Genomic DNA, 57,671 nt, shown 5'->3' with positions numbered 1-57,671 from the left:
GGTTTCCTCGTCGCGCACGCTGGCGAGCTTGATCAACATGGGCAGGTTGATGCCGGCGACGACTTCCACCGAGCCGCCGTTCATGCACGAGAGGGCGAGGTTCGATGGGGTGCCCCCGAACATGTCGGTCAAGACCACGACGCCCTGGCCCGAATTGACACGGCACACGGCGGCCATGATGTCCTTGCGCCGGGTTTCCATGTCGTCGTCGGGGCCGATCGTGATCGTTTCGAGCTGCTCTTGCTGACCCACCACATGCTCAAGCGCGGCCTTGAATTCCGTCGCGAGCTGCCCGTGGGTGACGAGCACCATGCCAATCATAATGTCTCTGGTCCGTTCGCTCCGTGGAGCGGAGCCGCTATTTTGTGCATTGCAACGCCAAGCGCAAGAGCATTGAGACGAAATCTTCATCACAGTGTCACGACCCTGTCGTCACACCCTCAGTCTGCTCAAGACCACATCAGATAAGGGGGTTCCGGTTCGACTTGCAAGCCGGGGCAGCAAGACGCCGCAGAGAACGGCCTGGGCTTCCGCCTCCTCCGGATAGCGTGGCGGGTCCTCGGGAAAGAGGTCGATCACAAGGCGCAGCACGGCGGCCTTTTCGAAGGAAACAGCCATGATTCCAACGCCTCGGACCTCGATTTGGCCCTCGATGGGAGGCACCGGGCGCACCACGAGGCGGCTGCCGCAAGGCTCGATCCGGGTGCGGTCGTCACTGACAAGACGGGCAAACATGCAAGCCTGATTTGCATGAAAAACCAGCTCCCGGGCGAGGGTGGACTTGCCGGTCTTCGGCCCGCCGCGAATGAGAATGCCCGCCTCGCCGATCACGACGCAGCCGGCGTAGATGGTCTCAGCCTTAACCATGCGGATGGCCGGCGGCGGGAATGCGGATGATGAAGCGCGCCCCAAGGCGGATCGGCTCGCCGTCTTCTCCTGGCGGGCCGAGGCGGTTTTCGGCCCGGATGGTGCCCCGGTGCGCCTCCACGATCTGGCGCGAGATCGACAGGCCGAGGCCCGAATTCTGGCCGAAACCCTGGTCCGGACGGTCGGTGTAGAAGCGCTCGAAGATCCGGTCGAGGGCGTGGGGCTCGATGCCGGGCCCGCTATCCTCCACGAAGACTTCGATATCGCCCCGACGGCGGCGCAACGTCACCTGAACGGGCGCATCCGGCGGCGAGAACGAGCGCGCGTTGTCGAACAGGTTGTTGAACACCTGGCCGAGGCGGCTGTCGTGCCCGAAGATCAGGAAGCTGTCGCGGCCCGCATTCGGGCGCTCGATCGTCAGGCGGATCATGGGATCGCCCTCGTGCCGCCGCTCGTTGGCGACCGAGACCACCGCCTCCAGCAGACGCGCCACGTCGACCGCCTCGGCATCCGCCCGCGCCAGCTCCGCATCGAGCCGCGAAGCGTCGGAGATGTCGGTGATCAGCCGGTCGAGGCGCTTCACGTCGTGCTGGATGATCGACATCAGGCGCTGTTTGGACTCATCGCTGCGGGCAAGCGGCAGGGTCTCCACCGCACTGCGCAGGGAGGTGAGCGGGTTCTTGAGCTCATGCGCCACGTCGGCGGCAAAACTCTCGATGGCGGCAATGCGGTTGTAGAGCGCACGGGTCATGTCGCGGATCGCCACCGACAGGTGGCCGATCTCATCGGAGCGGTTGCTGAAGTCGGGAATTTCCTGTCGCGACTTCGTTCCCCACCGCACCCGCTCCGCCGCTTCCGCGAGACGCCGCACCGGCCCGGCAATGGCGCCCGCAAGCAGCAGCGAAAGAACGATCATGACGACGGCGGCGATCAGGAACACCTGCAGCAGGGCCATGCGCTCGGAGGCGATGATGGAATCGATGTCGTTGCCTTGCGTGGAGAGAAGCAGCACGCCCTGGATGGTGCGGAAGCGCTGGATAGGCACCGCGACGGAGACGATGGTCTCGCCCCGCGCGTTGGTTCGCACCTCGTCCCATTGCTTGCCCTGAAAGGCCTGTTGCACCTCCGGCAGCGACTTGCCGTTGACCGGGCCGATCTCCTCCGGCCCCGTGCGGCGGGAGCGGCGGAAGAAGGTGCGCACGCTGTTCCAGGTGCGCTCGAAGACATTGGTGTCCTCGTCCGTCACCGGCGGCAGATCGAGGCGCAAGATATCGCCGCGCGAATAGAGCGCGCGGGAATCGAGAAGCAGCGCGCCCTCGCGGTCGTAGATGCGCGCGCGGGTGCGCGTCGGCGTCACGAGGCGGCGCAGAAGCGGAGCGACACGCTCGGGACTGATGGAGAATTCCAGCGGCGAGAGATTTTCTTCCGCGAACTTCTCCGTCTGCCCGGCCTGCATCTGCAGAAGCTTGTCGGGATCGAGGGTGATGGTGTCGGTTTCAACCGTGGCGGAACTGGCAATCGCGCCGGCGATGATCTCACCTTGCGTGAGAAGGCTCTGCACCCGCGCTTCGATCAGCCCTTCGCGGAACTGGTTGAGATAGAGAAAGCCGACGAGGAGCGCGACGAGACCGGCAAGGTTCAGCACGACGATGCGCCGGGTGAGGCTCGACGACATCTGCAGCCACAACAGGCGCCCGAATTCCTTCAGGCGCGCGAGCACCCCGCGAGGAGCAGATTGATCCTCGCCCCCGGTCTCCGCATTGATGAAATCCGCTTTCATTCAGCCTTCCCGGCCATGCTCCGGTATCAGCCTTCCTTGAACCGGTATCCGACGCCGTAGAGGGTTTCTATCATCTCGAAATTGTCGTCGACAGCCTTGAATTTCTTACGCAGGCGCTTGATGTGGCTGTCGATGGTGCGGTCGTCGACATAAACCTGATCGTCATAGGCCGCGTCCATGAGGGCGTTGCGGCTCTTCACGACGCCCGGACGCGCGGCGAGCGCCTGAAGAATCAGGAATTCCGTCACCGTGAGGGTCACCGGCTCGCCTTTCCAGGTGCAGGCGTGACGCTCGGGGTCCATCGCCAGCTGGCCGCGTTCGAGCGCCTTGGAATCGGCCTCGCGCGGCGCATTCTGGTCCTTCGGCGCGAAACGGCGCAGAACGGCCTTCACCCGCTCCACCAGAAGACGCTGCGAGAAGGGTTTGCGGATGAAATCGTCGGCGCCCATCTTGAGGCCGAACAATTCGTCGATCTCCTCGTCCTTGGAGGTGAGGAAGATCACCGGCAGATCGGATTTCTGGCGCAGGCGGCGAAGCAGCTCCATCCCGTCCATGCGCGGCATCTTGATGTCGAAGATGGCGAGGTCCGGCGGGGAATGCTTCAAGCCGTCGAGGGCCGAGGCGCCGTCCGTATAGGTCTGGATCCGATAACCTTCGGCTTCAAGCGCGATGGAAACGGACGTCAGAATGTTGCGGTCGTCATCGACGAGAGCAATCGTCGGCATGAACTCATCCTTATCTAACAGGAAGGCCGAACCTCTCCGGGCGGCCCTGGCGGCAAGACGCTGAACGTCCAACTGTGCCTTTCTCGTGGCATATGTATGGTTTGTTCGCCCCAATCGCCAGAGGGGCGGAGTTATCCTAGGATTTTATGCGTGATCGAACGCATGAATCCTCATTTCGAAAAGCCGATGCAAATCAAACTTCTAGAGGCTGATCGCCTCTAGATTTCTTATTCGCAGCATGATCCGGGCGAACAACCGGTTTCCACTTGTTCTGATCATGCTGTAACGCCTGTGCCCCGAACCGGAGATGAACGATGAGCGAGCCGAAAACGCCCGAGAGACCCTTCGACGGCACCGGCCTCGGCAAGCTTCTGCTGCGCACGATCCGCGCGGGCGCCCTCGGCACGCTGGAGGCTTCGGGCTTTCCCTTCACGACGCTGACGAGCGTGGCAAGCGACAGCGACGGCGCGCCCCTTATCCTCACCTCGAAGCTTGCCGCCCACACAACCAACATGGAGCGCGATCCGCGCGTGTGCCTGCTTCTCGCCCAGACGGGGCGCGGCGACCCGCTGGCGCACCCGCGCCTGACGGTTCTTGGAAAGGCCGCCCGCAGCGAAGACCCGCGCGTCCGCGCGCGCTTTCTGGCGCGCAATCCCAAGGCCGCGCTCTATGCCGACTTCGCCGATTTCTCGTTCTGGCGCATCGAGATCCTGAGTGGCCACCTCAACGGCGGCTTTGCCCGGGCCGCGACCTTGAGCGCACAGGAATTGAGGACCAACTTGACCGGCGCTGACGGGCTGATCGCGGCGGAGGCCGACGCCCTCGCCCATGTGAATGCCGATCATAAGCCGACGCTCGAACTCTATGCGACGCAGCTCGCAGGCGAAGCGCCCGGACGGTGGGAAGCAAGCGGGATCGACCCGGAGGGCATCGACCTCATTCTCGGCGACAGAACGGCGCGGATCGCGTTTCCGGAACGGGTGACGGACGCGGTTTCCTTAAGGCATGTGCTGAAGGATCTGGCGGAGCGCGCCCGAGGCATTGCCGAAAAATAGAACGAAATGGAATGCCGACTGTTGAACGGCAACGTTCCATGACTTAAAGACCGCCCCATATATTTCGACAGGTGGGGCGCTGCCCCCTCGTCGCGCGCACGTCAGAGATAAACCCGGACCGGCTCCAGCCCGGTTGCGCGGGTGGCCACAAGGGAGGTTCTTCGTGGAGAATATCGGCGTCTTCAACAGCAAGAATGGGTCTGAAACCTTCGGGTTTACCGGTCTCGAACGGGTTTTCTGGAATCTCGAGGCGCCCGCGCTCTACGAGCAATCCCTGAAGCGCAACGAAACGCAGCTCGTGCGCGGCGGCGCTCTGCTTGCCGAGACAGGCGCCCATACGGGCCGCTCGCCCAAGGACAAGTTCGTCGTGCGCGATGCCACCACCGAGGACACGGTGTGGTGGGAGAACAACGGCTCCATCACCCCCGCCCAGTTCGACCTTCTGCTGCAGGACTTCCTCGCCCACGCCAAAGGCAAGGAACTCTTCGCGCAGGATCTCTATGGCGGCGCGGACCCGACCTACCGGGTCAAGGCGCGCGTCTTCACCGAGCTTGCCTGGCACTCGCTCTTCATCCGCAACCTCCTCATCCGTCCGGACGAGGGTGAGCTTGCGGCTTACGCGCCCGATCTCACCATCGTCGATCTTCCGACCTTCAAGGCCGATCCCGCCCGCCACGGCTGCCGCTCGGAGACGATCATCGCCTGCGACTTCACCCGCAAGATCGTGCTGATCGGCGGCACGTCCTATGCGGGCGAGATGAAGAAGTCGGTCTTCACTTATCTCAACTTCGTGTTACCGAAAGTGAGCGTGATGCCGATGCACTGCTCGGCGAACGTGGGCGACGAGAATGATGCCGCCGTGTTCTTCGGCCTCTCCGGCACCGGCAAGACAACGCTCTCCGCCGATCCGAACCGCACGCTGATCGGCGATGACGAGCACGGCTGGGGCCCGAACGGCGTGTTCAACTTCGAGGGCGGCTGCTACGCCAAGACCATCCGCCTCTCCCGCGAGGCCGAGCCCGAGATTTTCGCAACGACGGAACGTTTCGGAACGGTGCTCGAGAACGTCATCATCGACCCGATCACGCGCGTGCCGGATTTCGACGATGCGTCCAGGACCGAGAACACACGCTGCGCCTATCCGCTCGATTTCATCGAGAACGCCAGCACCACGGGCCGCGCAGGCATTCCGAAGAACATCGTGATGCTCACCTGCGACGCCTTCGGCGTCCTGCCTCCCATCGCGAAGCTCACGCCTGCCGAGGCGATGTATCACTTCCTCTCCGGCTACACCGCCAAGGTCGCCGGCACGGAGAAGGGCGTCAGCGATCCGGAGGCGACGTTCTCCACCTGCTTCGGCGCGCCGTTCATGCCGCGCCATCCGTCCGTCTACGGCAATCTTTTGCGCGATCTCATCGCCAAGCATCACGTGGATTGCTGGCTTGTGAACACGGGCTGGACCGGCGGCAAGTACGGCACGGGCCGGCGCATGCCGATCCGCGTGACGCGCCGCCTGCTCTCCGCGGCCCTCGACGGCTCACTGTCGCGTGCCGATTTCCGCCGCGATCCCTACTTCGGCTTCGCGGTGCCGACCTCGGTGCCGGGCGTCGAGCCGCATATCCTCTACCCGGTGAAGACCTGGGCAGACAAAGCCGCCTTCGCCGAAACAGCGAAGCGCCTCGTCGACATGTTCACCGAGAACTTCAAGCGTTTCGAGGCTTATGTGGACGCAGACGTGAAGGCCGCCGCACCGCAGATGTCGATTGCGGCTTGAACTCCAATCATGCTTTTGACTTGATGAACGGCGGCTCTCGGGCCGCCGTTTTCACGAGGCGCGCATGGATGTTCTCGTCATCGGAGCTGGAGTCGTCGGCCTCGCCATCGCCCGGGCGCTCGCCATACGCGGCCATGCGGTGATCGTCGCGGAGGCGACGGGCGGCATCGGCAACGGCATCTCCTCCCGCAACAGCGAAGTGATCCACGGCGGGATGTATTATCCCGCAGGTTCCCTCAAGGCCCGCCACTGCGTTACCGGGCGGCGGATGCTCTACGCCTTCTGCGAAAGCCACGGCGTGCCTTATCGAAGATGCGGCAAGCTCATCGTCGCCACGAACGAGCGCGAGCAGGCGAAGGTCGAAGCGATTCACGCGCAGGGCCTCGCCAACGGCGTGGAGGGGCTGTCGTTCCTGACGGGCGAAGAGGCGCGAAGGCTCGAACCCAACCTCTCCTGCACCGGCGCGCTTTTTTCGCCTGAGACCGGCATCGTGGACACCCACGCCCTGATGCTGGCGTTGCAGGGCGATCTCGAATCCGCAGGCGGCGTGATCGCCTTTCATGCGCCCGTCGCGCGCATCGCGCACAAGGGAACGGGATGGACCGTGCACGTGGGCGGCGCGGAGCCGGCCGAAATTGCCGTCGATGCGACGATCAACGCGGCCGGGCTCGGCGCGCAGGCGCTGGCGCGACAGGTGGATGCTTATCCGCAGGAGCGCGTGCCGCGCCTCGTGCTCGCCAAGGGCCATTATTTCGGCTGCTCCGGCAAGCCCGCCTTCTCACGCCTGATCTATCCCGCGCCGGTGGACGGTGGGCTCGGCACCCACGTGACGCTCGATCTTGCCGGGCGCATGCGCTTCGGGCCGGATGTGGAATGGATCGAGAGCGAGGATTACGAGGTCGACCCGCAGCGCGCGGAAAGCTTCTACGCCTCCATCCGCCGCTACTGGCCGGGCCTGCCGGATGGCGCGCTGATGCCGGATTACGCCGGCATCCGCCCCAAGCTCACCGGTCCCGGCGAACCCGCCGCCGATTTTCTCATCGACGGCCCGGCGGAACACGGCCTTGACGGCCTCGTGCAGCTTTTCGGCATCGAGAGCCCGGGACTGACCTCCTGCCTGTCCCTCGCGGAGCATGTGGCGGCAACACTTGAAGCGTAACGCCACCAATTCCCCCTCTCCCTCAGGGAGAGGGTTGGGGTGAGGGATTACGCCATCTCCGGATAACCCTCCGCGTCCCCTCACCCTCGCTACGCTCGACCTCTCCCCGGCGGGGAGAGGTGAAAGGCGGCGGCGCTTCACCCCCTGAAGAAGATGAACGTCACGAGCAGGAAGGTCGGGATGAGCACCGCACCCGACCACAGGAGGTAGGCGAAGAAGCTCGGCATCTTCACGCCGCCCTCGCGGGCGATGGCATAGACCATGAAGTTGGGCGCGTTGCCGATATAGGAATTCGCGCCCATGAACACCGCGCCCGCCGAGATGGCCGCAAGCGTCAGCGCGCCTTCCGTCATGAGCCTTTGCGCATCGCCCCCGGCCAACTCGAAGAACACGAGATAGGTCGGCGCATTGTCGAGGAAGGACGAGAGGCCACCCGCCAGCCAGAAGAAGGCCGCATTGTTCGCGCTGCCGTCGGCATGGGTCACCAGCGCCACGAGCGGGGCAAAAGCGCCCTGCGATCCGGCCTTGAGCATGGCGAGAACGGGGATGATGGTGATGAAGATCCCCGCGAAGAGCTTCGCCACCTCCTTGATCGGCCCCCACGAAAAGCCGTTTTCCTCATGCGCAGATTGCGGCGTCGAGGTCAGCGAGACCACCGTCACCACGACCATGATGAGATCGCGTAAGGCGTTTGCCCATTCCACCTCGATACCGAGGACCATCACTCGCCCGAGATCGGCCGTCGCGCTCATGAGGATCGCGGCGATGATGACGCCGATGAGCAGGAAGTTCAGGCCGCCCGAAATGCGCACGGGATTATCGGGCGTCGGATCCGGCCTCGTGCGGCCTTCCGCGCGGTAGATCATCCAGTCGAGGAAGAAGAACACGAGCAGCACGAGGCCGCTGGCGAACAGCGTTTGAGGAAAGAGGTGCTTCGTCGTCCAGAAGAAATCGACCCCGCGCAGGAAGCCCAGGAACAGCGGCGGATCGCCCAGCGGCGTGAGCGAGCCGCCGATGTTCGAGACGAGGAAGATAAAAAACACCACCACATGCGCGTTGTGCCGGCGGTCGTCGTTGGCGCGAAGGACGGGGCGGATCATCACCATCGACGCCCCCGTGGTGCCGATGACGCTCGCGAGCGCCGTGCCGATGGCAAGCAGCAGTGTGTTGGAAACCGGCGCGCCATGAATGTTCCCGCGCACCAGAATGCCGCCCGCGACGGTGAACAGTGCGAGCAGCAGGAGAATGAACGGGATGTATTCGAGCAGCGCCGTATGAGTGAGAACCTGGACGGCGGTCGAGGCCCCGCCCGTGAGCGTGATCGGAATCACCGTCAGGAGTGCCCAGAAGGCTGCGATCTTGCCCTGGTGATGTTCCCAGGTGTGCGCCGCGAAAAGCGGGAACAGCGCGATCGAGAGAAGGATACCAATGAAGGGAAACGCCCAGGCAAAGCCGAGCGCACGCCCGTCGAGTTCCGCCGCTCCGGCGGCTTCGGGCACGAGAAACATGGCGGCGACAAGCGCCAGAACACGGAACGGCATGAAACGGGGCCCCCTCGGTCGATTTTTTTGATGCTTGTTATTTCAGCATTAGGAGAATGAACATTGCACCGCAATGCCCAGTGAATGCCTTGGCATTAACGGCATATTCAGCTTAGAACAGACAAGATAACAGGATAACACACGGCGCCGCGAGCGCCTGGGGTTCCGACAAAGCCGATGTGCCGCTTTCTTGCCTACCGGGGCGAATCGATCTTTCTGGCCGATCTGGTCTGCGCTCCCGCTCACTCGCTGGTCCACCAGTCTCTCCACGCCATCGAGACGAAGACGGAGACGAACGGGGACGGCTTCGGCATCGGCTGGTATCGCGAGCGCCGCGAGCCGGGGGTCTACCGGGAGGTGCGCCCGGCCTGGTCGGACGAGAACCTGCGCAGCCTGTGCGATCAGGTGCGCTCCAGCCTGTTCTTCGCTCATGTGCGGGCCGCCACCGGCACCGCCACCATGCGGGCGAACTGCCATCCCTTCGCCCATGGCCGCCATCTCTTCATGCATAACGGCCAGATCGGCGGCTACAAGAAGATCAAGCGCCGCCTTGAGGCGATGATCCCCGACGGGCTCTACGACACCCGCCACGGCACCACCGATTCGGAGGCGATCTTCCTGCTCGCCCTTGCGAACGGCCTGGCCGAAGACCCTGTGGCCGCGATGGCGCGCACCTTGAAGATCGTGCGCGGCCTCATGGACGAGGCCGGCATCGACGAGCCGTTCAAGTTCACCGCCGCCGTCACCGATGGTGAGGATCTTTACGCCTATCGCTGGTCCTGCGACGCGCAGCCCCCGACCCTGTATTTCCGCGAGGTCGACGGAAACCTTCTCATCGTCTCGGAGCCCATCGACGACAAGGCGAAGGGCTGGCAGGAAGTGCCGAAAGGCTGCAGCCTCATCGCCCGCGCGGGCCGCCCTATCGAAGTCGAGTGCCTGAACGAGGCCATGGGCCGGCTGGCGGCATGATCTACCTCATCCGCCACGGCGAAACGCTGTGGAACGCGGCCGGGCGTTACCAGGGCCGGATGGATTCCCCCCTCACCGAACGCGGGCGCGAGCAGGCGGACTCTCTCGGGCGTCTTCTCGCGCAGGAGACGCGTGCCCTTCCCAAACCCCTCAAGGCCCATGTCAGCCCGCTCGGGCGCACGCAGGCGACGGCCGACCTGATCGCGCGCCATGTGACGCTCGCGCAATCCAACGAGCCGCGCCTTGCCGAAATCTCGCTAGGCTCCTGGGATGGCATGACGCGCTATGAAGTCGGCATCGAATATCCTGACGCCTTGAACGGGGCCGACGCCTTCGACTGGTTCTTTCGCTCGCCGGATGGCGAGACCTTCGAGACGCTCTGCGAGCGTGTGGCTTCGTGGCTCGCCGATATTGATGGGCCCGTCGTCGCCATCTCCCACGGCGTCACAGGGCGCGTGATCCGCGGCCTCTATCTCGGCCTTTCAAAGCACGAGATGCTGCATTTGCCCGCACCGCAGGAAGGGTTCTTCAAACTGCATCAGGGCCGGGTGGAACTGATCGGAGCAGCATCGGGCGCTGAGGCTTAAGCCTTTTATGTCCCGAAACGAAAAGAGCCCCCACGTCGCCGTGGGGACTCCCTTTATTTTGCAAGCGAGCCGGATCAGATCACCAGGAAGTCCGCGGCCGACATCTGCTTGAGACCCTTGTCGAGGGTTGCGATCACGATGGCCTTGGCCTTGCCCGATCCGTCAACGTCGTAGGACAGCGTACCCTTCTTCGTGTCGTAGATCAGGTAATCGTTGTCGTCCTTCGCTTTATCCTTGGCGAAGTAGTCCTTGTTGAGCTTGCCGGGCTTGGCGACCGTGCCCTTGCCGAGCTTCTTGAAGATCGCGTTGTCGAGCAGGATCGTGTCGTCCTTCACCGAGAAGTCGATGATCTTGTCGATCTCCGTCTTCGCAGGCTTGGTGTCGAACACGAACGAGTCCTTGCCTGCTCCACCCGTGAGGCTGTCCGCCCCACGCCCACCGGACAGACGGTTGGCCGCGCCGTTGCCGATCAGGATGTTGCCGAGATCGTTGCCCTTGAGGCTGATCCCCCCGCCGGCATCGGCGGCCCGCAGAACCTCGATGTCGATTCCGGCCGTGTAGTCGACCACCGTGAGGACGGTATCGTAGCCCGATGCGTCGATGACGCGGTCGCCCACATCGTCCACGAGGTAAGTGTCGTCTCCGTTGCCGCCTTCGAGCTGATCCGCCCCGGCGCCGCCATTGAGCGTGTTGGCGAGATTATCGCCGGTCAGCGTATCCGCGAAGGCAGAGCCGACCAGGATTTCGATGGAGTTGAAGATATCTCCCGCCGCATCGCCCGTGTTGGCAGCCTGGTTGATGAGACTCGCCACCACCCCGGCTCCCGCATCGGCGTATGAAGCGGTGTCGGTGCCGTCTCCGCCATAGAGACCGTCCGCGCCGCTGCCGCCGACGAGCGTGTCGTTGCCGGCATCGCCCTGCAGATAATCCGCGCCGCCCTTGCCGTTGAGAAGGTCGCCGCCGCCAGCGCCGATGATAGCGTTGCTCTGGTCGGTGCCGGTCAGCAGGTTGGCGGCTTCGGTGCCGCGCATCACTTCGAAAGTGGAGCGGGCCACCAGCGGATCGTGGTCGCTGGCGCGCTCGGCATCGTCGAACTCGGAATTCGTGCGAACGATGTCGAACGCCTCGATCCGCGCGCGAAGGCCGGCCGAGACATACATGTGGTCGAGGGACTGCGACACGCCGTTGTAGACATAGTCCGTCCGGTCGCGCGCATCGGCGATGAACTCGTCCGCCAGGTTGAACAGAACCTGCGAGCCATCGCTCTCGCCGCTGAGCGTCTTGAGCGGATTGCTCCAGGAGAAGTCGTTCATGTCGCCGAGCACGACGACATTCGCATTGGCATTGAATGCGAGGAGGCCATCCACATAGGCGTTGATGAGCTTCGCCTGCTCGATGCGCTGCACTTCGGAGTTCAGGACCGGCGGGTTGTTCGTTCCGAACACCGGATCGTCGCCACCCTTCGAGTTCAGGTGGTTGTTGATGAAGGTATATTCTTCACCGTTGAACGTGAACTTCGCGACGAGCGGCTTGCGGCTGGCCTGGAAGGCGTCGTTGACCGCCGGGTCCGGATCGACGATGCGCTGAAGCGATCCCGGGACGAGGTCCACGACATCATCATTGTAGAGGAAAGCCTGGCGGATGTTGCCGCCGGTCTGGCCGCCGTCCTTGTTGTTCTCCGGCGTCATGTAGGCGAACTTGTAGCGTGGCCCGCCTGCGGCGACGATGGTGTCGACGAGCTTCTGCAGGGTCTTGTCCGCGGAAACGATGCCATTGTCGACGCTGCCGCTGTCGTCCTGGATTTCCTGCAGCGCGATGACGTTCGGCGCGCCCATGTTTTCCACGATGTGGCGGGCGACCTTCGCGAAATGGCCGCTGTCGACGTCGGCGTCGCCATCGTTGTCGTTGGGGTCCAGGTTCTCGACGTTGTAGGTGCCGAAGGACAGGAAGAACGGGTTCCATGCGGTCACGTTCGTCGTCTCGGCCTGCAGCGGCGACTGCGCCGTCACGACGGGCGTGCTGTCGAGGAGGACCTCGTAGCTCGAGAAGCCATAGGTCATGATGCCGGTGGCCGTGCCCAGACGCGCGCCGACATCGACCATCGGCAGCGCAAGGCTGTCGCGGATATTGTCGAACTGGATGCGATTGAGGTGGTAGTTGTCCGCCGCGTTCGGAAGCCCGCCGCGTCCGTTCAGGATCGATTCGTCGTAAGTGCCCTCGATGAGCGCCCAGATTTCGCCGTAGCTGTTGGTGGCGCCGACGACGCGGGTAGGCTCGACGGTGACGCGCATGCCCTCCAAGCTCTCGAAGAACGCAGCAGCAGCGGCTGCATCGCCAGTCGGTGGCGTGATGCCGTGAGGGCCGATGACCACGGCGTCGGGCAACGCATTGCCCTTGGAGGTGACGGTCACCGTCGCATCCGCGCCGAATTGCGTCAGCGTCAGATCGGCGGGCGAGCTTGAGGAGCGATATTCCGCCACCTTGCCGTTGACCGTCACCGCATCGCCGATTTCCACGTTCGGCGTCCAGCTCGAACCACGGAACACGAAGATCGCGTCCGAAGTCGTGGCATCGCCGTCGCCGTTGACGTCCTGCACGTAGAAGCCGCGCGTGGTGCCTGTCATCTGAATGGCGGTGATGACGCCGGTCGTCATCACGGTCTTGCCCACCTGATCGGAGGTATGGCCGTGGCCCTGGATCATGTAGATCGGCAGCGGATCGTCGTTGAGGATCGTGCTCGTGGCGGTGGCCGTGCCGATCGTCACGCCTGGGGTCGCGTTCGACAGCGTTACGGAGAAGGCTTCGTTGCCCTCGTAGGCCGTGTCTCCCTTGACCGTGACCGTGATGGTCTTGGTGGTTTCGGTTCCCGTGAACTCGACCTTGCCGCTGGTGAGGCCGTCGAAATCGTCCGTAGACGCCTGGCCTGCGCCGCCGATGCCCGAGAGAACCCAGTCCACGCTCACATCACCTGACGCATTCGAGCGCGTGACGGTGAAGGTGAACGTCTTCGTGCCGCTGTTACCCTCGGACGCGCTCGCCAGATCGGCGGCGATGTCGAGGATTTGGTCGCCCGAGGGAGCCTCGAAGGTCTGACCCGCATTCGCGGCGTCCCGGGTCGAGGTGCCATCCGTTGCGAAAACGGCCCAGGTGTTGAAATCGCTGGAGGATCTGCCGCTGCCCTGCCGCTGGATCGAACCGGTCACCGAGCCGGTACCGTCCTCGAAGACACCGACATCGGTGCTCGTCATGCCGGCGGCGGCGCCGTCCGCTGCAACGAACACGCCTTCGTAGCTCAGAAATTCGACGACCGTCCCCGAAGCATCGACGAGGGCAATGCCGTCAGGAGAGGGGCTACTGGTGGTTCCACCATTCTGCATGGCGGCTGCATCGACGCTGAAAAAGCCGAACCCCGTGCCCGTGACGTCGGTCAGAACACTGGACAGGGCGATCTCTTGATAAAGTTTGAGGCTCGTGCTGTTGCCGTTGTAGAGCTGGATTTTCCAACCGGTCAGATTGGTTCCGGCCAGCCCGGCGATCTCGATGAATTCGTTCGCATCGGCTGCGCCGCCATTGTCATAGTGAAATTCGTTGATCCAAACGTTTGCCATTGCTTCCCTCGCATAAGCCGCTTTCTGCGGCCTTTATTCCCGACTTGAAGAGTCGAGTCCTAGGCCAGCAGTTAAGCAATAACGTTCACGCGTGACAACGGCATGAAAGATGGGCAGAGCTGCGCCCTCTTTTGGCAGATGCTTGTTTTTCGGCCGTCGCGCTCCAGGCGGTGCTCAAAAGCCCCCTGTTGCTGCTAGGAAATGGCACTTGAACGATCATGGCCGGGACAAGCCCGGCCATGACGATATTGTATCTGTGTTACAGCAGTCGTGGATCAGATCACGAAGATGTCCGCGTAGGTCATCTTGAGGTTCTTCGACAGCACGGCGATCTGCACCGCCTTGATGCTGCCGGTGCCGTCCGCGTCGTAGGAGAGAGCGCCGGTCTTCTTGTTGTAGATGATCCGGTCATCGGCATCGTGCGCGGCGCTGCCGACCCAGAACGCATTCTGGTCGATCTTCAGCGGCTTCTTGAGCGAGCCTTTTCCGATCTTCGTCATGTACTTGTTTTCGAGGTAGATGCTGTCGTCGCGGACATTGAAGTCGAGCACCCTATCGAGATTCGTATTCTTGTTGAGCCTGGTGTCGAAGACGAAGATGTCCTTGCCGAGACCGCCCGTCAGCGTATCGAGGCCGAGGCCGCCCGCGATCTTGTTGTTGCCGGCGTTTCCTTCGATCACGTTGGCGCCGGTATTGCCGGTGAGATTGAGCGCCGCCGACCCAGAAGCGACCACGCGTTCAATATTCGCATGAAGCGTGTAGGACCCACCGGCAAAAACCGTGTCGTATCCTTCACCGGCGAGTTCCACGATCACATCCGTTCCATCGGAGATGTAGGTGTCGTCTCCCGCGCCACCCGCCAGCGTATCGCTGCCCGCGCCGCCGATCAGCATGTCGTTGCCGCCAAGGCCGTTGAGCACGTTCGCTGAGGCATTGCCGGTGAGCGTGTTGGCGCTATTGTTGCCGGTGAGATTGATCGCCCCGGCTTCCAGGGCCGACAGATTCTCGAAATTGGCGCCAAGTGTGTAGGAGAACCCAACGAAGACGGTGTCGGTGCCGCCATTGGCTTCCTCAACAAGCACATCTTCGGCATCGATCACATAAACATCGTCGCCCGCGCTGCCGACGAGCGTGTCGAGACCTGCGCCGCCGTCGAGCCGGTCGTCGCCTTCGCCACTATTAAGACTGTCGTTGCCGGCGCCGCCTTCGATGGTATCGTGACCAAGTTCGCCATAAAGTGTATCGCCGATGTTGCCGCCGACGATCTTGTCATTGCCGGCCTTAGCGTAGAACTCGTTTCTACGCTCGTTTGCGCCAATCAGCGTATCGTTGTGCGAGGACCCGACGAAGGCTTCGATTCCGGAATAGGCGTCACCCGCCGCATCGCCGGTGTTCAGCCCGGTATCCTCCAGATTGACGGTGACGGCGGATGTAGCGAATTCGTAGCTTGCGTAGTCCCAGTCAGCGCCGCCATCCAGGTAATCGGCACCAGCATCGCCATGGAGGCCGTCGGTGCCGGCGCCGCCATAAAGACTGTCGTTGCCCGCGCCGCCATGAAGGATGTCCGAGCCATTGGAGCCCGCGAATTGTTCGCTGCCGTCGGTCCCGGTCCAATTGATGTCGAGGCCGCGCGGATCGAAGATCTGAGCCTTGATGTGGCTTGGCGGGGCGCCGGGGCCGCCTCCGTCATCCGACCAGCCGACGATGAAGCGGCCGTCCGCCAGCCCGGTGATCGTCGGGTCGCTTTGCGTGCCGGCGTTTCCACCCGGATGGACCGTGAAAGAAGCGCCCGTGGCAGTTCCGTTGCTGGCGAAGGCGCAGGCTATGATGTCGTTCGACGTTTGCATCTGAACGGCGATGGCGAAGCCCCCGTCGGCCAGCACCGTCACGGCCATTTTCTCGTAACGCTTTCCTAGCTGCCCCTCCAGAAGGTCGATCCTCTGCGAAGCCACCCCGTCGGCGCCATAAATGACGGCCTGGACGTAGTCCTTGGAGAAGGGATCGGATGCAATCCAGGTAACGATGAACTTGCCGTCCTTGAGCGCCGTGACACGCACGTCGGACCGATTGACCTCTGCATCGCTCGGGATGAACCATTCGCTGCTGATCGTGCTGCCGCTCTGGGAGCGCAGCACGATACTGTTGTTGGGTAGCATGGCGGCGGTGAGGAACAGGCCGTTATAAAGGCCTAAATCCGTCACCGCGACGGAGGGGGACAGGTACGTTCCGCCGTCGATCGCTGTCGTGCCGATCACGGTGCCCGTCGCATTGAACACGAAGTTCGAAACGCCCGTCGTGCCGTTGTAGCCGAGATGGGACACGATGAAGCCATCGCCGAAAGCGGTGATGGCCGGCTTGGTCTGGTTGCCGGCAGCACTCCCGAAAGTGATCTCGTTGGCGTTGATCGGTTGGGCATTCCGGTCGAAGACGCGCGCGCGCACATCCATGTCGGTTCCGTTGAACGATGCGAATGCGACAGCGAAGCCGCCACCCTTCAGCGCCGTGACGACAGGGTTGATCTGGAAGCCGCTGTCCACGGTGTTGATCTTGAAGACATCGCCCTTCTTGCTGCCGTCCGCATTGAAGAGCTGACCCCACACATCGCCGTCGTTGCCCTCGTCCACCCACACCCCAACGAACGTGCCGTCGTTGAGTGCCGTGAAGCTCGATTGATATTGCGCGCCGCCGTCAGTGCTGCTGGCGTCGATCCTGGATCCCCAAAAAGCGGGTGCTGGCATGGCTCGTCCTCCTCATCTCGCACTTCCCTCTTGGGAAAGAGCGCGCCCTCGCGCGGGGCGGAAAATCGGCATGGTGAGAAGCCCTTCAAAGCCGGGGCTTCCGTTCATGACTTTCCTAGGTGAGTGCATTCCCCGTGGACCCATGTGAACGTACGGGGTTTTCCGGCGCGTGCGAGAGCGCACGCGAAACCGGTCGCGCACTGCTCGAGAGCGAAATCGTGTCGGGAAGAGCGGTTCCGCCTTATCCGTCCAGCTCCGGATAACGTCGGAAAATGCCCTCGTCGTTACGAGGGAGACGCCGCTTGCTGGCGAGATAAGCCTTGATGCGGGGCCGCTCCGCCACCGCATCGTGGAGGGCCGCAATGCGCGGCGTGTCGGGCAGAAGGCGTGTCATGGCGCGCGGGAAGGCATAGGTGAGGCCTTCGATCACCTGGAACAGCGAAAGATCGACATACGTCAGCGACTTGCCGACGAGATGGCGGTCGCCATGAGGATTGCGCGCGAGAATGCGCTCGAACCAGTTGAGGAATTTCGGCACCCGGTCCTCGCGAAAGTCCTTCGCACGCCGAGAGGCCTCCTTCTTCTGGTCCTCGTAATAGAGATTGACGGAAATCGGGTGGTGCGAGTCGTGCGCTTCCGCCACGAGATCGGTGATGGTGAGCTGGATCTGGTGCGTCCAGAGCCGGTCGATCTCGCTCTTCGGGGCAAGGCCGAGCTTGGGGCCGAGATAGAACAGGATCGCCGCCGTCTGGCCGACGATGACATCGCCATCCCTTAAAAAGGGCGGCGCGAAGGGCGGGCGCTCCACATCTTCGCCGTCGAGAATGTCCATCAGGGGACCAAGGCCCTGGCCCTTCGATTTCGGCCCGCGCGCCACATCGATGTAGTCGGCCCCCGCCTCCTCCAGCACTAGCCGCACGAACTCGCCGCGCCCCTGGATGCCGGGCCAATAGTAAAGCTCATAGGTCATGCCGCGCTCCTTCAAGCCTGCCCTTGAAACCAGCGAACTGAAAATACCGCTCTTGAGCGCGGAACGGAAAAGCCTTCTTGGCCTATCTCTCCCGACGCGAGCGCATGGCTGGGAGTTTACTAGGCAAAGCTGTCCTGCACGAAAGCCTTAAGGACGATGGTGACAACAAGGCCCGCTTGAAGCAAGGCCACCATCTTCCTGGAACGGTGCACATGCTCGGAACGCCAGAGAACCAGAACGCTTGTGCCCAGAGCCCCCAGACTCAGCGACAAACTGACGAAGGCGCTGATGATCGCATTCTGCCGTGACTTGAGATGCCACGCATCGGCAAAGGGGCCTTCCCATCCGATCGGCAGGCATCCCGTTCCTAGATCCCGCCAGTCAGCGCACGCGGGTGCGTTCATGGCGAAATCGAGATTGTTCACGAACAACCAGGTCAGCAACACGCAAGGAAGCAGACACAAGCCGTTTGTCACGATGGGATGAAGGGCGATCCTGCGGAGCATTTCAATCTGTCGCGAAATCACCGATCTTCGTTTCGCTGACCGTCAGATTCTCGAACAGGCGGTCCAGCCTATCGTATTCGGTGGCGAAGGTCGCTTTCATGACTTCGAAATCAGCGCGCGATTCCCAGCGGTCGATGGTGAGGTAGCGGCTGGGTTCTGCCTCGTCCCGCAGCAACTGCGTGCCGCGATAGCCGGCGCTGCTCCGAAATAGCATGACCCAATCACCGTTGGGGCCATAAGCCTTCTCGAAGGCCGAGCGATTCGTAGTTGCTACCTTAAACTCCCATACGATGGCATGCACGGCACGATCCTCGTGGCTGTAATATCGTCAAAACAAGCAGAATCGATTGATCGACCGCTAATGCGCCTCGTCCCAGTTCTGCGCCGCGCGTGCGTCCACGGCGAGCGGGACTTTCAGGTGGACGGCGGGGAAGGCGGCCTGCGTCATCACGCGGGAGACGACGGGCAAGGTGGCCTCGACTTCCTCATCCGGCACCTCGAAGACGAGTTCGTCGTGCACTTGCAGCAGCATGCGGGCAGACAGACGCTCGGCTTGCAGCGCGTCCTCCATCCGCACCATCGCACGGCGGATGATGTCGGCGGCGGAGCCCTGGATCGGCGCGTTGATCGCCTGCCGCTCCACCGCCGCGCGCTCGGACGGATTGCCGGACTTGATCTGCGGATAGTGGCAGACGCGCCCGAAGATCGTGGTAACGAAGCCGTGCTCGCGGCACATCTTCTTCGTCTCGTCCATGTAGTCCCGGATGCCGGGGAAACGCTCGAAATACTGCTTGATGAAAGCCGCCGCATCGCCCTGCGGGATGCCGAGGCGCTGCGCGAGGCCGAAGGCGGAGATGCCGTAGATGATGCCGAAATTGATGGTCTTCGCCTGACGGCGCAGTTCCGACGTCATCTGGTCCATCGGCACGCCGAACACGGCGGAGGCGGTCGCGGCGTGAATGTCCTGCCCTTTGGCGAAGGCTTCCTGCAATTGCGGAATGTCGGCGATATGCGCGAGGATGCGCAGTTCGATCTGACTGTAGTCGGCGGAAATGATCATCGAACCCGGCGGCGCGATGAAGGCCGTGCGGATCTTGCGGCCCGCTTCCGTGCGGATCGGAATGTTCTGCAGGTTCGGCTCCGATGAAGAGAGCCGCCCCGTCGTCGTCGCGGCGAGCGCGAAGGACGTGTGCACACGCCCCGTCGTCGGGTTCATGTGGTCCTGCAACGTGTCGGTATAAGTCGATTTGAGCTTCGCGAGCTGACGCCATTCGAGAATGCGTTCAGGAAGCACATGGCCCGCCTGCGCAAGCTCATCGAGGAGCGTCGCGGGCGTCGCCCATTGGCCGGAGGGCGTCTTCTTCGCGCCGGGCAGGCCCATCCTGCCAAAGAGAATGTCGCCGATCTGCTTCGGCGAGCTGACGGTGAACTTTTCACCCGCGATCTCGTGGATCTCAGCTTCGAGCCGCGCGAGGGACTGCGCGAAATCGCCGGAGAGGCGGCTGAGGATTTGCCGGTCCACGAGAATGCCGCGCATCTCCATGCGCGCCAGCGTGTCGACCATCGGGCGCTCCAGCGTCTCATAGACGCTCGCGCGGCGCTCCGCGGCAAGACGGGGTTTCAGCACCTGCCACAGGCGCAAGGTGACGTCCGCATCCTCCGCCGCGTAGGCGGTGGCCTTCTCGATCTCGACCTGATCGAAGGTCACCTGGTTCTTGCCCGTGCCCGCGACCTCCGAGAACGGAATCGGCGAATGGCCGAGATGGCGGCGCGACAGCTCATCCATGCCATGCGAGCCTTTTCCGGCATCGAGCACGTAGGACAACAGCATGGTATCGTCGTAAGGGCGCACGTCGATGCCGTGGCGCTTGAGCACCACCCAATCGTATTTGAGGTTCTGCCCGATCTTGAGAATGGCAGGAGCTTCGAGCAGTGGCTTGATGACATCGAGCGCGTCCGTCATCGAAAGTTGCCCCGGCACGAGGCCGCCGCCGAAGAGATCCGTGCCGCCGCGATGTTTCAGCGGCACGTAGCAGGCTTTGTTCGGCGCGGTCGCGAGGGAGAAGCCGACGAGATCGGCAAGGTTCGGATCGAGCGCATTCGTCTCCGTATCGACGGCGACATGACCTTGCTCGCTCGCCTCGCGCACCCATTCCTTCAGGCGCGCGAGATCGGTGACTGTCTCGTAGAGGCTGCGGTCGAAGGCTTGCGAGGATGCCTGCGTCGCAAGGCGTGTCGCGAGATCCCCGGGCGTGAAGACGCCCTCGACATGGGTGGCGGGCGCTTCCTCATCGAAAACGGCCTGCGGGCGCCCGCCCCAAGAAATCGCCTCGCCACCGGGCAGGAGACGCGGATCGGGATCGATGGCGGCAGGATCGGTTTCATAAAGTTCGCCGAAGCGGCGGGTGAGCGCGTTGAACTCCATCGCCTTGGTGAAGGCGAGAAGTTTTCGCGCATCGAGATCGGGCAATTGCAGCGCGTCGATGGAGATCGGCAGCGGCGCCTCGCAATCGAGGGTCACGAGCTTGCGTGAGAGGCGCGCGTTGTCGATGTTGGCAAGAAGCGTCTCGCGGCGCTTGGGCTGCTTGATCTCATGCGCGCGGGACAACAGCGTTTCGAGATCGCCGTATTCCTTGATGAGCTGGGCGGCGGTCTTGAGGCCGATGCCGGGCACGCCCGGAATGTTGTCGGAGGTGTCGCCCATGAGCGCCAGAACGTCGCCGATCTTCTCCGGCGGCATGCCCTCCCACTTCTCCATCACGGCGGCGGCGTCGAGGTTGCGCTCGGGCCGATAGCCGGGCTTGCCCTTGATGCCGGATTCGAAATCGTAGAACGCGATGCCCGGCCCCACGAGTTGCATCAGATCCTTGTCGGAGGTGATGATGAGCACGTCCGCGCCGCGCGCCTTCGCCTGCTGGGCGTAAGTGGCGATGAGATCGTCCGCCTCGTAGCGGGCCTGCTCGATGGGCTCGAGGCCGAAGGCGCGAATCGCCTCGCGCATCAGCGGCATCTGCACGCGCAGGTCATCCGGCGGATCGGGGCGGTGGCCCTTGTAGTCCTCGTAGAGTTCCTTGCGGAACGAGCCCTCGGACTTGTCGAGCACGATGGCGAGATGCGTCGGCTTGAGGCCCGCCGCGCCGTCCCGCATAAACTGCATGAGCTTCGTCACGAACAGGCGCACAGCCCCGGTCGGCATGCCGTCCGACGTCCGGCTGTTGTACTTCGAATCCTGGTTCATGGACTGGAAGTAGGACCGGAAGATGAAGGACGAGCCGTCGACGAGAAAGATGTGATCGCCGGCGGAGACGGGGCGGGAAGAGGTCATGGGTCTCGTTCGTCAGGAAATCGAGCCGCCAGAGATAGTGTTTTTGAAGGCCGATGGCTACGGGGATCCGTGGCGAGGCTTCAACTCACTCCACTCCAGGGAAATCTTTCAGGATATCCCTCAGGAGTTCGTATCGTTCAGCGCCAAGCTCTTTCCGGAGTTCATCTTCAATGCGGGTTTTCACCGCAGCGGCGTCCTGCAGGAATCGCTCTCCCTGAGGGGTGAACTTGATGATGAGTGCCCGCTTGTCGGCGGTATCCTTGCTGCGGTCGACATAGCCCGCGGCTTCAAGCTCTCCGATGAGCTGAGAGGCGGATTGCTTTCGCATGCCGGCCCGCTCGGCAATATCGGTGAGATGCGCTCCTTCCGTGCCGATATGCGGCAGAATCGCAGCATGCGCAAAACTCAGAGCCGGATGCCCCCGCTCGCGGACCGCCAGCATGGAGCGCTCGTTGAAGGCGCGCATGGCCTTGAGGAGAAGGCGGCCTGTATTGGTCTGGCGCAGGTCGCTGCCTGACTCACGATTCTTAGCTTCTAGGGACATCGCATCTGTATCTTGACAATTAGTCAGGTACCTTCCTATTTGGTCAGCAACCTGACTACTTACTATGCCTCATGAGGAAAAGATGTCGAGCAAAACCGCCGAAGATTTCATTCGCCAGTTCATGTCCACGGTTTGGGACAAGGCCCAGGTTGAATCCGCTGAAGCATTCGTTACGACCGACTATATCGACCATGCCTATAATGGGGGAGTCGACTCTCTCAAGGCTCAGATCGCGCAGTTGCAGGAGGCGTTTCCAGGCAGCCTTCACACAATTGAAGATATCCTGGTCGACGGCGACCGGGTGATGCTTCGTGCGCGCCTGCAGGGGCGCCATACGGGAACGTTTCGAGGAACAACCCCTACAGGCGCATCCATCGACGTGCGTGTGGCGCGCTGGTTCCGCCTCGAAAGCGGCAAGATCGCGGAACATTGGGCGTTGCTCGATACGATCAGCCTTTTCCGCCAGATCGGTAAAGAGCCTTTTGCCCCTGCGGCCTAAAGCGTTTGCGGCTCAGATCCAGGATCAGCCAGCTTTCAACCGCGCCAGATCCTGATCGAGCTCGCGCAAAGCCTGCATCACCACGCCCTCGGTCAGGAGATCCATCGAGGATTCGATGACGTGGATCGTGGACATGGCGAGCAGTTCGGGAATGGTCTGGGTTTCCAGCGCCGCCTCAAAGGAGGGACGCAGAAGGTCCATCGCCCGGGTGCCGGGGCCGCAGATCACGATATGGTCGGGCTCCAGCGTCTGGATGAGGATGCCGACCGCATCCCCCAGCACCTCGCCGGCCTCCCGGAAGAGGTTGAGGAGCGCCGCATCCCCCGCCCGCGCCTGATCGACGATGGCGCTCATGGCCTTCTCACCGGGGAGCAGGATGCTCGGGGCCGGGCGGTGGTCGATGAGCTGCGCGTCCCGGTGGAGGGCATAATCCGCGAGGAAGGCCTCGATGCAGCCGCGCCCGCCGCAGCGGCATTGCGGCCCGCTCCGGCGCAGGCGCACATGGCCGAACTCGCTGCCGCCAAAGCGCGCGCCCCGATAAAGCTCGCCCTGAATGAGAAAGCCGAGACCCACGCCGTCACCCACCATCAGGCAGGCGGTGCGGCCCGCGCGCAGCGCGGGGTCACGCTGGGCGATGGCGAAGGCCATCGCGCTGGCGTCGTTTTCCATCAGCACCGGCAGGCACAGCCGCTCGCCGAGGCCCGCCGCCAACGGCACGTCCCGGATGCCGAGCACGGGGCTCCACGCGACGATGCCGTCCCTGGTGTTCACGTAGCCCTGGCACGCAAGGCCGATGGCCTTCACATCCGGCGCGCCGACCTCGCGAGCGAAGGTGGTGATGACCTCGGCCAGCATGTCCATGAGTTGTTCGGCGTCGAGGGTGCGCAGGGGGCGCTCCACATGCCGGCTCGCCCGGTTCCGGCCGGCGCTGTCCACCAGCCGCAGCTCGATGCGGTTGAAGCCCATCCACACGCCGATGACGCTGCCGAGGGTTTCGGCGAAGTAGAGCCGCACCTTGGGCCGCCCCCGGACGAGGCCGGGGCTCGCCTCGTCCTCGGCGAGCAGGACGCCTTCCTCCATCAGGCTCGCGGTGAGGTCAGACACGTTGGCCGGGCTCATGCCGAGCTGATGGCCGAGCTCCACACGCGCCAGCGGCCCCTCCCGGCGCAAAACATCGAGCAGGCGGCGCCGGGCGGCTTCGCGGGGAGTGAGGGGTGAGAGCGACATGTCTTCTTTTTTGTTCATTGAATGAAGAAAACAAGATGGAAGATGGGTTTATTCTACCAAGTGCTTAGGCGTTTCCCGCTTGAAAGCGCCTATGTCTCGGATAATTAATTCTGTCGTCGAAGAAACTTTTGACGAGGGACTGCCCGTGCCCACGGCGGATTCCCGGACATATACAACCAAAGGGCAAGCATAAGAAACGCGCCTGCCCGAGGAGGAAACCCCAATGTCTATCAAGAAGCATGCGATGATCAGCCTTGCCGCTCTCGCCCTTTCGGCGACCGCGGCTCTCGCACAGGGCAAGGGCCCCGTCGTCGGCGTCAGCTGGTCGAACTTCCAGGAAGAACGCTGGAAGACCGACGAGGCCGCCATCAAGGCCGCGGTCGAGAAGGCCGGCGGCACCTATGTCTCGGCGGATGCCCAGTCCTCGCCCGCCAAGCAGCTCACCGACATCGAGAGCCTGATCGCTCGCGGCGCCAAGGCGCTGATCATTCTGGCGCAGGATTCCGACGCCGTCCGCCCGGCCGTCGAGAAGGCCGTGGCCGAGGGCATTCCGGTGGTCGGCTACGACCGCCTCATCGAGATCCCGCAGGTCTTCTACCTCACCTTCGACAATGTCGAGGTGGGCCGTCTCCAGGCGCGTGAAGTTCTCAAGGCCAAGCCCGAAGGCAGCTACGTCTTCATCAAGGGCTCGGGTTCGGACCCGAACGCCAACTTCCTCTTCCAGGGCGCGATGGAAGTGCTCAAGCCCTCCATCGATGCCGGCAAGATCAAGAATGCCGGCGAGGCCTACACGGACGGCTGGCTCCCCGCCAATGCGCAGCGGAACATGGAGCAGTTCCTGACCAAGAACAACAACAAGGTCGATGCGGTCGTCGCCGCCAATGACGGCACCGCCGGCGGCGCCATCGCGGCGCTCGCGGCGCAGGGCCTTGCCGGCTCCGTGCCGGTCTCCGGCCAGGACGCCGACAAGGCGGCCCTGAACCGCGTCGCCCTCGGCACCCAGAGCGTCACCGTCTTCAAGGACGCGCGCGAACTCGGCCGCAACGCGGCGGAAATCGCGGTCGCCCTCGCCGGCGGCAAGAAGCTCGCCGAGATCCCCGGCGCGCAGAGCTGGGACAAGGGCGCGAAGAAGCAGAACATGACGGCGAAGTTCCTCACCCCCGTCGCGATCACGAAGGACAACCTCAACGTGGTCATCGACGCCGGCTGGGTCACGAAGGACGTGGTCTGCCAGGGCGTGAAGGCGGGTTCCGCCAAGGCCTGCAACTAACCGCTCCCGCAACCGGCCTCGAACAAACCGCCTCCGTGTCATCCCCGGCCGGAGGCGGCGAAGCCGTTGGAGGAGAAGGGGATCCAAGGCAGTGCCCCCGCCGGATCCCCTTTTCTCGCTTCGCTCGCCGGGGATGACATTTTCAGACAACACGAGCCCATGACAGCACCCGTCGCCTCGTCCGCCGCGCCTCCGAGCGCTTCCACCGGATCATTCTTCTCGAAGCTTGAAATCGACGTCCGCATGCTCGGCATGCTGGCGGCGCTCGCCGTGATCTGGATCGGCTTCGACATTCTTTCCGGCGGCTTCTTCCTCACGCCGCGCAACCTCTGGAACCTCTCGGTGCAGACGGCGTCCATCGCCGTGATGTCGACGGGCATGGTGCTCATCATCGTCACCCGCAACATCGACCTTTCCGTCGGCGCGATCCTCGGCGTCGTCGGCATGATCATCGGCGTGGCGCAGGTGCAGTGGCTGCCTGCTTATCTCGGCCTCGAGCATTGGCTCACCGCGCCGCTTGCGGTGCTGCTCGCCGTCGCCATCGGCGGGGCCATCGGGCTCTTTCAGGGCTGGCTCATCGCCTATCTCGCCATTCCCTCCTTCATCGTGACCCTCGGCGGCCTGCTCGTGTGGCGCGGTGCGGCCTGGTGGGTCACGGCGGGCCAGACCGTCGCGCCGATGGACACGCGCTTCAAGGCGCTCGGCGGCGGTGTCGAGGGCGCGCTCGGCGCGACCGCGACCTGGGCCATCGCCATGCTCGCCTGCGGCCTCATCATGGTCGGCCTTGGCCTCGCCCGCCGCCGGCGCATCCGCTTCGGCTTTCCCGTGCGCCCGGTCTGGGCCGACGGCGTCATCGGCGCTGTCGCCTGCATCGCGGTGCTGGTCGCGGCCTACATCGTCAATTCCTACCCGCTTCCCGTCGGCAGCGCGCGGCGCTGGGCCGAGGCCAACGGCATCGCGTGGCCGGAGGGCGGCCTTCTCGTGCCGCACGGCATCGCGCTCCCCGTCGTGATCGCCATCGTGGTCGGCATCCTCATGACGTTCCTCGCCAGGCGTCGCCGCTTCGGCCGCTATGTCTTCGCCATCGGCGGCAATCCGGAGGCGGCGGAACTGTCGGGCATCAACACCCGCTGGGCGCTGATGAAGGTGTTCGGCCTCATGGGCGTGCTCTGCGGCATCTCGGCCTGCATTTCCACCGCGCGCCTCAACGCGGCGACGAACGCCGCGGGCACGCTCGACGAACTCTACGTGATCGCCTCCGCCGTCATCGGCGGGACGTCGCTCGCGGGCGGCGTCGGCACCATCGCGGGCGCGATGCTCGGCGCGCTCGTCATGCAGTCCTTGCAATCGGGCATGGTGCTGCTCGGCGTTGATACGCCCCTGCAGAACATTGTCGTCGGCGCGGTTCTCGTGCTGGCGGTGTGGGTGGACGGCCTCTATCGCCGCCGCATCAAGTAAGAAGGAGGCTCTCATGCAAAACCAAGGCACGACGCCTCTCGTGGAAATGCGCGACATCTCCATCGCATTCGGCGGCATCAAGGCGGTCGATGGCGTGTCCGTCGATCTGCGCCCCGGCGAAGTGGTCGGTCTTCTCGGCCATAACGGCGCGGGAAAATCGACCCTCATCAAGATCCTCTCCGGCGCCTACCGGCCCGACAGCGGCGAGATCTACGTCAACGGCGAACGTGCGGATATCGCAACGCCGCGCGATGCCAAGCGCTATGGTATCGAGACGATCTACCAGACGCTGGCGCTCGCCGATAACATCGACGCTGCCGGCAACATCTTCCTCGGCCGCGAGGTGCTGACGCCCTACGGCACGCTCGACGATGCGACGATGGAAGCGGAAACCCGCAAGGTGATGGCGCGCCTCAACCCGCATTTCCGCCGCTTCAAGGAGCCGGTGAAGGCGCTCTCCGGCGGGCAGCGGCAATCGGTGGCTATCGCGCGCGCGATCTACTTCAACGCGCGCGTCCTCATCATGGACGAGCCGACAGCGGCGCTCGGCCCCGCCGAGACGCAGCAGGTCGCCGATCTCGTGCTGCAACTGAAGAAAGAAGGCATCGGCATCTTCCTCATCAGCCACGACATCCACGACGTGTTCGGCCTCGCCGACCGCGTCAGCGTGATGAAGAACGGCAAGCTCGTGGGCTCGGCGAGCGTGAACGACGTCACGCAGGACGAAGTGCTCGGCATGATCATCCTCGGCAAATGCCCGCCCGGCGCAACGCCGGGTCCGGGCGCAAGTTGACAGGGGCTGCCCTTCATCAAGGCGCACCCTTCCTCCTTCCCACCGCAAGTCGGGTGTTCCCGACTTGCGCATGGCAAAGCGGATCTCGGGGCATCCGGGATCTCCGAGAGGGAGGGCATTCATCACAATGTTCGACATACGAAGCGAGTCACGATGACCCAGACCATTTACGGCTCCCTCAAGGGCAAGACCGTTCTCATCACCGGCGGCGCGAGCGGCATCGGCGAGAGCATCGCGGAAGCGTTTCATCATCAGGGCTGCAAGATCGGCGTTCTCGATTACAACGCGGAAGCCGGGCAGGCCCTCGCCAAGCGCCTCGGCGAGCGCGTGCATTTCGAGCATAACGACGTGCGCGATCTTCCGGCGCTGCAGGCCGCGATCAGGCGCGTGAGCGCGGCGCTGGGGCCGATCACCATCCTCATCAACAACGCCGCGCGGGATGACCGCCACACCATCGAGGAGGTGACGCCCGAATACTGGCGCGAGCGTTTTGCCACCAATCTCGACCACCAGTTCTTCGCGGCGCAGGCCGTTCTGCCGGACATGGAGAAAGCGGGCGGCGGTTCGATCATCAACATGGGCTCGACGAGCTATCTCGCGAGCGAGGATTCGTTCGTCGCCTACAAGACCGCGAAATCCGCCGCCGTCGGCCTGACCCGTGCGCTCGCTCGCGAGCTTGGATCAAGGCACATCCGCGTCAATTCCATCGTCCCCGGCTGGATCATGACGAAGCGCCAGATCGACCTGTGGCTCACCCCGGAGGGCGAGGCGGAACTGCTCAAGCGCCAATGCGTGAAGCGCAAGCTCGTCCCCGAGGACATCGCCAAGGTCGCGCTGTTCCTCTCGTCGGACGACGCGGGCGCGATCACCGCGCAGAGCTATCTGGTGGATGGCGGCTGGGTCTAGGTCTCGGCTGCGTCTTTGCCCTCAGGGTGCCAGGGCGCTTTGCAACTTCGGATCGGACTTCAGGCGCTCCACGAGCCGAGGTCCAAATGTGGTGCTCATGAATTTCTGGGTCTCGACCATGAGGTTGCCCATCACGCCGTTCATCTTGCGGGCGAGAATCGAACCGGTGGGCGTGCGATAAAAATCGTACAGGGCCGTGACTTCCTCATCGGTCAACTGGGTCTTGAGGAACTTGACCGCGAAATCGAGGAGCTGCGGCTTGATGTTGCCGACCTCTTCCTTGGCGATCGTGCCGACATAGTCGGCAAGCTCCGGCGTCATCTTGGGCGTGGCCCGCTTGAGCTGTTCGATCATCATTGGGCGCATCGAGTCGAAACCGACATCGACGCCCCGGTTGAAATCCCCCATCTCCAGGATGGCGCGGATCTTGTCGTCCGTGCTTTGCGCCTGCGCGAGGCCCGGCAGGGCTGTCAGAAAACAAAGGATCGCGAATGCCTTGAGCGCGTGACGCATGGTTCTGCTCCGGTTGTCTAAACTTTCCTAGCAGAACCACGCGAAAGGATACAATCGACGATTGTCCTGAAAGACGGGGATTAAGCCCGCGCTTCAACCGTCCCTGCGGCGTCGTGCTCCGCCTCTGCGGCCTTCTCCGCTTCCATCGTATCCCGCCGCACCGCAAGGCAGAGGATCAGGAGGGGAATGCCGATGGCAGCGGTAGCGGTGAAGAGGGCCGGATAGCCGTAAGTTTTGGCCACCACGCCCGAAAAGCCGCCGACGAGTTTTCCGGGCAAGGCATAGAGCGAACTCAACAGCGCGTATTGCGTCGCCGCAAATCCCGGCGCGGTGAGGCCCGACATGTAAGCGATGAGCGCAGAGCCCGCGAAGCCGCCCGCGAAATTGTCGGCGCTGATGGTCAGGATCAGAAGATCCATCCGCGCGCCTTCCACCGCGAGCCACGAGAACATCAGGTTCGACACGGCGGCGGCGAAGGCGGCGATGGTGAGCGTCCACCACAGGCCAAGGCGCGTGAGCGCAAGCCCGCCCGCGAACGCGCCGGCGATGCCGATCCACACGCCGTAGAGTTTCGAGACATTAGCGATATCGGCTTTCGAAAAGCCGAGGTCGATGTAGAGCGGGTTCGCCATGACGCCGGCGACGAAATCGGGCAGGCGGAAGCAGGCGATCAGCGCCAGGATCGGAAACAGCATCCGCCCCTTGCGCCGAAAGAGGTCTGCCAACGGCTCCACGAGGGCAACCGCGATGAGGGCGTGCTCGCGCGGCGCGCCCTCATCGAGACGCGGCGCGATGAGGGTGCCGATGAAGCCGACGCTCATCAGCGCTGCCATGCTGAGGTAAGCGCTGCGCCAGTCCACGAATTCGGCGATGTAGAGCGCGCCTGCACCCGCAGAGATCAGGGCGAGGCGATAGCCGAGGAGCAGCGCCGCCGACATCATGCCCTGCCGCTCCGTCGCGGCGGCGTCGATGCGGTAGCCGTCGATCACCACGTCCTGCGTGGCGGAAGCGAAGGCGACGAGCATCGCCGCGCCGACGGTGAGCCCAAGGTCCGTCTGCGGATCGCTGAAGGCAACCCCGGCGAGCCCGAGCGCCGTGACGATCTGCGAAAGCGCCATCCAGCCGCGCCTGCGCCCGAGAAGCCGCGAGAGCACCGGCACATCGTAGCGATCGACGGCGGGAGCCCAGAGGAACTTCAGTGAATAGGCCAAGGCCACCCAGCTCAGCATGCCGATCTCGCCAAGCGGGACCCCCGCCTCGCGCAGCCGCGCGGACAGGGTGCTGAAAACGAGCAGGAACGGCAGGCCCGACGAGAAGCCGAGCGGCAGCATCAGGGCGATGCGTCCGTCGGTGAGAACGTCGGTTAGGGTCAGGCGGCGCTTTTGAGCCATGAAATCTCTCGAATCGGTGGCTTCTTTCCTTGAAGCACGGCGCATCCTGCGCGTGAGGCCTTGCCGGGCCCTTAACGGGTAGCCATCGGTATGAGCGAAATCATTGTGGCTTCCCCATGTCTGCACTGGCCGTTCCGCCCGGGATGACTTACCCGGGAGCTGCAAAATTAAGGACGTGACGACAGTGGCGGCTTACCGGATCAACAACGTGACGACGCTTTTCAGCGGGTGGCGCAAGCTCCTCAAGCTGGAGGTCCAGATGCCCGACGGGCGCGTGATGGAGCGCGAGGTCGGGCATAACGGGCACGCGGCGGCGGTGCTGCCTTACGACCTGGAGCGTAAGACGGTGATCCTCATCAGCCAGTTCCGCGCCGCCGTGATGTACGATGCGGGCAGGCCCGCGCTCATCGAGACCATCGCCGGCCTGCTCGATGGTGACAGCCCTGAAACCTGCGCGCGCCGCGAGGCGCTGGAGGAGGCGGGCATTCGCATCGACGTGCTCGAGCCCCTCGGCGGCGGATGGTCCGCGCCCGGTGCGACGACGGAATATGTCCACCTTTTCCTCGCCCCCTACCGCCTGGCCGACCGCGTGAGCGAAGGCGGCGGGCTCGACGAAGAGCACGAGGACATCGAGGTGCTCGAGATCGGCTTTACCGAACTCGACGCCATGCTGGCAAAAGGCGCGCTTGCAGATCTCAAGACCATCGCCCTCGCGCAGGCCCTCAAGCTGCGCCATCCGGAGGCTTTCGGACGATAAGTCCACGCCGATGTGACGTATCGCCTCCGTCAAAATCGTGCGATCTAACGGCTTTGACCCTCAGCGCCACGGCACGGGCGCGGTAAGGTCGCGCGCCGGCGACCCGGCAAAACCCGCGAGGCTTTCTCCATGACCTTCAAACCCGACGTCCTCGCCGCCATCGGCAACACGCCCCTCATCAAGTTGCGGCGCGCCTCCGAGCTGACGGGCTGCACGATTCTCGGGAAAGCCGAATTCATGAATCCCGGCCAGTCGGTGAAGGACCGGGCGGCCCTGTTCATCGTGCGCGACGCAATGGCGCGGGGCGCGCTGAAACCGGGCGGCGTGATCGTCGAGGGAACGGCGGGCAATACCGGCATCGGGCTTGCCCTTGTCGGCAACGCGCTCGGCTTTCGCACCATCATCGTGATTCCCGAGACGCAGAGCCAGGAGAAGAAGGACATGCTGCGGCTCGCCGGGGCGCAGCTGATCGAAGTGCCCGCCGTGCCTTACGCGAACCCCAACAACTACGTGAAGGTGTCGGGGCGTCTCGCCGAACGCCTCGCGGCCTCGGAGCCGAATGGCGCGATCTGGGCGAACCAGTTCGACAACGTGGCGAACAGGCAGGGCCATATCGAAACCACCGGCCCCGAAATCTGGGAGCAGACGGAAGGAAAGATCGACGGATTCACCTGCGCGGTGGGCACCGGCGGCACGCTCGCCGGAATCGGCATCGCGCTGAAGGAGCGGAATCCGAACATCGCCCTCGCCCTCGCCGATCCGATGGGCGCAGCGCTCTACAGCTATTTCACCACGGGTGAGCTAAAGGCCACCGGCTCCTCCATCACGGAAGGAATCGGGCAGGGGCGCATCACCAAAAACATCGAAGGCGCGCCCATCGACATGACGTTCCAGATTCCCGATGAGGAGGCGCTGCCGATCATCTTCGATCTCCTCGAACATGAAGGGCTGTGCCTTGGCGGCTCGTCGGGCATCAACGTCGCCGGCGCGATCCGCCTGGCGCGGCATCTCGGACCCGGCCACACCATCGTAACGATCCTGTGCGATTACGGCACGCGCTATCAGTCGAAGCTGTTCAACCCGCAATTTCTGCGCACGAAAAACCTGCCCGTACCTGCGTGGCTTGAAAGCAAGAACACGCTCGATCCCGGACTCGTGCCGGCTTAACGCACGAAGAAATAGACCGTCAGCACCGCGCCGACGCCGATCACCAGCCAGCGGATGGCCTTCGGCGGCAGGCGGCGGCCAAAGACGACGCCGAGATAGCCGCCGATGACGGAGGCCGCGCCGACGATGGCCATTTCGCGCCAGGCGACGAGCCCTGCCGCGATGAAGATCACCACCGCGACGAGCTGGATCAACGTCGAGCACAGATGCTTCGCGGAATTGATGAGGTGGAAGTCGTCACCCTCCGTGATGGCGAGCGCCGCCAGCATCACGATGCCCATGCCCGCACCGAAGAAGCCGCCATAGATCGACACCGCGAACTGCACGGCAAGGCCGGCTGCCCAGGCCTTCGTGGAAGGATGGTGCCCCTCATGGCGGGCGATGGAGCGCGCGAGTGAAACGATCTTCGGGCTCGCGGCGAACAGCAGCGTCGCGAACAGAAGAAGCCACGGCACGAGCTGGCGGAAAGCGGCGTTGTCCGTCGTCGTCAGGATATAGGCTCCGCCAAGGCCGCCGATGAGGCTCACGACGCCGAGCGCCGCAAAGCGCCTGATGTTCGCGGCAAGCTCGCGCCGATAGGCCCAAGCGCTTGCGAGATTGGCGGGCGTCACCGCCACCGCGCTCGTCGCATTGGCGATGACAGGCGGAAGGCCTGTGGCGACAAGCGCCGAGAAGGTGAAGAACGTGCCGCCCCCGGCGATCGCATTGACGAGGCCCGCCGCCAATCCTGAAGCGGCGAGAAGCGCAACGGTTGAAAGATCCATGATCGTGTGTGTTCTCGAAAAAGAGTTCTTCAGCCCTGAACGCAGAGCTGGCGTTGGGTGCCAAGGCCCTCGATGCCGAGGGTGACGACGTCACCGGCCTTGAGGAAGACCGGCGGCTTCATGCCCATTCCGACGCCGGGCGGCGTGCCGGTGGAGATGATGTCGCCGGGATGCAGTGACATGAACTGCGAGAGATACGACACGAGATATTTCACGCCGTAAACCATCGTCGCGGACGAGCCGTCCTGCATGCGCCGCCCGTTCACCTCGCACCACATCTTCAGGTTCTGCGGATCGGCGATCTCATCCTTCGTCACAAGCCAAGGGCCTGTCGGCCCGAAGGTGTCGCAGGACTTGCCCTTGGTCCATTGCCCGTGCCGCTCGGTCTGGAAAGCGCGCTCGGACACATCGTTGGTGAGGCAGTAGCCGGCGACGTAATCGAGCGCGTCCGCCTCGCTCACATATTTGGCGTGGCGGCCGATGACGATGCCGAGCTCCACCTCCCAATCGGTCTTCTGCGATCCGCGCGGAATCTCGATGTTGTCGTTCGGGCCGACGATGGCGCTCGTCGCCTTCATGAAGACGATAGGCTCCGGCGGCACGCTCGCGCCGGTCTCCGCCGCGTGATCGGAATAGTTGAGGCCGATGCAGATGAACTTGCCCGTGCCGCCGACACAGGGGCCGAGACGCACGGAGGCTTCGACGGCGGGCAGCGACGCGGGATCGAGCGCGGCGATCCTTTTCAGGCCCTCCGGCGAAAGCGCCTCTCCTGCGATGTCCTTCACATGTGCCGAGAGGTCGCGAAGGGTGCCGCTCGAATCGAGCAGCCCCGGCTTTTCCTGCCCGGCTGGTCCGTATCGCAAGAGCTTCATGTCGTGGCTCTCCCCGCAGAGATTTTTTATGAGATTCGGGTTTCGCCAATCGTGACGCGCCCGGCTCCGCAAAGGAAGCCTTGCGCGCAATTTTCAAACATAGACTTTCGCACCCCGCAGAGGTGCGGAAAAGGCTACAGGTCTGTTGAGTCGGGCCGCACAGGCAATCTCACGGTGAACGTGGAGCCCCGGCCTTCCTCGCTCTGGAGCGAGATGCCGCCGCCGTGGAGGCGCGCGATCTGGCAGGCGAGCGCGAGGCCGATTCCGGTGCCCTGCTGTCGATGCGCGTTGCTCGCCCGGTAGAACGGCTGAAAAATGCGCTCCTGCTCATCCCGCGGCACACCGATGCCGGAATCGATCACTTGAACGACGGCAGCGCCGCCATCCATGCCCGCCTTCACGATGACGGGGGACCGTGCCGGGGAATACTTGGCGGCGTTGCACAGGAGGATGCTGAACAGCTGTTCCAGCAGCAACGGGTCTCCCGAAAAGAGCCCCATGTCGGAATTCACTTCTGTCAGAAACAGGCGATTGGGCTGGAAGCACCGCGCGTGGTCGCAAGCCTTGAGGAGCACGGTGCTCAAGTCGCAGGATTCCTTTTCCATGCGGAGCGACTGTCCCATGCCATCCTCGATCCGCCCCAGAAGAGAGCGGGCGAGGTTGGTCAACTCATCCGTCATGGCGCGGATCTGCAGGCTGCGCCGCTCGATTTCGGCGGTGCTGATCTTTTCCGACAGGCGAGCAAGACGCTGCGCGGAGGAATCGATGACGGCAAGGGGGCCGATGAACTGATGGGCGAGCAGCGACACGAGATCGATCTCCTCGCCACAGCAATCAGAGTGCTGCGTGGATGCGCCCTTGGAGACGATCCGGCCAGGATCGATCCTGTTTGCTGGAACGGGAAAGTGAGATTCAGAAACGTGCCGCATTTCCGGTCTGCTCATTCGTAGCGCGCCCAAGGGGCGATCGGTGTCCGCGTCCCCGTTTCGAACTCCGGAACCCTTATTCTCCGGAGATCTCACAAGACGGGACGCGCACGACACGCACCCGCAGCGGTCCGATACGTTTTAAGGTGACGCTACGGTGCCCACATCACCCGTTTGGGTGACGAGACTGGATGAACAGACAGGAGGGATCAGGCGAGGCTGGCGCGCATGGCAAGACGGATGAGATCGGCCTGCCGGGAGGTGCCCGTTTTGGCGAAAATGCTTTGCAGCTGCGTCTTAACGGTGTTCCGCGAAAGACTGTTTTCCTCGGCATAACCGGCGAGCGTTGCACCGCCGACAAGCGCCTCGAGAAGGCGACTTTCGGCCCTGCTCAGCATGAACCGGGCACGGAAAGCCTCGACAGCGGAAGGAGCCGGGCTCTGCGGCGTGCGCAGGATCAGGAGAACTTCCGGGCTCCCGAGCCAATACGAATGCTCCGATGCCGGCGTGAGCAGAGCGGAATAAGTCTGGCCTGTCTTGTGGCAAACCATCGAGAATTCGGAAGCCGCCCGGGTATCGATCACCGTCTTGAGGTGCCTCTTCAGCGTGCCGTCCGTATCGGAAGGAAACTCGGCCCGGCCGAACCGAACCCGCACGATCGTCTCCTCCTGCACCAGACGCTGCGCCTCGGGCGTCATATCGGTAACGGCTCCCGAGCGGGTCAAAAGGAGCGCAGCACCGGCGATCCTGTCCAGTGCGAGCCGCCCCGCGGACGAGAAGGCTTTCTCGTAATCGAGCTTCTTGCCGATGGTCGCGGCGCGGCGAACATGCGGCACCAGGCTTTGAAAGAAAGACAGAGTTTCCGCCGAATACTCACCGAGCGGGCGGGCGCGGTGATAGGTGAGGAACATGGACGTGCCGGAGGCAATCCGGAAGGACGTGCCGCAGGAGTGATACAGCCCCTGAGGACGCATCCAGTCGTTATAGTATTCCGTTTTATCGATTCTCTCACGCGGGATCAGCCCGCCAATGGACGACACCGCGCCCTCGGGCAGATCGAACGTGAGCGGAATCAGCGGATTGATCTTGTAGAAGTACTGCCCGTACCGCTCCAAAGCCTCCTGCTCGAAATTGCGCTGGGAGAGAATCTTGAAGTCAGGGGAATTCATATCCTGGACGAACAGGGCGACGGAACTCTTGAGCAGCCTCCCGGTCTGCTCGGACACAAGCGCCCACGCTTCAGGCTCCAGGGTCGCCTGATAGATCAGCTCGATCAGCTCCGAAAAACGTTTGTCAGAATTCATGCCGATAATAGTGAAGCTGTCGCGGGGGGACCCTGTTCATGCAGTTCGCCGTCCTCTCTCAACTTGGCGGGCCGGCTTCGCTCACGCAACCATCCGGTTCATAACTTCGAGCTTACCTTGCTGCTGTGCCGATCGACCAAAGAACAAACGCAACTAAGTGACATTTTTTAGAGCAGGAAAACTGTTCTCGAAGTGTCAAAGGGCACCAGGTATCCGTAACATTACGAAATAACGTCCAGGTTTTCGCAAGTCCCTATGTGTTCATACGGGGACAATTGCTTGACAGCGGCGTCTTTCGCAAGGCCGGACTTGGGTGCCGACAAGGGACAACTTCACAATAGACGGGGGGACTCAATGCTTGGCAGAAAATATGTCAGTGCTACAGACGCCTTCCGTCGCACCGGAGCCGTATCGATGGGTGAGCCGAAAAACGAATGGGGGCCGGCGCGTCCCGTCATTCTCTGCGTGGACGACGACACACGCCTGAGAACCGACCTCGTCGAAGAACTCGAGGCGGCGGATTTCGAGGTCATGCAGGCCGGCAACGGTGCCGAGGCGGTTGCGAGCCTGCAGCAGCAGAAGCCCGATCTCATTCTCTGCGACATTACCATGCCCGTCATGGGGGGTTACGATCTTCTCCGCTACGTCCGCGAGAAGCGGCCGGATCTCAACGACGTGCCATTCATCTTTCTTTCCGTTCTCGGCGACCGGACGGAAATCATTCAGGGCAAGAGCGGAGGTGCGGACGACTACCTCACCAAGCCCGTCGATTTCGGACACATGATCGCAACCGTGCGCGCACGACTGGCCCAGGTGACGCGCATGCGCCGGGCGCTTATCGCAGAGCTTGAGCGCGAGCGCAGCGCACTTCTCGAGACCGCCATCCAAGGCACCCGCACGGCCATCGAGAGCATGGCGCGGGTTCTGGACGGCCTGTCGAGCGGGCTCATCGTTCTCGACGAGAATTCGCAGGTTCAGTTCATGAATCGCACGGCGCAGCTCATCGTCGAGGAAAAGGACGGTCTCATCCTCGCCGCGGGGCAGTTACGCACGACCTTGCAGAAGGCCACACGGACACTGCGCCAGACGATCCACGATGTCCTCGAGCGTTCGGAGCAGAGCGGCGTCGTCACCGTCTCGAAGGAATTCGGCCGCCCCCTGCTGCTCCAGATCTTTCCGCTCGCGGGCGGCAGCGCGCAGGGCCCGATGGAAGTGGCAGTCTTCGTGCTCGACCCGGAAAGGCGCCCGCCCCTCGACCAGAAAGTGGTGGCTCAGATGTACGGCCTGACGCCCGCCGAGGCCCGGCTGGCGACGGCCATTGCGGATGGGAAGCGTCTGGAAGAAATTTCCGACGCCTTCCAGGTTTCGCAGACGACCATTTCGTTCCACCTGCAAAACCTTTTCCGCAAGACGCAGACGAGCCGCCAGACCGATCTCGTCGCGCTTCTGATCCGCAGCGCCCTGACGTTGCAAACAGACGCCGCGCCTTAAGATCTCGCGCGGATTATCCTCCGGGCTTGATATTCATTCCTCGCAAAAGGGGCATGAGCGTCAGCAGACCCGTGCACAGATCCGCCATTTCCTTTCCGTAATAGATCAGGACCTCGCGCACGCGAATCAAACAAGCGTTCCGGTGCGGTAGCGCACGGGAGAATGCAAAGCCTCCAGCACCTGCTGAAGAGAGCCCGTTTTACTCAAGAACGTTCTCCCTGAAGCGCGATTCATCTGTCTCCGGGAATGAGAATGCGCTCGAAAGGCGATAAGGCGAAGCATCTTTTGCCTTCGTTCTTCTAAATCCCCATGTGTTCACACAGTGCGTACCGTCTGTTCATACGGTTCATAGGCCGGGTCATCAGCATTTTGAGAGATTCGGGACTATGGCAATTTCATTCTGGGGTCCGGGCAGCATCATTAGCTCAGTGATTTACGGGCAGAACAATCAATCCACCGTCGCGGCCCTGCCGAACGGCGGCTATGTCGTCGCCTGGCGTGAAGGCGGATCGAGCAGCGCGACGACGTTTTTCCAGCTCCTGGACGCCGCCGGCAACCGCATCGGCGAGAAGCAATCCGTCGGCAATGCCGGCTATGCACAATCGAGGCCGGACATCACGGTCCTGCGCGATGGAAGCTTCGTCCTCACCTGGACGGGGCAGGAAAGCAACGGCGATATCGAATCCCGTAAGTACAGCATCACCGGTACGCCGCTCACGAACGTTTTGAAGTCGGCAAGCGGAACGCCGGCGCAGGATTATTCAGCTTCGGCCACCAGCGGAACCGGATGGGCCTCCGTCTGGCAGGAAGAAGCGGGCGTTAAAATGGTCCGCCGCGATGCCAATGGCGGTTTGCTGCAATCCGTCACGGTGTCGGGCGCGTCGGGCGCGCAGGAGCCGGACATCACCGAGCTCACCGGCGGGCAGCACGTCGTCGCCTGGTCGCGCTCGGGCAAGAGCTATTTCAACATCGTGAACGCCAATGGCACGCTGGCGGGAGAGGTTGAGGTTGCCTCGAGCGGCGCCGATGTTTCGCTGACGACGCTGTCCGACGGCAACTTCGCGGTGTCCTATCGCAGCGGCGGTCAGATCCTGGTCAAGAAGTACACCAGCGCCGGCACGCAGATTGGTTCGGCTGTCTCCGTCACCACGGCTTCGGACTATGCGCCGAAGATCGCCGCCTTGACGAAGAGCGGCTTCGCCGGCGGCTATGCCGTCGTCTATAGCGGTAAGGTTTACGATGCAAACAACAAGGTCATCGATAACGGCGACGTCTTTCTCAAGCTCGTGAAGGCCGACGGTACTGAGCTTGCTCCTGTCATGATCAACGACACGAGCAAGGACAACACCGTCCAGCAGGACATCGTCGGCGTCTCCGAGCTGGCGGACGGGCGTATCGTCGTGACGTGGGACGACGGAACCACCGGTGCGGGCGCGATCCGCCAGCAGATCGTCGATGCGCGCGAGCAGGCGGTGACCGTCAACGGCTCCATCTATGACGACTTCTACGTCGGCACGGCCTTCGCGGGCGATGTCCTGAACGGCGCTGAGGGCAACGACAGGCTCTATGGCGGCGAGGGCGGCGACATCCTCGATGGTGGCGCAGGCACCTTCGACACCGCATCCTTCGAGTTCGCCACGGCGGGTGTCGTCGCAAGCCTTGCGACGGGGACCGGCACCGGCGGCGAAGCCGCTGGCGACACGTACGTGAACATCGAGAACCTCCTCGGCTCGAACTACGGCGACTCCCTCGAAGGTGACGCCAACGCCAACTACCTGTGGGGGTCTGGCGGCAACGACACGCTGAACGGCGGCGCAGGCATCGACACCCTCGATGGTGGCGCGGGCGATGACGTGTATTACATCAACGACGGCGACGTGGTCGCGGAAAGCGCTGGAAACGGATACGACATCGTCTATGCGAGCGTGAATTTCAGCCTCGAGGCCAACGCCAATGTCGAGCAGGTGATCGCAGCCGGCAGCAATGCCGTCACGCTCACCGGCAGCAGCTCCGCCAACGTGTTCACCGGCAACGGAGCGGCCAACACCTTCAACGGCCTTGGCGGCGACGACACCTACTATGTCGGCGCGGGCGATACGGTCGTCGAGGGAATCGGCCAGGGATACGACCGCGTCTACAGCGATCTTTCCTATGCCCTTTCCGCCGGGGCGGAGGTCGAAGAACTCAACGCGTTGGGCTCGGCGGCCATCACCCTCACCGGCAGCGACACCAACAACCGCATCAACGGCAACGCGGCCGCCAACACGCTTTACGGCATGGGCGGCAACGACGCCGTGTACGGCTTTGGTGGAAAGGACCAGCTCTTCGGCGGCACCGGCAACGACACGATCTATGGCGGCGCCGACAACGACACGCTGACGGGCAATGCCGGCAAGGACGTCTTCGTCTTCGACTCGAAGCCCAACAAGAAGACCAATGTCGACAAGGTCACCGACTTCAGCGTGAAGGACGATTCGATCTACCTCGAAAACGCGATCTTCAAGGGTCTCGGCAAGAAGGGCACGCCGACGAAGCCCGCCAAGTTGTCGAGCGCTGCCTTCTGGTCCGGCACGAGCGCGCACGATGCGGACGACCGCATCATTTACGACAAGAAGAGCGGCGCTCTCTACTACGACGCCGACGGCATCGGCGGCGTGGCGCAGATCAAGATCGCCACGCTCAAGAAGGGCCTTGCCATGACCTACAAGGACTTCTTCGTCATCTAGGATCGTGGGGACAGAGCGCGGCGCGGGAAACTTTCTCGCGCCGCGCTCATTTTTAGCTTTTCGCGGGCCGAAAGGGCGGGCCTTTCCGAACCCCGCTCGAAGCTGCTAAGACCGGCGCAACCTTGGAGGCCGCCGGTGCCGGAAATCTTTCGTATCGAATCCATCGGACCCGAAGACGAGGGCGCGGCCCTCGTCCGGCGCATCATGGTCCGGGTCGATTCTGTCGAGACGGCCAAAAAGCGCGCGCTCAAGATCCTCGAGAGGGCCCGCCAGCCGCAGGCCCGCGCCCTCGGGGTGGAGAGGGTGCGCCTCGTCGACGGGGCCGGCTACGAGATCTTCTCGGTGAGCGTTAGGGACTGAGGGACGCCTTTCCCGAAGGCTCCCCGCCTGATAAATCGTCCCGATGACCTATAAAGTTGCCGCCCTCTACCAGTTCGTCGCACTGCCGGATTTCCGGGATTTGCGAGAGCCGCTTTATGCGCTCTGCGCGCTTCTCGGCCTGAAAGGCACGCTCCTTCTGGCCCAGGAGGGGATCAACGGCACCATCGCCGGCACGGCGGAAGACATCGACGCGCTGATAGCCGAGCTTCGCGAGGGCGCTCTTTTCGGCAGCCGCCTCGACAATCTCGAATTGAAGTTTTCCGGCGCCTCCGAAATGCCGTTCCAGCGGCTGAAAGTGCGCCTCAAGAAAGAGATCGTGACGCTGGGCGACCGCGACACCGATCCGACGAAGCTCGTTGGCACCTATGTGGACCCCGCCGACTGGAACAAGCTCCTCGACGAGCCCAATCTCGTGCTGCTCGACACGCGCAATGCCTTCGAGGTGGAGATGGGCACGTTCCGCGGCGCGCTCGACCCGAAGATCGAGCGCTTCAGCGATTTCAAGGCCTATGTGGAGCGCACGCTCGATCCCGCGAAGCACAAGAAGGTCGCCATGTTCTGCACCGGCGGCATCCGCTGCGAGAAGGCGAGTTCATACATGCTCTCGCGCGGCTTCGAGGAGGTCTACCACCTCAAGGGCGGCATCCTGCAATATCTCGAAGATGTGCCGGAAGAGGAAAGCCTGTGGGACGGCGGATGCTTCGTGTTCGACGAGCGCGTCGCCCTCGGCCACGGGCTCGTCGAGCGCCCGGACGTAGCACCCGCCAACGGAGGCGCGACGCGAGATGAGTGACACACAAGCCCTGCAAGCACGCATCGACAGGCTGGAGACACGTCTCACCTATCAGGAAGAGACCATCGAGGACCTGAACAAGACCGTCACCGCGCAGTGGAAGCAGATCGACAGCCTGACCCGCCAGGTCGCCGCTCTTCGCGACCGCGTGCAGGAGGCCGAGCACACCGCGCGCCTCTCCACAGGCCGCGAAGAACCACCGCCGCCTCATTACTGATTTTTCTCCCCCGTTCTCCCTCGCAAAACTGGATCGCGACATGGCCGCCAGCGTTACCGACCGTTTCCTTCGTTACGTCGTCATCGACACCCAATCCAACGCCAAGTCCCCGACCCAGCCTTCGACCGAGAAGCAGAAGAACCTCGGGCGCCTTCTCGTCGAGGAGCTTCTCGAGATCGGCATCTCAGACGCGCATCTCGACGAGCACGGCTACGTCTATGCGACCATTCCGGCGACGACGGCGAAGAACAACGTGCCGGTCATCTGTTTCTGCGCCCATATGGATACGGCACCGGATTTTTCCGGCACCAACGTCAAGCCGCAGATCGTCAGGAACTATCAGGGCGGCGACATCAAGCTCCCGGGCGATCCAAGCCAAGTCATCCGCGTCGCCGACCATCCGGTGCTGAAGGGCCTGATCGGCAACGACATCGTGACATCCGACGGCACGACGCTGCTCGGCGCCGACGACAAGGCGGGAATCGCGGAGATCGTGGCGGCTGCCGAATTCCTCATCAAGAACCCGGACATCAAGCACGGCGCGATCCGCATTCTCTTCACCACCGACGAGGAAATCGGTCGCGGGGTCGACAAGGTCAATCTTAAAAAGCTCGACGCGGATTTCGGCTACACGATGGACGGCGAGACGGCAGGCACCATCGAGGACGAGACCTTTTCCGCCGATGGGGTGGAGATCGCCATCAAGGGCGTGGCGATCCATCCGGGCTTCGCCTACGGCAAGATGGAAAACGCCATCAGGATCGCGGGCGCCGTCATCGACCGCCTGCCGAAGGACATGGCCCCCGAGACGACGAAGGACCGCGACGGCTTCATCCATCCGACCGGCGTGTCGGGCGTGATGGAAAAGGCGAACCTCGAATTCATCATCCGCGACTTCACGGAAGCCGGCCTCAAGACCAAGGAGGCGCTGCTGGAGAAGATCACTAAGGAGGTGCTGGCGGGCTATCCGGGCTCCAGCTACACCTTCACGGTCAAGGAACAGTACCGCAACATGAAGACCGTGCTCGACCAGCACCCGGGGATCATCGACTACGCGGAAGAGGCGATCAAACGCGCCGGCATGACCCCCGTGCGCGGCAGCATCCGCGGCGGCACGGACGGCTCGCGCCTCTCCTTCATGGGCCTTCCCTGCGCCAACCTCTTCGCCGGCGGCCACGCCTTCCACTCCCCGCTCGAATTCGTCAGCAGCCAGGACATGGAAAAGGCCGTCACCACCATCGTCGAACTCGCCAAGCTCTGGGAGGAGCGGGCTTAAAGACCGGCGGCCCGTCTGGGGTGGAATAAGAGCGGCGGGTTTGAGAACGGACCCGCCTTGATATTGGAGCAGACCTTCGAGGAAGGTCTGCCATATACGCAGCGCGCCAATAAGTTTGCCGCATCGCCTTAATGTGAACGGTGGCGAGGTGTAGGTTATCTTTGATACACTCATCGCACTTCGTTCGAGAGCTATAATCGAACCCGTGAAAGGGTTTTGAATTTTTCGCCTGCTGTAGCCTTTGAAACTTCGCGCTGCCAGTGACGCGCGGGCCAGACAAAGGAGCGCGCCCATGAAGATCCTGATGGTGCTGACCTCGCACGATAAGCTCGGCAATACCGGCAAGCCCACCGGCTTCTGGCTCGAGGAGTTCGCCGCGCCCTATTATGTCTTCAAGGACGCCGGCGCCGGGATCACGCTTGCCTCGCCCAAGGGCGGACAGCCGCCCATCGACCCCAAGAGCGATGAACCTGGCAACCAGACTGAGGCAATGGCGCGGTTCAAGAAGGACCCGGCCGCGCAGGCCGCCTTGGCCAACACCATCAAGCTTAGCGACATCAAGGCCAACGACTACGACACCGTCTTCTATCCAGGCGGTCACGGCCCGATGTGGGATCTCGCCGACGATCCGACTTCAATCGCCCTGATCGAGGCGTTCTACAACGCCGGCAAGCCTGTTGCCGCCGTATGCCACGGACCAGCCGTGCTGCACCGCGTGACCTATCAGGGCCAACCGATCGTCAGGGGCAAGCGCGTCACGGGCTTCACCAATTCCGAGGAGGAGGCTGTCCAACTCACCAACGTCGTTCCATTCCTCGTCGAGGACGAGTTGAAGCGGCTTGGAGGACGGTATGAAAAGGCTGCCGACTGGAAGAGCTTCGCCATCGTCGATGGTCGCCTGATTACAGGCCAGAACCCGGCGTCGTCAGTCGCTGCCGCCCAGGAACTCCTCAAGCTTGTCGGCTAACCGATTTTCGCTGTCGCGAGCCGCCAATCGCTACCATCCCGACGTCTCGTAAGGTTCTTTGAATGATCGAGATGACAGCCCAAGACGAACGCCGTCCGTCCCGTTCCTCCTGTCCGGACGCCGCCAAGCCCTACGTCGTATGGACAGCCATTCTGGCTTCCAGCCTCGCCTTCATTGACGGAACCGTGGTCACCGTCGCCATGCCGCAGATGCGTGAGAGCCTGGCGGCCTCGCTTTCGCAGATCCAGTGGATCACCAATGCCTATGGGCTCACGCTTTCAGCCTTCCTGTTGTTAGGTGGTGCTGCAGGTGACGCTTATGGCCTGAAGCGCGTCTTCATGATCGGGATCGGTCTCTTCGGCCTCACCTCTCTCTGGTGCGGCCTTTCCCGGTCCGCGGAAATGTTGATCGCAGCCCGAACCGTTCAGGGGATTGGTGGAGCACTCATGATTCCCGGCTCGCTGGCGCTGATCAGCGCCAACTTTCCTCCAGAGGAGCGCGGGAAAGCCATCGGAACCTGGGCCGCAGCCTCGGGCATCGCGGCAGCACTTGGTCCTATTCTCGGTGGCTGGCTCATCGATATCGGCCCGTGGCAGGCGATTTTCTGGATCAACGTCCCGGTCGCATGCCTTGCTCTTTGGATGTGCTGGAAGCAGGTGCCGAATGTGCATCCCTCACATGCCGTGGGCATGGACTGGCTTGGCGGCGGTCTCGCCGTTGTGGGCCTCGGCTGCCTGACGCTTGGCCTGACATCTCTTAGTGAAACGGGCGGCGCACACGGACTCGATCTTTTCTTCTCTATGATCGGAGCTATGCTGCTCTGCCTATTCGTCCTGCATGAAAAGCGCGCCGCCGCCCCGATGATGCCGCTCGAGTTGTTTCAGGTGCAGGCTTTTGCAGGCGTCAACGCCTTGACGCTTCTGTTGTACTTCGCACTTGCCGGGGCACTCTTCTTTCTTCCCTCGACGCTCATCGAAGCACACGGGTATTCGGCGACAAGAGCCGGCTCGGTCTTCCTGCCCTTCACTCTTGTGATGGCCCTGCTCTCACAGGTGGGAGGGACGCTGGCCGACAGGTTCGGCGTCCGGCCCCTTCTCACGATCGGACCGATCATCACCGGGGTGAGTTTCGGTCTTCTCGTTCTCGCCGCTGCCGACGGGCGGTATTGGGCCGCCATCGTTCCCGTCATGACATTGATGGGGTTCGGGATGGGGATCACCGTCGCGCCTCTTTCAACCACGGTAATGAACTCAGTGCCCGCCGACCGGGTGGGCGTGGCCTCGGGCATCAACAACGCCATCTCCCGCGTCGCCGGCCTGATGGCCGTCGCCAGTCTGGGCGCCGTCGCGATACTCGGCTTTCAACACATCGCCATGTCGGCCGACCCGACAATCGCAGCGATCTTGGCGCAAACGACATTTGGCGCCCCTCCGCCGGCTCCGATCGACTCGTCTGCTGCAGCGTCGGTCACAGAACTTTATGCGCGGGCGACCATCACGGGTTTTGGCGCCGTCGCCTTGATCTGCGCGGTGGCGGCAATACTCAGCGGTTACTTCGGGTATCGCTCGACGAGTGCCTGAAACGGGGAAAATCTCATCCCGCAGCGGCCATAAGCCCCGTCTCAACAGGACCGAGACATGGGGCCGTTTGGACTACCCCACTTGTGTCACTTGGGGAGCCTGTAAGCCTTGCATTGTCTGGATTTCTTTGCGGATCAACACCTTAGGGTGTTGTTGGTGCCCAGGAGAGGATTGTGCCAATCCGCTCCTTTAACCAGTAAAATCAATAGCTTACGATCTGCCTACTGGAAGCGTTTGTACCACTCTTTTGGACCACCGTCGAGCCCAGTCAGAGCAGGCCGCGCCTGATCGCGAGTCGCTGTCAGGCCGGTGATGCGCTCGTCAAGCACGGGTTCGGGTGGATCGAGTGAACGTTCAATTCCAACTGCGGTTGCGGGTCGTTATAAAATAGCTAAAATGGCTTATTCATAGTGGGAAGGATCACATGAAAACCATGTCTGCCAAGGACGCCAAGAACAGCTTCGGGCTGCTGCTGGATCAAGCTAGGGCAGAGCCGGTTCAAGTAGAAAAGCATGGTCGACCAGTTGTGGTCGTTGTCAGTGTCGAGGAGTTCCGGCGACTTTCCAATGCATATGCCAAGCGTGAAAATACTTCTGATCTGCGTCGGCAGGCTGGAAACTGAAGCGCCCATGCACGGATGGAATAAAGTTAGAGAAGAGATGTCGACGCAGCACTGGCGACGGGCGCGCGCCCTCGCATACCCGGTGGTCGATCTGTTCGCTGGTCCGGGCGGCCTCGGGGAAGGCTTTGCCCTAAGTGCGGATGAGAAAGGACGCTCCCGCTTCATCAGCGTCGTATCGATTGAGCGGGATGAATTCTCACATCAGACCCTACTCCTGCGGCACTTCATCAGACAGTTCCCGGAGGGCGAAGCGCCAGACGACTATTATGCGTTTCTCGCCGGAGATATTTCTCGCGATCAGCTTTACCAGCGCTATCCCGATGCGCATCATCATGCGGCGTTATCCGCTCTGCGGATTTCGCTCGGCCCAGAATCTCATGCACAAGTGCAGGGGATCATCCGGAGGCGGATTGGCGGAAGCCGTCGATGGGCGCTTGTCGGAGGCCCTCCCTGTCAGGCCTATTCGCTTGTCGGGCGTTCAAGGATGATGGGCCACTCTGATTTCGAGCAGGATGAGCGCCACACACTCTACCTCGAATATCTCAGGATCATTGCCGACCACCGCCCGCCGGTGTTCGTGATGGAGAATGTTAAAGGTTTGCTTTCCGCGACCATAGAAGGCAAATCGGCGATCACGCGGATTGTGCGCGATCTCTCCCGTCCGTATACCGCTATTCCCGACGCCCCGAAAAATCTGACATATAAGCTGTATTCGCTGACCGAAAAGGACATGACGGATGAGGAAGTGGACCCTCGTCTGTTTGTTGTGCGTGCCGAAGAACACGGTATCCCTCAGGCCCGGCATCGTATGTTCATTGTCGGCATCCGAAGTGACCTCAAGGTCCGCCCTGGAACACTGAAAAAGGTGGCCGCCCCGACGGTCCAAGAAGCGATTGGATCGCTGCCATCCATACGCAGCGGTCTATCCAAGGAGAAGGACAGTGCGGTTGCCTGGCTGAATGAACTGCGGGCCATATCGAGCATGAATGTTCGCCGCCAGTTGAACGGTGCAGCCTACGCGAGCGAAATCGCCCGCGCGCTCGACTTCCACAATCTGATCGAGGTGAAATCGCCTCGCGCAGTTTCGTCCACGCGGTATCCTATGCGCCGGCCCGCGCATGATGTGCTACGCAGCCTCTATGACGAGCGGCTTCGGGTGCTGACCGCGCACGAAGCGCGAAGCCACATGGCCTCTGATCTCAGGCGATATCTCTACGCTGCCACTTTTGCGCAGAAGACAGGACGCAGCCCCAGGCTGGCAGACTTCCCCCAGGGCCTGCTGCCGGAGCATAGGAATGTCGAGCTTGGTCGCACAGGCAAGATGTTTTCAGACCGCTTCAGGGTGCAACTCGCAGATCAGGTCTCCACCACCATCACGTCCCATATCTCCAAGGATGGACACTATTTCATCCATTATGATCCTGCGCAGTGTCGCAGCCTAACCGTGCGGGAGGCAGCACGCCTTCAGACTTTCCCCGACAATTACTTTTTCGCAGGACCGCGCACGGCGCAGTATCATCAGGTCGGAAACGCCGTCCCACCTCAGCTAGCAAAGCAGATTGCTGAAATCGTGGCGCAAGTACTCGACGCCGTCCGGGATGACCGTTGATGGCGGACACTATCACGCGCGAGCGGCGAAGCTGGAATATGTCCCGCATCAAAGGGCGAAACACGGGCCCGGAGCTGTGGCTGCGTTCGTTGCTGCATCGTGCAGGTTTCCGGTTCAGACTCCACGCGAAAGAGCTTCCCGGCAAGCCTGACATTGTCCTCCCGAAATACCGCGCTGCAATTTTCGTCCATGGGTGCTTCTGGCATCGCCATGAAGGGTGTCGTAACGCCACCACGCCCTCGACCAGAGCGGAATTCTGGCAATCGAAGTTCGTTTCCAATGTAAGCAGGGACGAGCGCAGCCGGGCCGCTCTTCAGGCGGCGGGATGGACTGTCTTCACGGTCTGGGAATGCGAGCTGAAAAGCGATGCGCCCGGCGTGGTGGAAAGACTTTCCCGTGATATCCGTGAGGCGGTCTGATGGTACGACGCATCCCACTCCCACCGAGCGCGGCGTGCCTGTCGGCGTCGATGCGCGATCTAGGCTATTCCCTGGAGGCGGCGGTCGCCGATCTGATCGACAACAGCATCTCGGCCGATGCCACCGCTATCGACATTTTTTGTGAGGCTTCGGCAGCAGAACCCATCCTCGTCATTCTCGATGATGGTCGCGGTATGGACGCGACCGAACTTCTCGCCGCCATGCGGCATGGTACGGTCAATCCACGCGAGGAGCGGTCGCCCCACGATCTCGGGCGCTTTGGCCTCGGATTGAAAACGGCGTCATTCTCCCAGTGCCGTTCCCTTACGGTCGTGAGCGCCAAGGACGGCATTCTTTCAGGAGCAGAGTGGAACCTGGACATTATAGATGCTGCCGACGACTGGATACTGAGTGTTCTGGAGGATGGAGATATCCAAGCGCTCCCCTACGTTGACCGTCTCGGAGAGCACGGCACCGCCGTCATCTGGCGGGAGTTGGACCGCCTGCTGGAGGACGCGTCAGGCAACCGGCGCGATGAGGTCGTCAACGAGAAGCTGGATGTTCTGGAGAAGCATCTTTCGCTCGTGTTCCATAGGTTCCTCGCCGGTGAGATCAGAGGGAGAAGCCGCATTGCGATCACCGTCAACGGTCATCCGGTCGAGCCTTTTGACCCATTCTGCCGGAAAAACACCTACACCCGCCACCTACCCGAGGAAATCGTGCGCATTGGATCGGCGGCGGTCCATCTCCAACCCTATATCCTGCCGCACCATTCAAACCTGACGGCGCACGAATACCACTTCTACCAAAGCCGCAGCGACTTCATCTCCAACCAGGGTGCATACATCTATCGCAACGGCAGGCTCATGGCGTGGGGTGACTGGTTCCGGCTCATTCCGAAAGGCGAGGCTACCAAGCTCGCCCGCGTTCAGATCGACTTCCCGAACAGCCTCGACGAGGCGTGGACTATCGACATCAAGAAATCGCGGTCTCGCCCGCCGCTTCCAGTGCGGGAGCGTCTCCGCCAGATCATCGCTCAGGTGTCGGGGGCAAGCACCACCGTGCATCGCGGGCGCGGTCAGAAGCTTTTTCAGGAAGTGACTGCGCCGCTGTGGGAGCGATACGCCGATCAGACCGGGATCAGATATGCCGTGAACGGGTCGCACCCACTTGTGCAGCGGTTGCGGGAACGGCTCGACGGCGAAGGTGCCCGGCATCTGAATCTTCTTCTCGAGGCGACTTCCGCCTCTCTGCCGGTTGAGATGGTCTATTCGGATTATTCGACCAATCCCCGTGAAGTGAGCCAGACGCCATCGGTACAGGACCTGCGGGACCGCCTTCGTGATCTGAGGCATGCTCTTTGGGGAGACGCACCAGGGAATGCGGAGGCGTTCAGGGATATTGTCAGATCGACGCGACTATTTGACGATCATGGGGAGATCGTCGAGGAATACATTCAGGGGGGATTCGCATGAGTGCGCAAGGTGACAAGGAAAAGGTCGTACTGGCGGCATTGATCGGAGCATTCGACGGTCAGGGCAGTCTCCCGTCGCGCGAAGAGATTGCAGCCAAGGCCGCTGCGCTTGCTCCCCTTCTCGGATACACCGGCGATCTCCAGAACATGATCGCCGAAGCGGAGACCACCATCCCCTCGCACATGAATGCCGGCGTCTCTCTCGTGGACGTTGATGCCGCTCATGACGAGGACTGGATTCACAAGCGCGAAATCGGCACCACGTATGCGGATGCCTACGGCAGATATCTCCGCAGTCAGGGCTGGAAACCGACCGTCGTGAACACCCTTCTCAACGGGGACGGCTCAAAAATTCTGGGACTGCTCCAGGACCCAACGAGCGAAGGAGCCTGGAGCCGTCGCGGGCTTGTCATCGGTCATGTTCAGTCCGGCAAAACTGCCAACTACATGGGGGTGATCGCGAAAGCCGCTGACGCCGGGTATAAATTCATCATCGTCATTGCCGGCATTCACAATAATCTTCGCAAGCAGACCCAGCAGCGCGTTGATGAAGGATTTGTCGGGCGTTCCAGCGATCCCGCGGATCGCGTGAGCATCGGGGTCGGGCTGGATAGGAGCTACCCCAATCCGGTGACGCTCACCAACATCATCTCGGATTTCAACAAGCAGATGGCCGATAGAAGCGGCGCACAGCTCAACGATTTCAAGAAGCCGGTCATTATCGTCATCAAGAAGAACGTGAAGACGCTTGACGCTCTGCACGTCTGGCTGCGCGAGCTGAATGCGGAAGGAAGGGACCGCATCGCCGATGTTCCCATGCTGGTTATCGATGACGAGGCGGACAACGCCTCGATCAACACGAATAAGCCGGACATCAATCCGACGGCGACCAATTCGTGGATAAGGAAGATACTGCGCCTCTTCACTAAGAATTGCTATGTCGGATACACCGCCACCCCGTTCGCAAACATATTCATCGATCCCGACGCCTTCGATAAGGAGGCCTACGAAGAGCTATTCCCCAGAGACTTCATTCACTCGCTGGATGCGCCGACAACCTATTTCGGACCTGACAGGGTCTTTCTGAACGATGAAAGCAGCGATGCCATCCTCCGGAAGATCACGGACTGCGAAGAGTATCTGCCCCTATCGCACAAGAACGGCTCTCCGGTTGCAGAGCTGCCGCCCAGCCTTTACCGAGCTCTCGATCAGTTCATTGTCGCGCGCGCCATCCGCAACCTCAGAGGTCAGGAGCGCAGGCACTGCTCGATGCTGATAAACGTATCGCGCTTTGTATCCGTCCAGAAAGAGGTGAGAAGTTTCATAGGGCTGCGCCTAGACCGGATGCGCGAGGCGGTGAAGACCAATTACATGATGCCGGAAGCTATCTCGGCAAAAAACGAACACATGGCGCGGCTGCGGGCGGCGTTCGATGCCGAGTTCGCAGACAATGAGATAGGCGGTCGGCATTACGACTGGGATGAGGTGAAAGCCGCGCTCTGGGGCGTTTTCGAGCATTTGCGGACCTACGTGGTCAACAGCAAGAGCGACGAGGTGCTGGATTTCGCAAAGTATGAAAAAGACGGCGCCGGCCTGACCGCTATCGCCGTCGGCGGTCTCAGTCTGTCACGCGGCCTCACCATCGAGGGGCTGACGATCAGCTACATGTACCGCAATACAAAGATGTATGACACGCTGATGCAGATGGGGCGCTGGTTCGGCTATCGGCCGGGCTACGAGGATGTCTGCCGTGTCTGGTTGCCGAACGATTCCATCAACTGGTACAAACATATTGCGCTCGCTTCGGACGAGCTTCGCCAGCAGATCACCCGGATGCGTCAGGCTGATATGAGTCCAAGAGATTTCGGACTCTACGTCAAATCCCATCCCGACAGCCTACTGGTCACCGCCGCCAATAAAATGCGGAACGGTGAAAAGGTCGTCCTCAATCAGAATTTCACCGGCCTCCTTGTCGAAAGCTACGACCTTCCCCTCAATACGGATATCAATGCCGAAAACGAGGCACTGATCGAAGAATACTGGCGGAACGGTTTCGGTGGCGCGATTGAAGACACGAGGCAGAAGGGATTGTTCATCCCGGATGTGGATATCGAGAAGATCGACGAGTTTCTGCTTCGCTTCAAGTCACATAAAGACGCAAGGCAGAGGAAGATAACTGCGGTAGAATATCTCCGGGCCATTTCGACGCAATATCCGAAAGGCGACGTTCTCCTGATCTCCAAGGGGGCGGTCGATTCTGACAGATTTCGCCTCGGGGCGCAGGAGCGGACGGCTGAAGATGCGGCGCCGGACAAATGGCGCGTTTCGGGGTATCGCGTTGCCAGCCGGGGCGACGAAAAGCTCGGCCTCACTCCGGAGCAGGTCGTGGCGGCCGAAAAGCTGGCGGCGCAGGACACGAAGAGCAGATCGAAGAGACCTTCGGACATCCATTATCGGGTGGTGCGCGACAAGCCCCTGCTCATGCTTCACGTTCTGGAGCCAACCGATAACGCGGAACTGGTGGGTTTCCGGGTTCCTGCATGGGGGCTGAGCTACCCTGATGGTCTGTACGGCGTCGAGATCGAAGTCATCGCCAACAAGGTCTGGATGGAGCAGATGTATGGATCGCTCGACGACGATCCTGCCGCCGACGAGGACTATGACGATGAGTAAGTCCGTGCCGTGGGACGGCATTCCGACCCCGGCGACTGACTTGAGCGTCCTTCGGGTAGCAGGAACCACCGGCATCCCGATCTACTGGGGGCGCGATTCCGGGGCGCAGTGCCTGTTGATCATGGAACTGGACGGCGATCACACCTTTCAGTTCCGGCGTGACACGGTCTCGCTGCACGGGATCGCCATCGATCTCCGCAACGGTGATGCCGCCGCGCGGCAGCGGCTGATCCTCACGCTTTCCCGCCATATAGATAGTGACCTTTTTCTCGGCCTCTGCGAGACGCTTGTTGGAAGTCTGAAAGATATTGGGGACTCCGCGACGGCGCTTGCTGTGGCCCTTGCTCATCTGAAACGCTGGAAGGCGTTTCTCGCTGGCCGGAATGCTCGACTGCTTTCACCTGAGGAGATGCGCGGCCTGTTCGGCGAGCTGCATGTCCTACGGATACTCTATAAGAACACCCTTGCTCAGGCGTCGGCGGTTGATGCTTGGTGCGGGCCGGAAGATTCTCATCAGGATTTCATTTTCGGCAACCGTGCCATCGAGGTGAAGTCGCTCTCGGGCCGTGAACGCAGCACCGTCCGCATCTCATCCGAAGATCAGTTTGAATCGCTCACCGATGAGCTGTTTCTACTGATCCAGCGCCTCAGCGACATGCCCGATGCCGAACAGGCCTTGTCGCTGAACGGGATCGTCGCTCAGATCGAAAGCGAGCTGACAGACGCCGAGGCTATCGAGCAGTTCGGTGATAAGTTGGCAAGCATGAGCTACGCACCGCTGGCTGAATATGACACGCCCCGCTTTGTCGTCGGTGGCCTTCAGGGATACCGCGTGACCGACAAGTTTCCGCGTCTGATACGGTCGGAACTACCACAAGGCATTACCAAGGTGTCTTACGACATTATGCTAGAGGCCATTGCGCCGTTCTCGTGCGACGAGACCGATTTGTTCAGGAGGCTCTGATTGGAAACCACTGCCGAAGAGTTTTTCCATGATTTCCGTCAGGATTTTCTGGCTGGGGCCGAAGCGAATGGCAGCTTTCTGCTTACCGAATTTATGGAGACCGTCTCACGCGAACTGACCGAGACGGGTTTCACGGAAGGCTTCGAGTTTGCTCATTATCGCGCGCAACGCGGGATGCGCGTGGACGGTTACTGGTTCAACGATGAAGGCGGCCTCGATCTGTTTGTGGCGGACTTCGACAACCGCACCGAGCTTGCCTCACTCACCCGTACGGAAGTGGATGCGGCCTTCAAACGTGTCACGAATTTCTTCGAGGCAAGCCTCCGGAAGAACCTGGCTGCTGATCTGGAAGTCACGTCGCCGGAATACGGCCTTGCGCGGCAGATCGCAGACAGAAAGGCGCTGATCCGGCACCTCAATCTGTTCCTTGTGTCGGAGCGCACGCTGAGCGACCGTATTCAGGCACTACCGGATTCCGAGAGCGCCGCTGTCCCGACAACCTACCACATCTGGGATATCTCGCGCCTTCACCGGCAACGCAGTTCGCGGGGCCACAAGGAGGCTCTCGACCTTGACTTCGAGGCCATGTTCGGCACAGGCATACCATGCCTCCCGGCGCATCTCGGGACCGATGCCTATCAATCTTACTTGGTCGTCATGCCTGGGGGCATTCTCTCCAAGCTTTACGAGAAATTCGGCGCACGGCTGTTGGAGCAGAACGTCCGCACATTTCTGCAGGCCAGAGGCAAGGTGAATCAAGGCATCCGGACGACGATCCTGACCGAGCCGGGGATGTTCTTCGCCTATAATAACGGTATCACCGCGACAGCGCAGAGCGTCCAGATGAAGCAGAGTGACGGCAGTCTCCAAATTATCCGGATCACCGACCTTCAGATCGTGAACGGCGGCCAGACTACAGCTTCGCTCTTCCATACGTGGCGGCGGGACAAGGCGGACCTTGCGCGCATATTCGTCCAGATGAAGTTGTCGGTGATCGACAGCGAGGAGAGCGAGAAGGTCGTCCCGCGCATCTCCGAATACGCGAACACCCAGAACCGGGTTCAGGCCGCGGACTTCTTTTCCAACCATGCCTTCCACATCCGCATGGAGGACTTTTCCCGGCGTTTGTGGGCTCCGGCAGGGAAAGGAGCGCAACGGGAGACGAAATGGTTCTACGAGCGTGCGCGGGGTCAATACGCAGACGCTCAGGCCAAGCTCACTCCCGGCGAGCAGCGCCGTTTCAAAGCCGAAAACCCCAAGCCGCAGATGTTCGCCAAGACGGATCTCGCCAAGTTCGAGAACGTCTGGGATGAGCACCCGAGATTTGTCAACCTCGGCGCGGAGAAGAACTTCGCCCGCTATGCTTCCCGCATCGGCAAGGAGTGGGACAGGTCGTCCGACGGCTTCAACGAGGCCTATTTCAAACGCGCAGTGGCGCGCGCGATCATATTCCGTACAACTGAGCGCATCGTGTCAGCACAACCCTGGTACAATGGTGGCTACCGAGCCAACATAGTTGCCTATACGCTGGCCGCTCTCAGCGAGCTCACGCGGCGGCAGGACAAAAGCCTCGATTTCCTGCGGATATGGACTGCGCAGGAAGTCAGCTCGTTGCTTGAAGGTGCGATCGCCGCAATCGCTCGCAACGTGAATGACGAACTGCTTCGTCCGCCTCTGGGCATTTCAAACATCTCCGAGTGGGCCAAGCGGGATACCTGCTGGACGCGGATGCAGGAGCAGATGGACCGTTTTGCCGCCTTGCTACCAGACGGTTTCGATGAAGAGCTGCTGTCACGTGAAGAGTATTTGACGGAAAAGCGGGCGGCGCGGAGTACCCAGAAGCTCGACAACGGCATTGAGGCTCAGACTCGTATTCTCGCCATACCGGCGACCAAGTGGACCGCTGTGCATGAGACGCTTGCTGCCAAACGTCTGCTGACGCCGAAGGAGATCGGCATATTGAATATCGCCATGCAGATGCCGATGAAAATTCCGACAGAAAAGCAGTGCTCCGTCCTGTTGGACACTATCGAGAAGGCACGAGCAGAGGGCATCAGCCTTGAGTGAACCCTCGCCTAACAATGATTCCATTTTGTGATTTCATAAGCATCGACTGCATGGCCTAACCGCATGGCACGAAGAACTACCGAGAGTGCGAATATCCCATGGACCGACGATGAGCTTCGGCGGTCGGTCGAAGTGTATGTGTTGCTGCTTCGTCTGCAGTTGCATGGTGGGGATGATCGATCCGAGCCGCTTGCACAGGCGTTGTTGAGTGCCGCTCTTGCCCAGAGGAACGACGCCGCGATCCGCTACCGGATGCGCAATATCTCAGCCGTAGTTCAAGAACTTGGCGCGCCCATCCTCAACGACTTCTCTCCCGCCGAAAGCGTCGGACGGCTCGTCCGTCCGAAAATCAAAACGATGTTGCTGGAAGATACAGACTTTGCTCGTATCCTAAAGCCCGGCGCTAGCGGAGAAGCTGGTGCGGCATCTAACGCACTCACCGCGCTTCGGATCCTCCGCGATCATATTGAAGACCTTGAATGTGAACTCGCATGGAGAGGGCACAACGGGCCACCCGATCAGGAAGATCACTATGTGGACCGTGGTCAGCTTCGCAACGCGCTGGAAGATATCGGGGCGATTGAAAGGGAGCTTGAGCAGCCTAATCCCGACACGGAGCTTGTAAAATCCCGGACTGCAAAATTGCTTGGTCTGGCGGCCACTTTCACGAAGTGGCTCGGAGCCCGGACGACCAAGTTCGTCGACGCCGCTTTGGTAGCGGCGGCTCCGGTGGCCGTCGCAAAGATGACGGGCCTGCTGCCGGCCTTGGTGAACGCCATCGAGGCGGTATCAAAAGCGATTGCCCATTAGGGAGATTTCACCATCAGAGACACGTTGAGTAAGCCGCAATGCCCATCGCGCGAAAGGATGGGGCCTAACGACCGTCGCGCAAGTCACGCCTCATGAGAACCAGTAACGCTAGAGGTCCTCATGCTACAATCAACTGTAGGGCAAATTTTTCTGACGTACTGATGCTATCCAAGGTTTTCACTAAATAGGTTTTGAAACAACTCGCTACACATACGGAGAGACTTCCCATGAGCGACAGCAAAACCTTTTCTGTTAATCCATTGAACCCTGTTTGGAACCAAAACGATATTTTTTACTTGGCCGTCTATTTACATCATCTAAATGAAGCTGGAAGAGCGCTTGCCGAGCATCTCGAAGCGTGTGGCGAAGTAACCCTCTATACGTTTCGCGGCCAGAAGCTGATCAGCTTCTGGGATTTGAACGACTACCTATCATGTGGCTTTGAGCCAGGAGCCCTTTGGGTAGATCTTCGAGAACTTGCTAAACAGGGTGAGGTTACAGGCTTCAAAAGTGCCCGGGCTGCCTAGGCAGCCCCAATTAAGCACATTCCAAACATTGCAATGCTGAAGGAATGTTTGGGATGTGCTTTGCCGACCATATTACGAAATCAACACGCCAGCCCCTTATGGGCTCCAGCCCCCTAACCGCTCCCAAGCAAACAGGGCAACAGGATCACAAGGCCGAAGGGCATCGGTAGAAAGCGGTCTCAAAGCCGCAGGAGTGGGCTCCGGGTTGCCCCGTCCCACAGATAGGCCATTTCGTACAGGATTGAGCGAGGTGGCCACGTCCGCGTCAGATAAAGCAGCGCATAAAGGCCGACAGCCTGACCCCGGCCTCCCTGTCAAAAGGTTGCGTTTCAGTCCAACGGCTCACCGATCCCGGCTCCGAGGTTCGGAAAGGTTCCGTAAAGCTTTGCCCGCTTGGCAAAGCTTTGCCCTCTTCGAGGCAAACACGGTCTACCGAAACCCTCACCAAGGTTCGGTAACCTAGAAACAAAAATAAACCTTAGAGGCGCTAACTAAACAGCGCCTCCCACCATGCCAGAGAAACTGCTCGCTACCTGCTCAGAGCTTCAGAAGCCGAGCGGCAGGGCCTCAAATATGCTCCCCTCATCCGACAAGGTGACGGGTTTGATCCGAAAATAATCCAGGAGGCGAAGCCCAGTTGTTTTAGCTCCGCCTCCTGACCGGAGCTGAGTACAATCAGACCGGTGTCAGCCGGAATAAGTAGAGCGCGACAAATATGGCCAGAGCCCATTGGTCGAGTATGCCTCGGTTGCAGCCTTAGCCGCTTTCGTCCCGATTTACCCAATAAAAACAAAATTTTGGCAGGAGGACCCTGTTTTTGGGCTCCTTCCTGCCTGTTTTTGCCTACGGGACCTAGATGCTGCTCAAGGCAAGAATGGCTTGGACAATCTCGCCGGGGGCACGCGCCCGCGCCGCCATATCCCGTTCATGTTGCCCTCGCTGGTATTCTGTCGCCGTAAAAAGCTCGTGGAGTGGTATGGTCGTAAAGGACAGCGGCGCCTGATAGGATGCCTCTTTCTGCCTGCCACCGCCAATCGTGCGCGATATACCTGCTCGACCGAATGGGATAATGCCGCCTTT

Annotated in this window: 48 protein-coding genes (1 of these 48 running past the window's edge); 29 read left to right on the top strand and 19 right to left on the bottom strand. The window is 61.8% G+C overall.

What is annotated here, in order from left to right; all coding sequences use genetic code 11:
- The 4 genes from DQW91_RS03105 to DQW91_RS03090 form a co-directional block, all read right to left on the bottom strand.
- On the bottom strand, positions 1-321 hold the 5' portion of the coding sequence (locus tag DQW91_RS03105) for a PTS sugar transporter subunit IIA (protein ID WP_112662066.1). 81 nt of this gene lie to the left of the window's left edge; 321 of the gene's 402 nt are visible here — the first part of the coding sequence; it begins with the start codon at positions 319-321; the stop codon falls past the left edge of the window.
- A gap of 111 nt (positions 322-432) precedes the next feature.
- Positions 433-867 carry an HPr kinase/phosphorylase gene (locus DQW91_RS03100; RefSeq protein ID WP_112662065.1) on the bottom strand — a complete coding sequence of 145 codons (435 nt, stop codon included), beginning with the start codon at positions 865-867 and terminating at the stop codon, positions 433-435.
- Positions 860-2,647 carry a sensor histidine kinase gene (locus DQW91_RS03095; protein ID WP_112662064.1) on the bottom strand — a complete coding sequence of 596 codons (1,788 nt, stop codon included), beginning with the start codon at positions 2,645-2,647 and terminating at the stop codon, positions 860-862. The genes DQW91_RS03100 and DQW91_RS03095 overlap by 8 nt, the downstream gene beginning before the upstream one ends.
- A gap of 26 nt (positions 2,648-2,673) precedes the next feature.
- A complete protein-coding gene (locus DQW91_RS03090; RefSeq protein WP_112662063.1) occupies positions 2,674-3,372 on the bottom strand; it encodes a response regulator transcription factor in 699 nt (232 codons plus the stop codon).
- A gap of 314 nt (positions 3,373-3,686) precedes the next feature.
- On the opposite strand from DQW91_RS03090, the gene DQW91_RS03085 reads away from it, so the two are divergent.
- From DQW91_RS03085 to DQW91_RS03075, 3 genes are all read left to right on the top strand, one after another.
- Entirely contained in the window at positions 3,687-4,427 is a 741-nt protein-coding gene (locus DQW91_RS03085) for a HugZ family pyridoxamine 5'-phosphate oxidase (protein WP_112662062.1), read from the top strand.
- A gap of 163 nt (positions 4,428-4,590) precedes the next feature.
- Entirely contained in the window at positions 4,591-6,201 is a 1,611-nt protein-coding gene (locus DQW91_RS03080; RefSeq protein ID WP_112662061.1) for a phosphoenolpyruvate carboxykinase, read from the top strand.
- A 64-nt stretch (positions 6,202-6,265) separates the two neighbouring features.
- On the top strand, positions 6,266-7,360 hold the full coding sequence (locus DQW91_RS03075) for an NAD(P)/FAD-dependent oxidoreductase (protein ID WP_112662060.1): 1,095 nt from the start codon (positions 6,266-6,268) through the stop codon (positions 7,358-7,360).
- A gap of 137 nt (positions 7,361-7,497) precedes the next feature.
- Here DQW91_RS03075 and DQW91_RS03070 read toward each other — a convergent pair whose 3' ends face one another.
- On the bottom strand, positions 7,498-8,901 hold the full coding sequence (locus DQW91_RS03070; protein ID WP_112662059.1) for a sodium:proton antiporter: 1,404 nt from the start codon (positions 8,899-8,901) through the stop codon (positions 7,498-7,500).
- Positions 8,902-9,078: 177 nt separating this feature from the next.
- Here DQW91_RS03070 and DQW91_RS03065 point away from each other — a divergent pair, with 177 nt between their 5' ends.
- Positions 9,079-9,870, top strand: a complete 792-nt coding sequence (locus tag DQW91_RS03065; RefSeq protein WP_112662058.1) for a class II glutamine amidotransferase — start codon at positions 9,079-9,081, stop codon at positions 9,868-9,870.
- Positions 9,867-10,457 (top strand): histidine phosphatase family protein, encoded by a 591-nt coding sequence (locus tag DQW91_RS03060; RefSeq protein WP_112662057.1) that lies wholly within the window; start codon positions 9,867-9,869, stop codon positions 10,455-10,457. Before DQW91_RS03065 ends, DQW91_RS03060 begins: the two co-directional genes overlap by 4 nt.
- 74 nt (positions 10,458-10,531) lie before the next feature.
- Here the strand turns inward: DQW91_RS03060 and DQW91_RS03055 are convergent, their stop codons facing one another.
- The 7 genes from DQW91_RS03055 to DQW91_RS17330 all read right to left on the bottom strand — a co-directional run bounded on the left by DQW91_RS03055 (position 10,532) and on the right by DQW91_RS17330 (position 22,046).
- Complete coding sequence (locus tag DQW91_RS03055) at positions 10,532-14,065, bottom strand: endonuclease/exonuclease/phosphatase family protein (protein WP_112662056.1); 3,534 nt, start codon at positions 14,063-14,065, stop codon at positions 10,532-10,534.
- A gap of 275 nt (positions 14,066-14,340) precedes the next feature.
- Positions 14,341-16,803: a calcium-binding protein gene (locus DQW91_RS03050; RefSeq protein WP_112662055.1), complete on the bottom strand. Its 2,463-nt coding sequence runs from the start codon at positions 16,801-16,803 to the stop codon at positions 14,341-14,343.
- Positions 16,804-17,044: 241 nt separating this feature from the next.
- Positions 17,045-17,773, bottom strand: a complete 729-nt coding sequence (locus DQW91_RS03045; protein WP_112662439.1) for a glutathione S-transferase — start codon at positions 17,771-17,773, stop codon at positions 17,045-17,047.
- A 119-nt stretch (positions 17,774-17,892) separates the two neighbouring features.
- Positions 17,893-18,279, bottom strand: coding sequence for a hypothetical protein (locus DQW91_RS03040; RefSeq protein WP_112662054.1), 387 nt, complete (start codon positions 18,277-18,279; stop codon positions 17,893-17,895).
- A gap of 1 nt (position 18,280) precedes the next feature.
- Positions 18,281-18,580, bottom strand: a complete 300-nt coding sequence (locus tag DQW91_RS03035; RefSeq protein ID WP_112662053.1) for an antibiotic biosynthesis monooxygenase family protein — start codon at positions 18,578-18,580, stop codon at positions 18,281-18,283.
- A 57-nt stretch (positions 18,581-18,637) separates the two neighbouring features.
- Positions 18,638-21,604, bottom strand: a complete 2,967-nt coding sequence (gene polA / locus DQW91_RS03030) for a DNA polymerase I (RefSeq protein ID WP_112662052.1) — start codon at positions 21,602-21,604, stop codon at positions 18,638-18,640.
- 85 nt (positions 21,605-21,689) lie between these two features.
- On the bottom strand, positions 21,690-22,046 hold the full coding sequence (locus DQW91_RS17330; protein WP_425373365.1) for a MarR family winged helix-turn-helix transcriptional regulator: 357 nt from the start codon (positions 22,044-22,046) through the stop codon (positions 21,690-21,692).
- A gap of 184 nt (positions 22,047-22,230) precedes the next feature.
- Between DQW91_RS17330 and DQW91_RS03020 the strand changes: the two genes are divergently transcribed.
- Positions 22,231-22,647, top strand: a complete 417-nt coding sequence (locus DQW91_RS03020) for an ester cyclase (RefSeq protein ID WP_157961315.1) — start codon at positions 22,231-22,233, stop codon at positions 22,645-22,647.
- A 24-nt stretch (positions 22,648-22,671) separates the two neighbouring features.
- Here the strand turns inward: DQW91_RS03020 and DQW91_RS03015 are convergent, their stop codons facing one another.
- Positions 22,672-23,874, bottom strand: coding sequence for an ROK family protein (locus tag DQW91_RS03015; protein WP_157961314.1), 1,203 nt, complete (start codon positions 23,872-23,874; stop codon positions 22,672-22,674).
- A gap of 223 nt (positions 23,875-24,097) precedes the next feature.
- On the opposite strand from DQW91_RS03015, the gene xylF reads away from it, so the two are divergent.
- The 4 genes from xylF to DQW91_RS02995 all read left to right on the top strand — a co-directional run bounded on the left by xylF (position 24,098) and on the right by DQW91_RS02995 (position 28,301).
- Positions 24,098-25,144, top strand: coding sequence for a D-xylose ABC transporter substrate-binding protein (gene xylF, locus DQW91_RS03010; RefSeq protein ID WP_245410877.1), 1,047 nt, complete (start codon positions 24,098-24,100; stop codon positions 25,142-25,144).
- A gap of 159 nt (positions 25,145-25,303) precedes the next feature.
- Positions 25,304-26,602 (top strand): sugar ABC transporter permease, encoded by a 1,299-nt coding sequence (locus DQW91_RS03005; RefSeq protein WP_112662048.1) that lies wholly within the window; start codon positions 25,304-25,306, stop codon positions 26,600-26,602.
- A 13-nt stretch (positions 26,603-26,615) separates the two neighbouring features.
- On the top strand, positions 26,616-27,395 hold the full coding sequence (locus tag DQW91_RS03000; protein ID WP_112662047.1) for an ATP-binding cassette domain-containing protein: 780 nt from the start codon (positions 26,616-26,618) through the stop codon (positions 27,393-27,395).
- A 153-nt stretch (positions 27,396-27,548) separates the two neighbouring features.
- Positions 27,549-28,301, top strand: coding sequence for an SDR family NAD(P)-dependent oxidoreductase (locus tag DQW91_RS02995; protein ID WP_112662046.1), 753 nt, complete (start codon positions 27,549-27,551; stop codon positions 28,299-28,301).
- Positions 28,302-28,322: 21 nt separating this feature from the next.
- On the opposite strand, the gene DQW91_RS02990 is transcribed toward DQW91_RS02995, so the two are convergent.
- Complete coding sequence (locus DQW91_RS02990) at positions 28,323-28,814, bottom strand: DUF2059 domain-containing protein (RefSeq protein WP_112662045.1); 492 nt, start codon at positions 28,812-28,814, stop codon at positions 28,323-28,325.
- Between the two features lie 80 nt (positions 28,815-28,894).
- The gene (locus DQW91_RS02985; RefSeq protein WP_245410876.1) at positions 28,895-30,205 is read right to left on the bottom strand and encodes an AmpG family muropeptide MFS transporter; all 1,311 of its coding nucleotides are present in this window, start codon (positions 30,203-30,205) and stop codon (positions 28,895-28,897) included.
- A gap of 175 nt (positions 30,206-30,380) precedes the next feature.
- On the opposite strand from DQW91_RS02985, the gene DQW91_RS02980 reads away from it, so the two are divergent.
- Together DQW91_RS02980 and DQW91_RS02975 are read left to right on the top strand one after the other, a co-directional pair.
- A complete protein-coding gene (locus DQW91_RS02980) occupies positions 30,381-30,962 on the top strand; it encodes an NUDIX domain-containing protein (protein WP_245410875.1) in 582 nt (193 codons plus the stop codon).
- Between the two features lie 129 nt (positions 30,963-31,091).
- On the top strand, positions 31,092-32,129 hold the full coding sequence (locus DQW91_RS02975) for a cysteine synthase A (protein ID WP_112662044.1): 1,038 nt from the start codon (positions 31,092-31,094) through the stop codon (positions 32,127-32,129).
- Here the strand turns inward: DQW91_RS02975 and DQW91_RS02970 are convergent.
- From DQW91_RS02970 to DQW91_RS02955, 4 genes are all read right to left on the bottom strand, one after another.
- Positions 32,126-32,893: a sulfite exporter TauE/SafE family protein gene (locus DQW91_RS02970; protein WP_112662043.1), complete on the bottom strand. Its 768-nt coding sequence runs from the start codon at positions 32,891-32,893 to the stop codon at positions 32,126-32,128. The two genes, DQW91_RS02975 and DQW91_RS02970, sit on opposite strands and share 4 nt — an antisense overlap.
- 29 nt (positions 32,894-32,922) lie before the next feature.
- Complete coding sequence (locus DQW91_RS02965; protein ID WP_112662042.1) at positions 32,923-33,765, bottom strand: fumarylacetoacetate hydrolase family protein; 843 nt, start codon at positions 33,763-33,765, stop codon at positions 32,923-32,925.
- Between the two features lie 134 nt (positions 33,766-33,899).
- Positions 33,900-34,694 carry a sensor histidine kinase gene (locus tag DQW91_RS02960; RefSeq protein WP_157961313.1) on the bottom strand — a complete coding sequence of 265 codons (795 nt, stop codon included), beginning with the start codon at positions 34,692-34,694 and terminating at the stop codon, positions 33,900-33,902.
- Positions 34,695-34,900: 206 nt separating this feature from the next.
- The gene (locus DQW91_RS02955) at positions 34,901-35,995 is read right to left on the bottom strand and encodes a helix-turn-helix transcriptional regulator (RefSeq protein ID WP_112662040.1); all 1,095 of its coding nucleotides are present in this window, start codon (positions 35,993-35,995) and stop codon (positions 34,901-34,903) included.
- 414 nt (positions 35,996-36,409) lie between these two features.
- Between DQW91_RS02955 and DQW91_RS02950 the strand changes: the two genes are divergently transcribed.
- The 17 genes from DQW91_RS02950 to DQW91_RS16525 all read left to right on the top strand — a co-directional run bounded on the left by DQW91_RS02950 (position 36,410) and on the right by DQW91_RS16525 (position 56,591).
- Positions 36,410-37,486 (top strand): response regulator, encoded by a 1,077-nt coding sequence (locus DQW91_RS02950; protein ID WP_198411757.1) that lies wholly within the window; start codon positions 36,410-36,412, stop codon positions 37,484-37,486.
- A 386-nt stretch (positions 37,487-37,872) separates the two neighbouring features.
- The gene (locus DQW91_RS02945) at positions 37,873-40,212 is read left to right on the top strand and encodes a calcium-binding protein (RefSeq protein ID WP_112662038.1); all 2,340 of its coding nucleotides are present in this window, start codon (positions 37,873-37,875) and stop codon (positions 40,210-40,212) included.
- 135 nt (positions 40,213-40,347) lie between these two features.
- A complete protein-coding gene (locus DQW91_RS02940) occupies positions 40,348-40,572 on the top strand; it encodes a hypothetical protein (protein WP_112662037.1) in 225 nt (74 codons plus the stop codon).
- Positions 40,573-40,615: 43 nt separating this feature from the next.
- The gene (gene trhO, locus DQW91_RS02935; RefSeq protein ID WP_112662036.1) at positions 40,616-41,386 is read left to right on the top strand and encodes an oxygen-dependent tRNA uridine(34) hydroxylase TrhO; all 771 of its coding nucleotides are present in this window, start codon (positions 40,616-40,618) and stop codon (positions 41,384-41,386) included.
- Complete coding sequence (locus DQW91_RS02930) at positions 41,379-41,603, top strand: SlyX family protein (RefSeq protein WP_112662035.1); 225 nt, start codon at positions 41,379-41,381, stop codon at positions 41,601-41,603. The genes trhO and DQW91_RS02930 overlap by 8 nt, the downstream gene beginning before the upstream one ends.
- A 40-nt stretch (positions 41,604-41,643) precedes the next feature.
- Entirely contained in the window at positions 41,644-42,879 is a 1,236-nt protein-coding gene (gene pepT, locus DQW91_RS02925) for a peptidase T (protein WP_112662034.1), read from the top strand.
- A 292-nt stretch (positions 42,880-43,171) separates the two neighbouring features.
- Entirely contained in the window at positions 43,172-43,846 is a 675-nt protein-coding gene (locus tag DQW91_RS02920) for a type 1 glutamine amidotransferase domain-containing protein (protein WP_112662033.1), read from the top strand.
- A 62-nt stretch (positions 43,847-43,908) separates the two neighbouring features.
- Positions 43,909-45,426: an MFS transporter gene (locus tag DQW91_RS02915; protein ID WP_245410874.1), complete on the top strand. Its 1,518-nt coding sequence runs from the start codon at positions 43,909-43,911 to the stop codon at positions 45,424-45,426.
- Between the two features lie 424 nt (positions 45,427-45,850).
- Positions 45,851-46,048, top strand: a complete 198-nt coding sequence (locus DQW91_RS02910) for a type II toxin-antitoxin system Phd/YefM family antitoxin (RefSeq protein WP_112662032.1) — start codon at positions 45,851-45,853, stop codon at positions 46,046-46,048.
- A 37-nt stretch (positions 46,049-46,085) separates the two neighbouring features.
- Positions 46,086-47,657: a DNA cytosine methyltransferase gene (locus tag DQW91_RS02905; protein WP_112662031.1), complete on the top strand. Its 1,572-nt coding sequence runs from the start codon at positions 46,086-46,088 to the stop codon at positions 47,655-47,657.
- A complete protein-coding gene (locus DQW91_RS02900) occupies positions 47,657-48,076 on the top strand; it encodes a very short patch repair endonuclease (RefSeq protein ID WP_112662030.1) in 420 nt (139 codons plus the stop codon). The genes DQW91_RS02905 and DQW91_RS02900 overlap by 1 nt, the downstream gene beginning before the upstream one ends.
- A complete protein-coding gene (locus tag DQW91_RS02895; protein WP_198411756.1) occupies positions 48,076-49,551 on the top strand; it encodes an ATP-binding protein in 1,476 nt (491 codons plus the stop codon). The genes DQW91_RS02900 and DQW91_RS02895 overlap by 1 nt, the downstream gene beginning before the upstream one ends.
- Positions 49,548-52,223, top strand: a complete 2,676-nt coding sequence (locus tag DQW91_RS02890; protein WP_112662028.1) for a Z1 domain-containing protein — start codon at positions 49,548-49,550, stop codon at positions 52,221-52,223. Before DQW91_RS02895 ends, DQW91_RS02890 begins: the two co-directional genes overlap by 4 nt.
- Positions 52,171-53,187 (top strand): PD-(D/E)XK motif protein, encoded by a 1,017-nt coding sequence (locus DQW91_RS02885; RefSeq protein ID WP_245410873.1) that lies wholly within the window; start codon positions 52,171-52,173, stop codon positions 53,185-53,187. The genes DQW91_RS02890 and DQW91_RS02885 overlap by 53 nt, the downstream gene beginning before the upstream one ends.
- The gene (locus DQW91_RS02880; RefSeq protein ID WP_112662026.1) at positions 53,188-55,254 is read left to right on the top strand and encodes an AIPR family protein; all 2,067 of its coding nucleotides are present in this window, start codon (positions 53,188-53,190) and stop codon (positions 55,252-55,254) included. It abuts the gene before it with no gap.
- Between the two features lie 63 nt (positions 55,255-55,317).
- Positions 55,318-56,064, top strand: coding sequence for a hypothetical protein (locus DQW91_RS02875; protein WP_112662025.1), 747 nt, complete (start codon positions 55,318-55,320; stop codon positions 56,062-56,064).
- Between the two features lie 227 nt (positions 56,065-56,291).
- Positions 56,292-56,591, top strand: a complete 300-nt coding sequence (locus tag DQW91_RS16525) for a hypothetical protein (RefSeq protein ID WP_157961312.1) — start codon at positions 56,292-56,294, stop codon at positions 56,589-56,591.
- Positions 56,592-57,671 lie beyond the last annotated feature (1,080 nt).

Origin of the sequence: Microvirga flavescens (genome assembly GCF_003290125.1) — a bacterium.
Taxonomy (GTDB): Bacteria; Pseudomonadota; Alphaproteobacteria; order Rhizobiales; family Beijerinckiaceae; genus Microvirga; species Microvirga flavescens.
The sequence above is the reverse complement of the archived record's forward strand: the minus strand, read 5'-3'. Positions and strand labels throughout refer to the sequence as shown.

Coding starts and splice junctions, on each gene's coding strand:
- DQW91_RS03100 (WP_112662065.1), bottom strand. CDS start 867: ATGGTTAAGGCTGAGACCATCTACGCCGGCTGCGTCGTGATCGGCGAG.
- DQW91_RS03095 (WP_112662064.1), bottom strand. CDS start 2,647: ATGAAAGCGGATTTCATCAATGCGGAGACCGGGGGCGAGGATCAATCT.
- DQW91_RS03090 (WP_112662063.1), bottom strand. CDS start 3,372: ATGCCGACGATTGCTCTCGTCGATGACGACCGCAACATTCTGACGTCC.
- DQW91_RS03085 (WP_112662062.1), top strand. CDS start 3,687: ATGAGCGAGCCGAAAACGCCCGAGAGACCCTTCGACGGCACCGGCCTC.
- DQW91_RS03075 (WP_112662060.1), top strand. CDS start 6,266: ATGGATGTTCTCGTCATCGGAGCTGGAGTCGTCGGCCTCGCCATCGCC.
- DQW91_RS03070 (WP_112662059.1), bottom strand. CDS start 8,901: ATGCCGTTCCGTGTTCTGGCGCTTGTCGCCGCCATGTTTCTCGTGCCC.
- DQW91_RS03065 (WP_112662058.1), top strand. CDS start 9,079: ATGTGCCGCTTTCTTGCCTACCGGGGCGAATCGATCTTTCTGGCCGAT.
- DQW91_RS03060 (WP_112662057.1), top strand. CDS start 9,867: ATGATCTACCTCATCCGCCACGGCGAAACGCTGTGGAACGCGGCCGGG.
- DQW91_RS03055 (WP_112662056.1), bottom strand. CDS start 14,065: ATGGCAAACGTTTGGATCAACGAATTTCACTATGACAATGGCGGCGCA.
- DQW91_RS03050 (WP_112662055.1), bottom strand. CDS start 16,803: ATGCCAGCACCCGCTTTTTGGGGATCCAGGATCGACGCCAGCAGCACT.
- DQW91_RS03045 (WP_112662439.1), bottom strand. CDS start 17,773: ATGACCTATGAGCTTTACTATTGGCCCGGCATCCAGGGGCGCGGCGAG.
- DQW91_RS03040 (WP_112662054.1), bottom strand. CDS start 18,279: ATGCTCCGCAGGATCGCCCTTCATCCCATCGTGACAAACGGCTTGTGT.
- polA (WP_112662052.1), bottom strand. CDS start 21,604: ATGACCTCTTCCCGCCCCGTCTCCGCCGGCGATCACATCTTTCTCGTC.
- DQW91_RS17330 (WP_425373365.1), bottom strand. CDS start 22,046: ATGCTGGCGGTCCGCGAGCGGGGGCATCCGGCTCTGAGTTTTGCGCAT.
- DQW91_RS03020 (WP_157961315.1), top strand. CDS start 22,231: ATGTCGAGCAAAACCGCCGAAGATTTCATTCGCCAGTTCATGTCCACG.
- DQW91_RS03015 (WP_157961314.1), bottom strand. CDS start 23,874: ATGTCGCTCTCACCCCTCACTCCCCGCGAAGCCGCCCGGCGCCGCCTG.
- xylF (WP_245410877.1), top strand. CDS start 24,098: ATGTCTATCAAGAAGCATGCGATGATCAGCCTTGCCGCTCTCGCCCTT.
- DQW91_RS03005 (WP_112662048.1), top strand. CDS start 25,304: ATGACAGCACCCGTCGCCTCGTCCGCCGCGCCTCCGAGCGCTTCCACC.
- DQW91_RS03000 (WP_112662047.1), top strand. CDS start 26,616: ATGCAAAACCAAGGCACGACGCCTCTCGTGGAAATGCGCGACATCTCC.
- DQW91_RS02995 (WP_112662046.1), top strand. CDS start 27,549: ATGACCCAGACCATTTACGGCTCCCTCAAGGGCAAGACCGTTCTCATC.
- DQW91_RS02990 (WP_112662045.1), bottom strand. CDS start 28,814: ATGCGTCACGCGCTCAAGGCATTCGCGATCCTTTGTTTTCTGACAGCC.
- DQW91_RS02985 (WP_245410876.1), bottom strand. CDS start 30,205: ATGGCTCAAAAGCGCCGCCTGACCCTAACCGACGTTCTCACCGACGGA.
- DQW91_RS02975 (WP_112662044.1), top strand. CDS start 31,092: ATGACCTTCAAACCCGACGTCCTCGCCGCCATCGGCAACACGCCCCTC.
- DQW91_RS02970 (WP_112662043.1), bottom strand. CDS start 32,893: ATGGATCTTTCAACCGTTGCGCTTCTCGCCGCTTCAGGATTGGCGGCG.
- DQW91_RS02965 (WP_112662042.1), bottom strand. CDS start 33,765: ATGAAGCTCTTGCGATACGGACCAGCCGGGCAGGAAAAGCCGGGGCTG.
- DQW91_RS02960 (WP_157961313.1), bottom strand. CDS start 34,694: ATGCGGCACGTTTCTGAATCTCACTTTCCCGTTCCAGCAAACAGGATC.
- DQW91_RS02955 (WP_112662040.1), bottom strand. CDS start 35,995: ATGAATTCTGACAAACGTTTTTCGGAGCTGATCGAGCTGATCTATCAG.
- DQW91_RS02950 (WP_198411757.1), top strand. CDS start 36,410: ATGGGTGAGCCGAAAAACGAATGGGGGCCGGCGCGTCCCGTCATTCTC.
- DQW91_RS02945 (WP_112662038.1), top strand. CDS start 37,873: ATGGCAATTTCATTCTGGGGTCCGGGCAGCATCATTAGCTCAGTGATT.
- trhO (WP_112662036.1), top strand. CDS start 40,616: ATGACCTATAAAGTTGCCGCCCTCTACCAGTTCGTCGCACTGCCGGAT.
- DQW91_RS02930 (WP_112662035.1), top strand. CDS start 41,379: ATGAGTGACACACAAGCCCTGCAAGCACGCATCGACAGGCTGGAGACA.
- pepT (WP_112662034.1), top strand. CDS start 41,644: ATGGCCGCCAGCGTTACCGACCGTTTCCTTCGTTACGTCGTCATCGAC.
- DQW91_RS02920 (WP_112662033.1), top strand. CDS start 43,172: ATGAAGATCCTGATGGTGCTGACCTCGCACGATAAGCTCGGCAATACC.
- DQW91_RS02915 (WP_245410874.1), top strand. CDS start 43,909: ATGATCGAGATGACAGCCCAAGACGAACGCCGTCCGTCCCGTTCCTCC.
- DQW91_RS02910 (WP_112662032.1), top strand. CDS start 45,851: ATGAAAACCATGTCTGCCAAGGACGCCAAGAACAGCTTCGGGCTGCTG.
- DQW91_RS02905 (WP_112662031.1), top strand. CDS start 46,086: ATGTCGACGCAGCACTGGCGACGGGCGCGCGCCCTCGCATACCCGGTG.
- DQW91_RS02900 (WP_112662030.1), top strand. CDS start 47,657: ATGGCGGACACTATCACGCGCGAGCGGCGAAGCTGGAATATGTCCCGC.
- DQW91_RS02895 (WP_198411756.1), top strand. CDS start 48,076: ATGGTACGACGCATCCCACTCCCACCGAGCGCGGCGTGCCTGTCGGCG.
- DQW91_RS02890 (WP_112662028.1), top strand. CDS start 49,548: ATGAGTGCGCAAGGTGACAAGGAAAAGGTCGTACTGGCGGCATTGATC.
- DQW91_RS02885 (WP_245410873.1), top strand. CDS start 52,171: ATGGATCGCTCGACGACGATCCTGCCGCCGACGAGGACTATGACGATG.
- DQW91_RS02875 (WP_112662025.1), top strand. CDS start 55,318: ATGGCACGAAGAACTACCGAGAGTGCGAATATCCCATGGACCGACGAT.
- DQW91_RS16525 (WP_157961312.1), top strand. CDS start 56,292: ATGAGCGACAGCAAAACCTTTTCTGTTAATCCATTGAACCCTGTTTGG.